Origin of the sequence: Serratia sp. CY55921 (assembly GCF_052167655.1) — a bacterium.
Lineage (GTDB): Bacteria > Pseudomonadota > Gammaproteobacteria > Enterobacterales > Enterobacteriaceae > Serratia > Serratia ureilytica.
The window spans coordinates 169822-227492 of record NZ_JBJNMU010000002.1 but is presented as its reverse complement, the minus strand read 5'-3'; the positions used below and the strand labels follow the sequence as shown (position 1 = coordinate 227492).

Here is a 57671-nt window from a genome sequence, read left to right as displayed (position 1 = left end):
CGCGCGCGGATGGTCAGCTCACGCGGGTTGAACGGTTTGGTGATGTAATCGTCGGCGCCGATTTCCAGGCCGAGGATTTTATCCACCTCGTTATCGCGGCCGGTCAGGAACATCAAGGCGACGCTGGCCTGTTCACGCAGTTCGCGCGCCAACAGCAGGCCGTTTTTGCCTGGCAGATTGATGTCCATGATGACCAGATTGATATCATTTTCAGACAGGATATTGTGCATCTCTGCACCATCATTGGCTTCATGAACAATGTAGCCTTCCGCCTCGAAAATGCTCTTCAGGGTGTTACGAGTGACTAACTCGTCTTCGACAATCAGAATGTGCGGGGTCTGCATATTTGCTACCTAAAATTGCCAACAAAATAGAAAATAGGAAGTACAGAAGTCTCTGTTTTCTTAGAGGAGGGCAGAGATAGCGCCACGTTCCCTCTCAGCAAATGACTAAAGTACGTAAACTCGTTCTTGATGCACTTTCCATCTCATGTCAACAAGATCGCTAGCCTGGTGGGGATGCCGTTCCCTACAACCCCTTGGGTGCCAAAACGGCGCATATCCTAACCCCATTAACAGCAATATAACAGCGCGTGCCGAATTCATCACCCAACAAAACTACGCTTTGTTGACATATATCAAATTCAATTGTAGCACGTTAACAGATTTGTGAAAAACACTTACAGAAATGCCAGTTTAAGTCACAGAACCTCAAATTCTGTGAACGATTCAGCATTATCCGGCCCGATAGGATACAATTATTCGCTTATTGATCATTGCGTTGTTTTAACTCATTGATAAATAAATGCAGTAAAACATAAGCATGAATAATGACTATTACGACAGGTTTATTAGCTCAACGAGCCGTTTAATCTTGTTTGTTGCTATTAACGCGTTTATTGTTACGCAATTGTAAATACATGCGGGCGCTGCGCTATCGTCAAAAACGCAGGCCCGCCTTCGGTGGAAGAGTGATGCAGCTTCATATTGTTCTAGTGGCTCCGGCGCGGCCGGAAAACGTCGGCGCGGCGGCGCGCGCGATGAAAACCATGGGTTTCGCTTCGTTGCGCATCGTCGACAGCGAGGCGCATCTGCAGCCGGCGGCGCGCTGGGTGGCACATGGGGCCGGCGAGATCCTCGACGGCGTGCAAACGTTCGCCACGCTGGAACAGGCGCTGGCGGATGTGGATTTTACCGTCGCCACCACCGCCCGCAGTCGCGCGCGTTTTCACTACTACTGCACGCCGCCTGAGCTGCTGGAACAGCTGAGTGAGCGTAAGCAGTGGGTCGGCCAGGCCGCGCTGGTATTCGGCCGCGAGGATTCCGGCCTGACCAACGAAGAGCTGGCGCTGGCGGATTTGCTGACCGGCGTGCCGATGCAGGCGGATTATCCGTCGCTCAATCTGGGCCAGGCGGTGATGGTGTACTGCTACCAGTTGGCGAGCCTGATGGGCGTCAACGCCGCGCCGCAGGAGGCTGCGGCGCCTGAAGGGCAACTCAGGGCGTTGCGCCACCGCGCCGATGCTTTGTTGGATGCCCTGGAGGTCGGCGATGACCAAAAATTGCGCGACTGGCTGCACCAGCGCCTCGGTGCGTTGCCGCAGCGAGATACGGCGATGCTGCATACGCTGCTGCACGACATCGAAAAAAAACTCGCCAAGTGATAGCGGCTCCAGCAGGCGGTTACTCAGTGTGATCCACTATTAAACCGGCTTTAGGTTGTTTTTTTGTTCTGTCATTTTGCTTTTCACCTGTTGCATCGCGCATTACCGCCGCTGAACGGAAAATAAGCAAAAATAAGAAATCGTTTGACTTGGGATAGCGATTGCTTTAACCAATAGAGGGGACAGAGTATTTCATGAGACAGACAGACAACATGCGCAATATCAGCCTGACTACCACAATTATTACCACCACCGATACCACAGGTAACGGGGCGGGCTGACGCGCACAGGAAACACAGAAAAAAGCCCGCACCTAATCAGTGCGGGCTTTTTTTTCGGCTTAAATTCGGAGAGATCACAAATGCGAGTGCTGAAATTTGGCGGAACCTCGGTAGCGAATGCGGAACGTTTTCTGCGCGTCGCCGACATCATGGAGAGTAACGCGCGTCAGGGACAGGTAGCCACGGTCTTGTCCGCCCCCGCAAAGATCACCAACCATCTGGTGGCGATGATCGACAAAACGGTGGCGGGCCAGGACATTCTGCCGAATATGAGCGACGCCGAGCGGATCTTTGCCGACCTGCTGAGCGGACTGGCGCAGGCGCTGCCGGGCTTTGAATACGATCGTTTGAAAGGCGTGGTCGATCAGGAATTCGCGCAGCTCAAACAGGTGCTGCATGGCGTCTCGCTGCTGGGGCAGTGCCCGGACAGCGTGAACGCGGCGATCATCTGCCGTGGCGAAAAGCTCTCCATCGCCATCATGGAAGGGGTGTTCCGCGCCAAGGGTTATCCGGTCACGGTGATCAACCCGGTGGAGAAACTGCTGGCGCAGGGCCACTACCTGGAGTCCACCGTGGACATCGCCGAGTCTACGCTGCGCATCGCCGCCGCGGCGATCCCGGCCGATCACATCGTGCTGATGGCCGGTTTCACCGCCGGTAATGACAAGGGCGAGCTGGTGGTGCTGGGCCGCAACGGTTCCGACTATTCCGCCGCGGTGCTGGCCGCCTGCCTGCGCGCCGACTGTTGCGAGATCTGGACCGACGTCGACGGCGTTTATACCTGCGATCCGCGCACCGTGCCGGACGCCAGGTTACTGAAATCGATGTCGTATCAGGAAGCGATGGAGCTTTCCTATTTCGGCGCCAAAGTGCTACATCCCCGCACCATCACTCCGATTGCTCAGTTCCAAATCCCTTGCCTGATTAAAAACACCTCCAACCCGCAGGCCCCCGGCACGCTGATCGGCAAAGACAGCACCGATGCCGATATGCCGGTGAAGGGCATCACCAACCTGAACAACATGGCGATGATCAACGTCTCCGGCCCGGGCATGAAAGGCATGGTCGGCATGGCCGCACGGGTCTTCGCCGTGATGTCGCGCGCCGGCATTTCGGTGGTGCTGATCACCCAATCCTCTTCCGAATACAGCATCAGCTTCTGCGTGCCGCAGGGTGAACTGCAGCGCGCTCGTCGCGCGCTGGAAGAGGAGTTCTATCTGGAGCTGAAAGACGGCGTGCTGGATCCGCTGGACGTGATGGAACGCCTGGCGATCATCTCGGTGGTCGGCGACGGCATGCGCACCCTGCGCGGCATTTCCGCACGCTTCTTCTCCGCGCTGGCGCGCGCCAACATCAATATCGTCGCCATCGCCCAAGGATCTTCGGAGCGTTCCATTTCGGTGGTGGTCAGCAATGATTCCGCCACCACCGGCGTGCGCGTCAGCCACCAGATGCTGTTCAACACCGATCAGGTGATCGAAGTGTTCGTCATCGGCGTCGGCGGCGTTGGCGGGGCGTTGATCGAGCAGATCTATCGTCAGCAGCCGTGGCTGAAGCAAAAACATATCGATCTGCGGGTGTGCGGCATCGCCAACTCGCGCGTGATGCTGACCAACGTGCACGGCATCGCGCTCGACAGCTGGCGCGACGCGCTGGCCGGCGCGCAGGAGCCGTTCAATCTCGGCCGTCTGATCCGGCTGGTGAAGGAATATCACCTGCTGAACCCGGTGATCGTCGACTGTACCTCCAGTCAGGCGGTGGCCGATCAGTACGTGGACTTCCTGGCGGACGGTTTCCACGTGGTGACGCCGAACAAAAAGGCCAACACCTCGTCGATGAACTATTATCAGCAGCTGCGCGCGGCCGCCGCCGGTTCGCACCGCAAGTTCCTGTACGACACCAACGTCGGCGCCGGTTTGCCGGTGATTGAGAACCTGCAAAACCTGCTGAACGCCGGCGATGAACTGGTGCGTTTCTCCGGCATCCTGTCCGGCTCGCTGTCCTTTATCTTCGGCAAGCTGGACGAAGGGCTGTCGCTGTCGGCGGCGACCCTGCAGGCTCGGGCCAACGGCTACACCGAGCCGGATCCCCGCGACGATCTGTCCGGGATGGACGTGGCGCGCAAGCTGCTGATCCTGGCGCGCGAGGCCGGTTATAAACTGGAACTGAGCGATATCGAGGTCGAGCCGGTGCTGCCGCCATCCTTCGACGCGTCGGGCGACGTGGACACCTTCCTGGCGCGGTTGCCGGAGCTGGATAAAGAGTTCGCGCGCAACGTGGCCAACGCCGCCGAGCAAGGCAAGGTGCTGCGCTATGTCGGCCTGATCGACGAAGGGCGCTGCAAGGTGCGCATTGAGGCGGTGGACGGCAACGATCCGTTGTATAAAGTGAAGAACGGCGAGAACGCGCTGGCCTTCTACAGCCGCTACTATCAGCCGCTGCCGCTGGTGCTGCGCGGCTACGGCGCCGGTAACGATGTGACCGCAGCGGGCGTATTCGCCGATCTGCTGCGCACACTGTCATGGAAGTTGGGAGTTTAATATGGTTAAGGTGTATGCACCGGCCTCGATCGGCAACGTCAGCGTCGGTTTCGACGTGCTGGGCGCGGCGGTTTCGCCGATCGACGGCACGCTGCTGGGCGACTGTGTCAGCGTCGAAGCCGCCGAGACGTTCAGTTTGCAGAATGCCGGGCGCTTCGTCAGCAAGCTGCCGGCCGAGCCGAAAGAGAACATCGTTTATCAGTGCTGGGAGCGCTTCTGCCAGGAGATCGGCCGCGAAGTGCCGGTGGCGATGCGTTTGGAAAAGAACATGCCGATCGGATCGGGGCTGGGTTCCAGCGCCTGTTCGGTGGTCGCCGGGCTGATGGCGATGAACGAATTCTGCGATCGTCCGTTGGATAAGACGACGCTGCTCGGCCTGATGGGCGAGCTGGAAGGGCGCATTTCCGGCAGCGTGCATTATGACAACGTGGCGCCTTGCTATTTGGGCGGCCTGCAGCTGATGCTGGAAGAAGAAGGCATTATCAGCCAGGAGGTGCCGTGCTTTGACGATTGGCTGTGGGTTATGGCCTATCCGGGCATCAAAGTGTCCACCGCCGAAGCGCGCGCCATTTTACCCGCGCAATACCGTCGTCAGGATTGCATCAGCCATGGCCGCTATCTGGCCGGCTTTATTCACGCCTGCCATACCCGGCAGCCGCAGCTGGCCGCCAAATTGATGCAGGACGTGATCGCCGAACCGTACCGCACCCGGCTGCTGCCGGGCTTCGCCGAAGCGCGCAAGGCGGCGCAGGAGATCGGCGCGTTGGCCTGCGGCATCTCCGGCTCTGGCCCGACGCTGTTCGCCGTCTGCAACGACGGCGCCACCGCGCAACGCATGGCCGCCTGGCTGCAACAACACTATCTGCAAAACGACGAAGGTTTTGTTCATATTTGCCGTCTGGATACCGCAGGCGCTCGACTACTGGGATAACGCATGAAACTGTACAACCTTAAGGATCACAACGAGCAGGTCAGCTTCGCGCAGGCGATCAAACAAGGCCTGGGCAAGCAACAGGGGCTGTTCTTCCCGCTGGAGCTGCCGGAGTTCGAACTGACCGAAATCGACCACCTGCTGGAGCAGGATTTTGTCACCCGCAGCAGCCGCATTTTGTCGGCCTTTATCGGCGAAGAGGTGCCGGAAACGGCGCTGAAGAAACGCGTGCAGGCCGCCTTTGAGTTCCCGGCGCCGGTGGCGAAAGTGACCGATGACGTCTCCTGCCTGGAGCTGTTCCACGGCCCGACGCTGGCGTTCAAAGACTTCGGCGGCCGCTTTATGGCGCAGATGCTGGCGGAAGTGGCCGGCGAGCAGCCGGTGACCATTCTGACCGCCACCTCCGGCGACACCGGCGCCGCCGTGGCGCACGCCTTCTACGGCCTGAAAAACGTGCGGGTGGTGATCCTGTATCCGCAGGGCAAAATCAGCCCGCTGCAGGAAAAGCTGTTCTGCACCCTGGGCGGCAACATTCACACCGTGGCGATCGACGGTGACTTCGATGCTTGTCAGGCGCTGGTGAAGCAGGCGTTCGACGATCAGGAATTGAAAGACGCGCTGCACCTGAACTCGGCCAACTCGATTAACATCAGCCGTTTGCTGGCGCAGATTTGCTACTACTTCGAAGCGGTGGCGCAGCTGCCGCAGGAAGCGCGCAATCAGCTGGTGATTTCGGTGCCGAGCGGCAACTTCGGCGATCTGACCGCCGGGCTGCTGGCCAAATCGCTGGGCCTGCCGGTGAAGCGCTTCATCGCCGCCACCAACGCCAACGACACCGTGCCGCGCTTCCTGACCAGCGGCCAGTGGCAGCCGCACGCTACGGTCGCGACGCTGTCCAACGCCATGGACGTCAGCCAGCCGAACAACTGGCCGCGCGTGGAAGAGCTGTTCCGTCGCAAGGTCTGGCAGTTGAAGGAGCTGGGTCACGCGGCGGTCAGCGACGAGACCACCAAAGACACGATGCGTGAGCTGGCCGAGCTGGGCTATATCTCCGAACCGCATGCGGCCATCGCCTACCGCGCGCTGCGTGATCAGTTGCAGGAAGGGGAGTTCGGCCTGTTCCTCGGCACCGCGCATCCGGCCAAGTTTAAAGAGAGTGTGGAAGCGATACTCGGCCAGGAGTTGCCGTTGCCGAAAGCGCTGGCGCTGCGGGCTGAGCTGCCGCTGCTGTCGCACACGCTGCCGGCCAACTTCGGCGAGCTGCGCAAGTTCCTGATGGGGCTGCCTGCCTGAAGTTCGGCAGGCTAAAATGCGAAAAGCCGTCTTGCGACGGCTTTTTTTTATGCCTGCTCCGGGCGTTTGAACACCAGTTCATTGCCTTGCGAGGCGGCTTCGTCGAAGGCGTAGCCTTCCAGGTTGAAGTCCGCCAGCTGCTCGCTGCGCGTCAGGCGGTTTTTGATGATAAAGCGGCTCATCAACCCGCGCGCTTTCTTGGCGTAGAAGCTGATGACCTTGAACTTGCCGTTCTTCTCGTCGAGGAACACCGGTTTGATCAGCGAGCCGTGCAGCTTGGCCGGCTTCACCGCTTTGAAATACTCGTCTGACGCCAGGTTGACCACCACGTCGTCGCCCTGTTGCTCCAGCGCTTCGTTGAGCTTTTTGGTGATCTGATCGCCCCAGAAGCTGTACAGATCTTTGCCCTTCGGGTTTTCCAGCTTGATGCCCATCTCCAGCCGGTACGGCATCATCAGATCGAGCGGGCGCAGTACGCCATACAGGCCGGACAGCATGCGCAGATGCTGCTGGGCGAAGTCGAAATCGGCTTCGTTGAAGTCCTGCGCCTGCAGGCCGGTATATACGTCGCCCTTGAACGCCAGCAACGCCTGACGGGCGTTGTCCGGGGTAAATGTCGGTTGCCATTCGCTAAAGCGCGCGGCGTTCAGCCCGGCCAGCTTGTCGCTGATGCTCATCAGGCTGGCGATTTGCGCCGGCGTCAGCTCGCGGCAAATGTTGATAAGCTGCTTAGACTTGTTCAGCAGTTCGGGCTGCGTGAAGCGTTTTGTCGCCAGCGGGCTGTCGTAATCGAGCGTTTTTGCAGGTGAAATAATAACGAGCATGGCCAGATCCTGTTTATCCAAGTGCGCATACTGTAGCAAAAAGCGCGGGAAAAAGGGGCTATCGGTCCAATAGGCGGGGCGCGCATCGCACGCGCCCCGGAATACTCAGCGCGGCGGCTGCTTGTCGTCCCACACGCCCGGCTCCAGCTGCGATTTCAGCTCCGGGTAACGGTTGGCGTCGAAGGTCGGCAGCTTGCCCAGGCGGCGCTGGCGATGGTAGTCGTCGGCCAGCTTCAGCGCGACCCGCGACAGCAGCAAGATAGCCGTCAGGTTGGTGATCGCCATCAGCGCCATGGAGGTATCCGCCATTTTCCACACCAGCGGCAGCTCCGCCAGCGCGCCGAACATCACCATGCCCAGCGCCACGCAGCGGAAAATCAACAGGCCGCCTGGGTGGTTGTGCTCGAGGAACACCAGGTTGCTCTCGGCATAGGCGTAGTTGGCGATGATCGACGTAAAGGCGAAGAAGAAGATGGCGATGGCGACGAACGGAGTCCCCCAACTGCCGACGGCGGTCGACAGCGCGCGCTGGGTCAGATCGATGCCGCTGATGCTGTCGGTCGGCTGATCGAGAATGCCGGAAGAGAGGATGATCGCCGCGGTGGCGCTGCAGATGACGATGGTGTCGATAAATACCCCGAGCATCTGCACGTAGCCCTGTGAAGCGGGATGCGGCGGATAAGGCGAGGCGGACGCCGCCGCGTTGGGCGCCGATCCCATGCCGGCTTCATTGGAGAACAGGCCGCGCTGCACGCCCTGGGTCATCGCCTGGGAGATACCGTAACCGACGGCGCCGGCCGCGGCTTCCTGCAGACCAAAGGCGCTTTTGAAGATCAGCGTCAGGATCGCCGGCATGTGCTCGATGTTATGGCCAATCACCCAGAGAGCCAGCAGCAGGTAGGCGCCGGCCATCAGCGGCACCACCAGCTCGGCCACTTTGGCGATGGAGCGGATGCCGCCGAAGATCACCACGCCGCTCAGCAGCACCAGGCCAATACCGACGTGCAGCGGCTGTAAATGGAAGGCGACGGCGGAGGCCTGCGCGATGGAGTTGGCCTGTACGGCGTTGAACACCAGGCCGAAAGCGATGATCAGGAAAATGGAGAACAGCACGCCCATCCAGCGCATGCCGAGTCCCTTTTCCATGTAATAGGCTGGGCCGCCGCGGTAGTTGCCGTTGTCGTCTTTGGTTTTGTAGAGCTGAGCCAGCGAGCTCTCCACAAATGACGTGGCCATGCCGATAAACGCCACCACCCACATCCAGAAGATGGCGCCGGGGCCGCCGGCGGTCAGGGCAATGGCGACGCCGGTCAGGTTGCCGGTGCCGACGCGCGCCGCCAGCGTGGTGCACAGCGCCTGGAAAGAGGAGATGCCGGCGCTGTCGCTTTTATTACTGTTTTTCAACACCGAGAACATGTGGCTGAAGTGGCGGAGCTGGATAAAACGGGTGCGCAGCGTGAAGTAAATGCCGGTGCCGAGCAGCAGATAAATCAGCACCGACCCCCACAAAATGTTGTTTATAAAATTCATCAGGTCCGTCAAGGGATCCCTCCTCCTTATCGAAATGTCATGCGCACCTGGCAGCATCCACCGCAGGTGAGAAATATTGGCCTATTTTTTACAAGAGCTTAGCTGGAATCGGTCCGGCGTCAGGCGATTAAGATTTTTCGCAGATTGGCGGACGAATTGCATCAATTTTTTCGAATTTAACATAATTTATTCGGGCGATAGCACGTTATTGCCTTTCCATCCGCTCGGTAATGGCGAAAGATATCGGCGTAAACGGTTGCTCGCCCAAGGATAAAACAGATGCTTGCGCGCCGCGGTTTTCCAGCCTTGCGCCGGGCTTGGCGCATGTTATTATCAGGGCAGGGCATGGTTGAACAATGCCAAAAGTTCATGCACAAACGATGAGATAATGCCAACATGACCGACAAATTAACTTCCCTGCGCCAGCTGACTACAGTGGTTGCAGATACGGGTGATATCGCGGCAATGAAGCTGTATCAACCGCAGGACGCCACAACCAACCCTTCGCTGATCCTCAATGCAGCCCAAATTCCTGAATACCGCAAACTGATTGACGAAGCCATCGCCTGGGCGCGCGGCCAGAGCAGCGATCGCGAGCAGCAGATCGCCGACGCCGCCGACAAGCTGGCGGTCAACATCGGTCTGGAGATCCTCAAACTGGTTCCGGGCCGCATCTCCACCGAGGTTGACGCGCGTCTGTCTTACGACACCGTCGCCAGCGTGGCCAAGGCCAAGCGCCTGATCAAGCTGTACAACGAAGCCGGCATCAGCAACGATCGCATTCTGATCAAACTGGCCTCGACCTGGCAGGGCATCCGCGCGGCGGAGCAGCTGGAGAAAGAAGGCATCAACTGTAACCTGACGCTGCTGTTCTCCTTCGCTCAGGCTCGCGCCTGCGCCGAAGCCGGCGTTTACCTGATCTCGCCGTTCGTCGGCCGTATCCTCGATTGGTACAAAGCCAACGGCGACAAGAAAGAGTTCGCGCCGCACGAAGATCCGGGCGTGATCTCCGTGACCGAGATTTACCAGTACTACAAACAACACGGTTACAACACCGTGGTGATGGGCGCCAGCTTCCGCAACGTTGGCGAAATCATCGAGCTGGCCGGCTGCGACCGCCTGACCATCGCCCCTGCGCTGCTGAAAGAGCTGGCGGAGAGCGAAGGCGCGCTGGAGCGCAAACTGTCTTACACCGGTGAAGTGAAGGCGCGTCCTGCCGCACTGACCGAACCTGAGTTCTACTGGCAGCACAACCAGGATCCGATGGCGGTCGAGAAACTGACCGACGGCATCCGCAAGTTCGCCGTAGACCAGGGCAAACTGGAAAAAATGATCGCCGACCTGCTGTAATTCCTGCAGATCGCGCAGTAAAAAGGTGGCTCAGGCCACCTTTTTTTATGCCCGACGCTCCCGCCGGCGGGGGAAGCCCTTATACTCTCGGCAATGACAACAGAACGGGAGACGAACCCGTTCGGACCCCATCAGGCTGTAGAGGTTACGCATGGATATTTTACGTATTGGTTTGGTTTCCGTTTCTGACCGCGCTTCCGGCGGCGTTTACCAGGATAAAGGCATTCCGGCGCTGGAGGAATGGCTGGCCGGCGCGCTGGCGACGCCGTTCAAGCTGGAAACCCGGCTGATCCCCGATGAGCAGACGCAAATTGAACAAACGCTGTGTGAGCTGGTGGACGAAATGGGCTGCCATCTGGTGCTGACCACCGGCGGCACCGGGCCGGCGCGTCGCGACGTCACTCCCGACGCCACGCTGGCGATCGCCGATCGCGTGATGCCCGGTTTCGGCGAGCAAATGCGTCAGATCAGCCTACACTATGTGCCAACGGCAATTCTTTCTCGCCAGGTGGGGGCGATCCGCAAGCAGGCGCTGATCATCAATCTGCCCGGCCAGCCAAAGTCGATCAAGGAAACGCTGGAAGGGGTGAAGGACGAGCAGGGCAATGCGGTGGTGCACGGCATCTTCGCCAGCGTGCCTTATTGCATTCAGCTGCTCGACGGGCCTTATGTCGAAACGCATGCCGCAGTGGTAGCAGCATTTCGGCCAAAGAGCGCGCGTCGCGAGATAAACCTCTAAATTTCAGCAATCTGCGAGATCGGCTTCAGCCCGTTTGGTGTGAAAATAATTTGCCGCTATAGTAAGGATTCTTTTACAGAAAGCCTGCGGCTTTTATTTTTACAGCCTTTACCGACGGTGCCCTATGCCTCACGACACTAATCGCCGGCTGAACCGGCAAGACTACAAAACGCTGACGTTGGCCGCGTTGGGCGGCGCGTTGGAGTTTTACGACTTCATTATCTTCGTATTCTTCGCCGCCGTGGTCGGCGACCTGTTCTTCCCGGCGGACATGCCGGAATGGCTGCGGCTGGTGCAAACCTTCGGCATTTTCGCCGCCGGCTATCTGGCCCGCCCGCTGGGCGGCATCGTGATGGCGCACTTCGGCGATCTGGTCGGCCGCAAAAAGATGTTTACCCTGAGCATTCTGCTGATGGCGTTGCCGACGCTGGCGATGGGCCTGCTGCCGACCTACGCCAGCATCGGCATCGCCGCGCCGCTGTTGCTGCTGCTGATGCGCGTGCTGCAGGGGGCGGCGATCGGCGGTGAGGTGCCGGGCGCCTGGGTCTTCGTCGCCGAACACGTGCCGCGCCGGCGCATCGGTTTCGCCTGCGGCACGCTGACCGCCGGGCTGACGGTGGGCATCCTGCTGGGATCGGTGGTGGCGACGGTGATCAACACCACGCTTAGCCCGCAGAGCATTGCCGGCGGCGGCTGGCGCATTCCATTCCTGCTGGGCGGCATGTTCGGCCTGGTGGCGATGTACCTGCGCCGCTGGCTGCAGGAAACGCCGATCTTCATCGAGATGCAGGCGCGCAAAGCGCTGGCCGAGGAGCTGCCGCTGAAATCGGTGGTGCTCAACCACAAACGGGAAGTGGCGGTGTCGATGCTGCTGACCTGGCTGCTCTCCGCCGGTATCGTGGTGGTGATCCTGATGACCCCGACCTATCTGCAAAAACAGTTCGGCATTGCGCCGGCCCTGACGCTGCAGGCCAACAGCATCGCCACCATCATGCTGATCGCCGGCTGCATCGTCGCCGGTTTGTCGGCCGATCGCTTCGGCGCCAGCAAAACGCTGGTGGTCGGCAGTTTGCTGCTGGCCGGCTGCAGCTGGCTGTTCTATCAGACGGTGGGCGTGCGCCCGGAAATGCTGTTCGCCTGCTATGCGCTGGTGGGTTTCAGCGTAGGCGTGGTGGGGGCCGTGCCGTACGTGATGGTGCGGGCTTTCCCGGCGGAAGTGCGGTTTACCGGCATCTCGTTCTCATATAACGTCTCGTACGCTATTTTTGGCGGTTTAACCCCTATTTTTGTGACGCTGATCATGAAATTAACCCCGTTAGCGCCCGCTTACTATGTGCTGGCGCTGTCGCTTATCGGGCTGCTGCTCGGTGTCTACCTGCATCGCGACCTGAACAGCGAAGCCGGCGAGCGGCGAGCCGGTTCTTACAGCTAAAAAAAAGCCCTGCATTGCAGGGCTTTTTCGTCAGGGGCGGGCGATTACGCCGTGACCGGCGATGCCGCGACGCGGGCCGAGGCCGGTTCGCCAATCGGCAGCACGGTGCGGCCGTATTGCTCGTTGAGCACTTCGGCCATCGCCAGGTAGATGGCGCTGGCGCCGCAGATGATGCCCTCATAACCGGCGAAGGTCAGCAGCGCGTGGTTGCCGGTGATGTTGCCGACGGCCAGCAGGGCGAACAGCAGCGTCAGGCTGGCGAACACGAACTGCAGCACGCGGTTGGCGCCCAGGGTGCCGAAGAACATGAACAGGGTGAAGACGCCCCACAGCGCCAGGTAGATGCCCAACACGTGCGCCTCGGTGGCTTCCGCCAGGCCCAAACGCGGCAGCAGCAGCAGGCCGACCAGGCTCAGCCAGAAGCTGCCGTAGGCGGTGAATGCGGTCATGCCGAAGGTGTTGCCCTTCTTGTACTCCAGCAGACCGGCCAGGATCTGGGCCAGGCCACCGAAGAAAATCCCCATGCTGATGATGGCGGAGTTCAGTGGGAAAAAGCCCGCGTTGTGCAGGTTCAGCAAGACGGTGGTCATCCCGAAGCCCATCAGGCCGAGAGGGCCGGGATTCGCCAACTTGTTGGTGTGCATAAGTCCTCTGCGATAACAGAAAATTAACGGAAACAGCGAAGTAAAATCATAAATGGTCTGAATGGCCAAAAAATCGAAGTTTTCCATCAGAGCGCGCGCATCATAATGATCCCCGCAGCCGGAAACAATGATCTGAATGACGATAAAAAAAGAAATTTTTTTTGCCTTGCCCCTTGATGCCGAGCTGGATGGCCCCATCTTATTTGCAACCGCAGCTGCTAACCGCGGGTCGCACTGAGATATCGGGCAGTTGAAAAGCAAAAAATCGCCCGCATATAGGTTAGCAACCTGACTGACTTATGAATTTTTTAGTGGAGACGTTTAGATGGGCAAAATTATTGGTATCGACCTGGGTACTACCAACTCTTGCGTAGCAATTATGGATGGTGCCAAGGCACGCGTGCTGGAAAACGCCGAGGGCGACCGCACCACTCCTTCTATTATCGCATATACCCAGGACGGTGAAACTCTGGTTGGCCAGCCGGCTAAGCGTCAGGCAGTGACCAACCCTGAAAACACCCTGTTCGCCATCAAGCGCCTGATCGGCCGCCGCTTCCAGGATGAAGAAGCGCAGCGCGACAAAGCGATCATGCCTTACAAAATCATCGAAGCCGACAACGGCGACGCCTGGCTGGAAGTGAAAGGCCAGAAAATGGCTCCGCCGCAGATCTCTGCGGAAGTGCTGAAGAAAATGAAGAAAACGGCGGAAGATTACCTGGGCGAACCGGTAACTGAAGCGGTTATCACCGTACCGGCTTACTTCAACGACGCCCAGCGTCAGGCGACTAAAGACGCCGGCCGCATCGCGGGTCTGGAAGTCAAGCGCATCATCAACGAACCGACCGCGGCGGCCCTGGCCTACGGCCTAGACAAAGAAGTCGGCAACCGCACCATCGCGGTTTATGACCTGGGCGGCGGTACTTTCGATATCTCCATCATCGAAATCGACGACGTTGACGGCGAAAAAACCTTCGAAGTGCTGGCGACCAACGGTGACACCCACCTGGGCGGCGAAGACTTCGACAGCCGTCTGATCAACTACCTGGTGGAAGAGTTCAAGAAAGATCAGGGCATCGATCTGCGCAACGATCCGCTGGCGATGCAGCGTCTGAAAGAAGCCGCCGAGAAAGCGAAGATCGAACTGTCTTCCGCTCAGCAGACCGACGTTAACCTGCCGTACATCACGGCAGATGCGACCGGTCCAAAACACATGAACATCAAAGTGACTCGCGCCAAACTCGAGTCGCTGGTTGAAGATTTGGTGGCGCGCTCCATCGAGCCGTTGAAAGTGGCGCTGAAAGACGCAGGCCTGTCGGTTTCCGACATCCAGGACGTGATCCTGGTGGGCGGCCAGACCCGTATGCCAATGGTGCAGAAGAAAGTCGCAGACTTCTTCGGTAAAGAGCCGCGTAAAGACGTGAACCCGGACGAAGCGGTTGCCGTGGGCGCTGCGGTACAGGGCGGCGTGTTGGCCGGTGATGTGAAAGACGTTCTGCTGCTGGACGTTACCCCGCTGTCGCTGGGTATCGAAACCATGGGCAGCGTGATGACGCCGCTGATCACCAAAAACACCACGATCCCGACCAAGCACAGCCAGGTGTTCTCTACTGCGGAAGACAACCAGTCTGCGGTCACCATCCACGTGCTGCAGGGTGAGCGTAAGCGCGCCAGCGATAACAAATCTCTGGGCCAGTTCAACCTGGACGGCATCCAGGCGGCACCGCGCGGCATGGCGCAGATCGAAGTCACCTTCGACATCGATGCCGACGGCATTCTGCACGTGTCTGCCAAAGACAAGAACACCGGTCGTGAGCAGAAGATCACCATCAAGGCGTCTTCTGGCCTGAACGAGGACGAAATCCAGAAAATGGTGCGCGACGCCGAGCTGAACGCTGAAGCTGACCGCAAGTTCGAAGAGCTGGTACAGACTCGCAACCAGGCGGATCACCTGATCCACGGCACGCGCAAACAGCTGGAAGAAGCGGGCGACAAACTGCCGGCGGAAGACAAAACGGCGATCGAAGCGGCGCTGAAAGATCTGGAAGCGGCGGTGAAAGGCGAAGATAAAGCCGAGATCGAAGCGAAGACCCAGGCGTTGGTGCAGGTTTCCGGCAAGCTGCTGGAAATGGCTCAGGCGCAGCAGGCTCAGCAGGGTGCTGACGCCGGCGCGGACAACGCGGCGCAGAAAGAAGACGACGTGGTTGACGCCGAGTTCGAAGAAGTTAAAGACAAAAAATAATCGCCCTTAAGCGGGCACGGGGCGGCCGAGATGCCGCTCCCGGAAACCAGCACGGGCGTCGAGGCAACTCTGCGCCCGTGCACGCATGTTAAGGGTAAGCGAAAGAATGGCGAAGAAAGACTATTACGAGATTCTCGGCGTCAGCAAGACGGCGGATGAACGTGAGATCAAAAAGGCGTACAAACGCCTGGCGATGAAATACCATCCTGACCGCAACCAGGAACAAGACGCCGAAACCAAGTTTAAAGAAGTTAAAGAAGCTTACGAAGTCCTGACCGACGACCAGAAACGCGCGGCTTACGATCAGTACGGGCACGCGGCCTTTGAACAGGGCGGCATGGGCGGCGGCGGCTTTGGCGGCGGCGCCGACTTCAGCGATATCTTTGGCGACGTGTTTGGCGACATCTTTGGCGGAGGCCGCCGTCAGCGCGCCAGCCGCGGTTCCGATCTGCGCTATAACATGGAGCTGACCCTCGAGGAAGCGGTACGTGGCGTCACCAAAGAGATCCGCATCCCGACGCTGGAAGAGTGCGACGTCTGCCACGGCAGCGGCGCCAAGCCGGGCAGTTCGCCGGTCACCTGCCCAACCTGTCATGGTCAGGGCCAGGTGCAGATGCGTCAGGGCTTCTTCACCGTGCAGCAGGCGTGTCCGCATTGCCATGGCCGCGGTCAGATCATCAAAGATCCGTGCAACAAATGCCATGGCCACGGCCGGGTAGAAAAATCCAAAACGCTGTCGGTGAAAATTCCGGCCGGCGTGGATACCGGCGATCGCATCCGCCTGGCGGGTGAAGGCGAAGCCGGCGAGCACGGCGCACCGGCGGGCGATCTGTACGTTCAGGTGCAGGTGAAGGCGCACCCGATCTTCGAGCGTGAAGGCAACAACCTGTACTGCGAAGTGCCGATCAACTTTGCCATGGCGGCGCTGGGCGGCGAGATTGAAGTGCCGACGCTGGATGGCCGGGTGAAACTGAAGGTGCCTTCGGAGACCCAAACCGGCAAGCTGTTCCGCATGCGCGGCAAGGGTGTGAAATCGGTGCGCGGCGGCAGCCAGGGCGACCTGCTGTGTCGCGTGGTGGTGGAAACCCCGGTCAATCTGAACGACAAGCAGAAGCAGCTGTTGCGTGAGCTGGAAGAGAGCCTTGGCGGCCCGTCCGGCGACAAGAACAGCCCGCGTTCGAAGAGCTTCTTCGACGGGGTGAAAAAGTTCTTTGACGATCTGACTCGCTAACCTTCTGTTTCTGTTAGCTTATGCGCGAACCCCGGGCTTCTGTCCCGGGGTTTTTATTTGCGCGCCAAACCGCTAATCCCTTATATAAATGTGACTTATTCGTGCTTTTTATCGGTTTTTTCGAGCTGTTTAGCATTTATAAACTTATTTTTTCGAACTAAAACGCCCTCTATACTCACTTCATGACTGTGCTTCGCAGGGCGCTACGCCTTGCTCAGATTTGGAGAGACGTATTGTGACCAACATCATTCGTCAATTTTTACGTCAGGAAGCCGCGGGCGGCATCATCCTGATCGCGGCGGCGATCGTCGCTTTGATCATGGCCAACAGCCCGGCGCAGGGGATCTACCAGGCATTCCTTAACCTGCCGGTGATGGTGAAGGTAGCTTCGCTGGAGATCGCCAAGCCGCTGCTGCTGTGGATCAACGACGGGCTGATGGCCATCTTCTTCCTGGTGGTGGGGCTCGAGGTCAAGCGCGAGCTGATGCAAGGCTCACTGTCCGGGCGTGACAAGGCGGTGTTTCCGGCGATCGCCGCACTGGGCGGCATGCTGGCGCCGGCGCTGATTTACCTGTTGTTCAACGGCGCGGATGAAGTTACCCGCCAGGGTTGGGCGATCCCGGCCGCGACCGATATCGCCTTCGCGCTGGGCGTGATGGCGTTGCTGGGCAACCGCGTGCCGACCAGCCTGAAAGTGTTCCTGTTGGCGCTGGCGATCATCGACGACCTGGGCGTGATCATCATCATCGCGCTGTTCTACACCCACGAAGTGTCGATGATCGCGCTGGGGGTGGCGGCCGCGGCGACGGTGCTGCTGGCGGTGATGAACTGGCGCGGCGTGGGCAAAACTTCGCTGTATATGATGGTCGGCCTGGTGTTGTGGGTGGCGATCCTCAAGTCCGGGGTGCACGCGACGCTGGCCGGGGTGATCGTCGGCTTTATGATCCCGCTGAACGTGAAGAAGGGGCCATCGCCGTCGGAGACGTTGGAGCATGAGCTGCACCCGTGGGTGGCGTTCATGATCCTGCCGCTGTTCGCTTTCGCCAACGCCGGGGTCTCTCTGCAGGGCGTATCGCTGGAGGGAATGACCTCGCTGCTGCCGGTTGGGATTGCGGCCGGTCTGTTTATCGGCAAGCCGCTGGGGATTTTCCTCTTCAGCCTGCTGGCGGTGAAAATGGGCATCGCCCGCTTGCCTGAGGGGATCGGCTTCAAACAGGTGTTTGCCGTTTCGGTGCTCTGTGGTATTGGTTTCACCATGTCGATTTTCATCGCCTCGCTGGCGTTCGGCGAGGCCGATGCGGCGCTCAGCACCTATTCCCGTCTGGGGATCCTGTTGGGCTCCACCGCCGCGGCGGTGGCGGGGTACGGATTACTGCGTCTGGCGTTGCCGCGCGTGCGTTAATCCTGTCGGTGCCCGGCAGGGGCGCACAATAAAATGGCTGGTCGGAGCTGTGCGGTATAAAATATGTGCAGCTTCGGCCGTTCTTCGTTGGGACTAATGGGGCTATACGTTGTCTGAAGCAGGGAAAGGAAGTTTGTCGCTCGTCACGGCACACCGTTTGCCGCTGCGAAACGTTGTTAAGGAGAGCCGCTCGTGAGGATGTCGCATATCAACTTTAATCACCTTTACTATTTCTGGCAGGTCTGCAAGGCCGGTTCCGTGGTCGGCGCCGCTGAAGCGTTGTTTCTGACGCCGCAGACCATCACCGGCCAGATCAAGGCGCTGGAAGAGCGGTTGGACGGCAAGCTGTTCAAACGCCAGGGGCGCGGGTTGGTGCCTTCGGAGCTGGGGCAGCTGGTGTTCCGCTATGCCGACAAGATGTTCATGCTCAGCCAGGAAATGCTGGATATCGTCAACTACCGCAAAGAGTCCAACCTGCTGTTCGACGTCGGCGTGGCGGATGCGCTGTCGAAGCGGCTGGTCAGCCAGGTATTGGAAACGGCGGTGGTGGTGGACAACGAGCAGATCCACCTGCGTTGTTTTGAATCGACGCACGAGATGCTGCTGGAGCAGCTCAGCCAGCACAAGCTGGATATGATCCTGTCGGATTGCCCGGTGGACTCCAGCCAGCAGGAAGGGCTGTTCTCGCTGAAGCTGGGCGAGTGCGGCATCAGCTTCTTCTGCCGCCAGCCGGCGCCGGAGTTGCCGTTCCCGGCCTGCCTGGAGCAGCGTAAGTTGCTGATCCCCGGCCGCCGCTCGATGCTGGGGCGCAAGCTGCTTAACTGGTTCAATACGCAGGGCATTCAGGTGGAGATCCTGGGCGAGTTCGACGATGCGGCGCTGATGAAGGCCTTCGGCATGTACCACAACGCGATTTTCGTGGCGCCGACGCTGTATGCGCAGGATACCTACAACGATGACAACGTGGTGGAGATTGGGCGCATCGACAGCGTGCAGGAGGAGTATTACATCATCTTTGCCGAGCGCATGATCCAGCATCCGGCGGTGCAACGCGTGTGCAACAAAGACTTCTCGGCGCTGTTTTCCTGTTAGCGGTTCACTGAACGCAGGGCGTAAAAAAACCGGCCTGAGCCGGTTTTTTTATCAAGCAGATAACGAAATGCTTATTGCATTGCGTTGATGCGTGCAGTCAGGTTTGACTTATGACGCGCTGCTTTGTTTTTGTGGATCAGGCCTTTAGCTGCCTGACGGTCCACCAGTGGCTGCATTACCAGGAATGCATTTTGTGCTGCTTCTTTGTCGCCAGCTGCGATAGCTGCGTCTACCTTCTTGATGAAGGTACGCACCATTGAGCGACGGCTTGCGTTATGCTTGCGGCGTTTCTCAGACTGTACGGCGCGTTTCTTAGCTGATTTGATATTAGCCAAGGTCCAACTCCCAAATATATTCTATTGAGGACAATTCAAAGGCCGAGGAATATGCCCTTTTAGCCTTCGTTTGTCAATGGATTTGTGCAAATAAGCGCCGTTTGTACAGGCGGCACTCGCTACGTTGTGATGGCGCAGGATTTTACCAGCTTCGCTCTTGGGAATACAGTGTTTCGCGAGAAAATTCGCCAATGATTTGCCGCGGCGGGCGCAAGCCGTTGGCCGCGGTCGAGAATCGGCCCGGCGGCGCGGGATAAACTGCGGTGAAGCCGTTTCACGCGCAGATTATCTCCGGTATGGTATGTCTATTACATAAAGGCACCAATCGCGGGTTAACCTTACCGGCTGTACAAGGTATAATCCGCCGATTTCCACTGTTTTGAGCCAGCTATGGAGCTAATTCGCGGCATTCACAATATCCGGGCGCGCCACCATGGTTGCGTGCTCACCATCGGCAACTTTGACGGCGTACACCGCGGTCATCAGGCGCTGCTGGAGCAGTTGAAGCAACAAGGGCAACGCCTCGGGCTGCCGGTGATGGTCATGATCTTTGAGCCGCAGCCGCTGGAGATGTTCGCCGCAGACAAGGCGCCGGCCCGTTTGACGCGCCTGCGCGATAAGGCCAACTATCTGGCGCAGGCGGGCGTTGATTACCTGCTGTGCGTCAAGTTCGATCCGCGTTTTGCCGCCAACACCGCGCAGGCGTTCGTCGCCGAGCTGCTGGTGGAGAAGCTCGGCGTCAAATTCCTGATGGTGGGGGATGATTTTCGCTTTGGCGCCGGGCGTCAGGGCGATTTTCCGCTATTACAGCAGGCCGGAAAAGAGTACGGCTTCGACGTGGTCAGCACCCCGACCTTCCGCGAAGGCGACCGGCGCATCAGCAGTACGGCGATCCGCACTGCGCTGAGCGAGGACGATCTGCCGCTGGCGGAGACCCTGTTGGGCCACCCGTACAGCATCTCCGGGCGCGTGGTGCACGGCGATGAGCTGGGCCGCACCATCGGCTTCCCGACCGCCAACCTGCCGCTCAAGCGCCTGGTGGCGCCGGTGAAAGGGGTGTATGCGGTGGAGGTGTACGGCCTGGGGCCGCAGCCGCTGCCGGGCGTGGCCAACATCGGCACGCGCCCGACCGTCGCCGGCGTGCGCCAGCAGCTGGAAGTGCATCTGCTGGATGTCACAATGGATCTTTACGGGCGCCATATTGAGGTGGTGCTCCGCGCAAAATTGCGCAACGAACAACGGTTTGCTTCGCTCGATGCCCTGAAGCAGCAAATCGCCAATGATGTGGTGACGGCCCGGAAGTTCTTCGGGTTAAAAACACTGGTTTAATCGTTTACCCTAAACAATTCGAGTTGCACCGCGGCGGCAACCGCGCGAACCCCGATGAGCTTGCACAGGCAAGTGATTCGGGTGAGAAAGGGCGGCCGACAAAGATGCAGCTTGAAGTGTGACGGGTAAATAGCCGAAAACGGAAACGAGAATCTCATGAGTGACTACAAGAATACCCTGAACTTGCCGGAAACAGGGTTCCCGATGCGCGGCGATCTCGCCAAGCGCGAGCCTGGCATGCTGCAACGTTGGTATGAACAGGATCTGTACGGGATTATTCGTACTGCCAAAAAGGGCAAAAAAACCTTCATTTTGCATGACGGCCCTCCGTATGCGAACGGCAGCATTCACATTGGTCACTCGGTTAACAAGATTCTCAAAGACATTATCATCAAGTCGAAAGGGATGGCCGGCTTCGACTCGCCTTATGTGCCGGGTTGGGATTGCCACGGCCTGCCTATCGAACTGAAGGTTGAGCAGCTGTACGGCAAACCGGGCGAGAAGCTGACGGCGGCCGAGTTCCGCCAGAAGTGCCGCGAGTACGCGGCCGAGCAGGTTGAAGGCCAGAAGAAGGACTTCATCCGCCTGGGCGTGCTGGGCGACTGGGATCGTCCATACCTGACCATGGACTTCAAAACCGAAGCCAACATCATCCGCGCGCTGGGCAAGATCATCAGCAACGGCCACCTGCTGAAAGGCGCCAAGCCGGTTCACTGGTGCACCGACTGCGGCTCGTCGCTGGCGGAAGCGGAAGTGGAGTATTACGACAAGACTTCGCCGTCGATCGACGTGTCCTTCCATGCGGCCGACGCGGCTGCCGTGGCGGCCAAGTTCGGCGTGAGCCACTTCAACGGCGCCATCTCGCTGGTTATCTGGACCACCACGCCGTGGACCTTGCCGGCCAACCGCGCGATCTCGCTGCACCCGGACTTCACCTATCAACTGGTGCAGGTTGACGGCCGGTGCCTGATCCTGGCGGCCGAACTGGTGGAAAGCGTGATGAAACGCGCCGGCATCACCGAGTGGACGGTGCTGGGCAGCTGCAAAGGCGCCGATCTGGAGCTGCTGCGCTTCAAACACCCGTTCATGGACTTCGACGTGCCGGCAATCCTCGGCGAGCATGTGACCCTGGACGCCGGTACCGGTGCGGTGCACACAGCGCCGGGTCACGGCCCGGACGACTTCGTGATCGGCCAGAAATACGGCCTGGAAGTGGCCAACCCGGTAGGGCCGAACGGCTGCTACCTGACCGGCACCTACCCGCTGCTGGACGGCAAGTTCGTCTTCAAGGCCAACGATCTGATCGTCGATCTGCTGCGCGAGAAAGGCGCGCTGCTGCACGTCGAGAAGTTCCTGCACAGCTATCCGTGCTGCTGGCGCCACAAGACGCCAATCATCTTCCGCGCCACGCCGCAATGGTTCATCAGCATGGATCAGAAAGGCCTGCGTCAGCAGTCTCTGGAAGAGATCAAGGGCGTGCAGTGGATCCCGGATTGGGGCCAGGCGCGCATCGAGATGATGGTGGCCAACCGCCCGGACTGGTGCATCTCGCGTCAGCGTACCTGGGGCGTGCCGATGTCGCTGTTCGTGCACAAAGAGACCGAGCAGCTGCACCCGCGCACCGTTGAGCTGATGGAAGAAGTGGCCAAGCGCGTCGAGCAAGACGGCATTCAGGCCTGGTGGGATCTGGACGCGGCCGACATCCTCGGCGCGGAAGCCGCCGACTACGTGAAAGTGCCGGATACGCTGGACGTGTGGTTCGATTCCGGTTCTACCCACGCCTCCGTTGTCGACGTGCGTCCTGAATTCAACGGCCACGGCGCCGACATGTATCTGGAAGGCTCCGACCAACACCGCGGCTGGTTCATGTCATCGCTGATGATTTCCACCGCGATGAAGGGCAAGGCGCCATACAAGGAAGTGCTGACCCACGGCTTCACCGTCGACGGCCAGGGCCGCAAGATGTCCAAGTCGATCGGCAACACCGTCAGCCCGCAGGACGTAATGAACAAGCTGGGCGGCGACATTCTGCGTCTGTGGGTGGCGTCGACCGATTACACCGGCGAGATCGCGGTGTCCGACGAGATCCTCAAGCGTTCCGCCGACTCTTACCGCCGCATCCGCAACACCGCGCGCTTCCTGCTGGCCAACCTGAACGGGTTCGAGCCAAGCACCGATTGCGTGGCGCCGGAAGACATGGTGGTGCTGGATCGCTGGGCGGTCGGCCGCGCGCTGGCGGCGCAGCAGGATATCGAGCAGGCTTATGCCAACTACGATTTCCACGAAGTGGTGCAGCGCCTGATGCAGTTCTGTTCGGTCGAGATGGGCTCCTTCTACCTGGATATCATCAAGGATCGTCAGTATACCGCCAAGAGCGACAGCGTCGCCCGCCGCAGCTGCCAGACCGCGCTGTATCACATCGTCGAAGCGCTGGTGCGCTGGATGGCGCCGATCATGTCGTTCACCGCAGACGAGATCTGGGGCTTCATGCCGGGCAAACGCGCGCAGTACGTGTTCACCGAAGAGTGGTACGACGGCCTGTTCGGGCTGGCGGAAGGCGAGCCGATGAACGACGCTTTCTGGGCTGAGCTGCTGAAAGTGCGCGGCGAAGTGAACAAGGTGCTGGAGCAGGCGCGTGCGGACAAACGCCTCGGCGGTTCGCTGGAAGCGGCGGTGACGCTCTATGCCGACAGCGAGTTGGCGGCGCGTCTGAACAGCCTGCAGGATGAGCTGCGCTTTGTGCTGCTGACCTCTGCGGCAAGCGTTGCGCCATTGGCGGAGGCGCCGGCCGACGCGCAGGCCTCCGAGCTGCTGAAAGGGCTGAAGATCGCCTTCAGCACGGCGCCAGGTGAGAAGTGCCCGCGCTGCTGGCATTACACCACCGATATCGGCCTGGTAGCGGAGCATGCAGACATCTGCGGCCGCTGTGTGAGCAACGTCGCCGGTGACGGCGAGAAGCGTAACTTTGCCTGAGAACTTGCGCCTGATGAGTAAACCAATTTGTTCGACCGGCCTGCGTTGGCTGTGGGTTGTAGTGGCGGTGCTGGCGCTGGATTTCGGCAGCAAACAGTGGATCCTCGCTAACTTTACGCTGGGCCAGTCCCAGCCGTTGATCCCGTCGTTCAACCTGTTTTACGCGCGCAACTACGGCGCCGCGTTCAGCTTCCTGGCCGATCATGGCGGTTGGCAACGCTGGTTCTTCGCCGGCATCGCCATCGCCATCGTCGCGGTGCTGCTGGTGATGATGTACCGCAGCGCGGCGCAGCAGAAGCTGAACAACATCGCCTACGCCTTTATCATCGGCGGGGCGTTGGGCAACCTGTTCGATCGCCTGTGGCACGGTTTCGTGGTCGATTTCATCGACTTTTACGTCGGTGACTGGCACTACCCGACCTTCAATCTGGCGGACAGCTTTATCTGCGTGGGCGCGGCGATGATCGTGCTGGAAGGTTTCCTGTCGCCGGCGAACAAAGGCGCAAAGAGCAAAGGTGAGTAATATGACGGCTCAGGTTATCAGTGACAGCGCGGTGCTGGTTCACTTTACGCTGAAACTGGAAGACGGTTCGACCGCCGAATCCACCCGCAGCAGCGGCAAACCGGCGCTGTTCCGCCTGGGTGACGGCAGCCTGTCGGCGCCGCTGGAAGAGCAGTTGCTCGGCCTGCGCGCGGGCGACAAGCGCGCCTTTACCCTGCAGCCGGAAGCGGCGTTCGGCGCGGAGAACCCGGATCTGGTCCAGTTCTTCTCGCGCCGCGACTTCGCGGAAACCGGCGTGCCGGACGTGGGCACCATCATGCTGTTTACCGCGATTGACGGCAGCGAAATGCCGGGCGTGGTGCGCGCGGTGGCGGAAGATTCGATCACCGTCGATTTCAACCATCCGCTGGCGGGCCATCCGGTGACCTTCGACATCGAAGTGCTGGAGATCGATCCGCAGCAGGAGGAGACGCATGCAAATATTGCTGGCTAACCCGCGCGGCTTCTGCGCCGGGGTTGATCGTGCGATCAGCATCGTGGAACGCGCGCTGGAGCTGTATGGCGCGCCGATCTACGTACGGCATGAAGTGGTGCACAACCGCTACGTGGTCGACAGCCTGCGTGAGCGTGGCGCCGTGTTTATCGAAGAGATCGCCGAAGTGCCGGACGGCTCTATCCTGATCTTCTCGGCGCACGGCGTGTCTCAAGCCGTGCGCGCCGAAGCCAAGGCGCGCGATCTGACCATGCTGTTCGACGCCACCTGTCCGCTGGTGACCAAGGTGCATATGGAAGTGGCGCGCGCCAGCCGCCGCGGCACCGAAGCGATTCTGATCGGCCATGCCGGGCACCCGGAGGTGGAAGGCACCATGGGCCAGTACAGCAACCCGCAGGGCGGCATGTACCTGGTCGAATCGCCGGAAGACGTGTGGAAGCTGCAGGTGAAAGACGAAAACAACCTGTGCTTCATGACGCAGACCACGCTGTCGGTTGATGATACCTCGGACGTGATCGATGCGCTGCGTCAGCGCTTCCCGAGCATTATCGGTCCGCGAAAGGATGACATTTGCTACGCCACCACCAACCGTCAGGAAGCGGTGCGTAACCTGGCCGGCGATGCGGACGTGGTGCTGGTGGTGGGGTCGAAGAACTCTTCCAACTCTAACCGTCTGGCCGAACTGGCGCAGCGCGTGGGCAAACCGGCTTATTTGATCGATTCGGCGGCGGATATTCAGGAAAGTTGGCTGAGCGAAGCGCGCAACATCGGCGTCACCGCCGGCGCTTCGGCGCCGGACGTGCTGGTGCAGGAGGTGATCTCTCGCCTGAAAGCGCTGGGCGGCGTCGACGTGCATGAAATCAGCGGGCGTGAAGAGAACATCGTGTTCGAAGTGCCGAAAGAGCTGCGCGTGGACGTCCGGCAGATTGACTGAGGTGCGTGAGTGAATGACAACGGGGAGCTTAGGCTTCCCGTTTTTTTTTGGAATGCCAACGGCATTAAAAATAAAATGCTGAGCATATTCAAATTTTCTGCTAACTAAAGCCAAATTTATTCTGAGTATTTGAAATAGCGGTGGCGTCATTAATTATATAGGCTGAATGAAGTCATTAAATAGAATATCATTAGGCTGCAATCTAAATAGGGCCTGGTGTCGTCAACGTGATTACAATAATTACAATAGTGGTCTTGCAGATGTTTCTTATTTTATTCTTGTCGAATCTGTTCTAGGTCGTTTAATCCTTTCTCCTTTAAATAGAGCTTCATATGCTCCAGCAATCGCCGGACTTTTAATGGCTGGATCTCCCGTCGCGGCATAATGGCATAGCAATTAATTTCCGGTAATCGCCAGTCGGGCAATATTTCAATCAGCTCGCCGCTGCGCAACTCTCGCTCGACGTTGGCGAAGAAATTGCGAATGATGCCTTTGCCGGTCAGCGCCAGCTCCTTCATCGCCATGCCGCTGTTGGTGAACAGTCGCCCGGTCATGCGCATGCGGTGCTCGCCGCCGTCGCGATGGATCAGGCGAACAAACTGCGGATTGCCGAGCGGCGTAAAGGTGACCCAGTGATGTTGCGTCAGCGCCTGCGGCGAATCCGGCACCCCGTAGTTCGCCAGGTAGGCCGGGGAGGCGCACAGCACTTCGCGGCAGCGCGCCAGCCGCGTGGAGACGTAGCTGGAGTCAGCCAGCGCGCCGCCGCGTATCGCCAGATCGATGCGTTGCGCGATGAGGTCTATTCTCTCATCGTGGATTTCCAACCGCAGCGTGATGCGCGGGTGTTCGTCGAGGAAGCTCTGCAGCGCCGGCACCAGATAATGGGTGGCGAATTCGGTCGAGGTGGCGACGCGCAGTTCACCGACCAGCTCGCCGCGCAGCGCGGCGATCCGCTGTTGCCCGCGCTCGGCGGCGTGGATCATCAACAGACAATCTTCATAAAAGCACAATCCGGCTTCGGTCAGGCTCAATGAACGCGTCGATCGCAACAGTAATTGAATACCCAGATGTTCCTCCAGCTGGCGAATATGCTGGCTGACGGCCGATGTCGTCATGCCCAATTCTTTTGCCGCCATGCTGAATGCGCCACAATCGACCACTTTTGAGAAAATGGCCATGCGTTTTAAAATATTGCTCATAGTTTGTTAAGCACAACTTAACCTAGATTGTGAATTATACGGGCTAATAATATAGCACCATCTTTCCTATATTGCCTGAAGCATATAAACGCCGGGCTGATTATTATTTTGCATGCGCTTTATCTCTTTTTGATAAATCTTATTGCGCTTGCCAATAATACACCCGCGCCACATCGCAACAGGAGCTCATTGTGGATAGCGCACAGAAAAAAGAAGAGATAGCATTAAAAATCCTACGTGAATTATTGCAATATCGACGTCGTCTCATCGCCGACGATGCTTCTCTGGCTGAAGAGGAGCGGCAGGTCACTCAGGTGCAATTGCCGCGCATTCGGGCATTCATTGAAAACGACCAGCGCATCGAATTCGTGCTGCCGGCTTTTCCGACCAAGTCACCCAACGCCAATAAAGTGATAGGCGCGGTGCCGGACATGGCGGAGCGGCTGTCGCTGATCTTCCTCAACTCGCTGTGCCAGCGCATTCAACTCTATTACCCGCCGGGCGCGCATATCGTTATCTGTTCCGACGGCCACGTGTTCGGCGATCTGATCCGCGTCAGCGACGAAGCGATCAACCATTATCAACGTGAGATTGAAAGCCTGCTGCATGAAGTGGGCGCAACCCACCTGAGCGTGTTCAACCTCGGTGATGTCAAAGGCCTGGCGGAGCATACCGATGACTACGATCTGCTGCGCCGGCTGTTGGTGGACGGTTATGCCGAATCGGAAGAGGCGATCAAGCGCCAGCTGATGCAGGACGAGCAGGGATTAATGCTGTATCGCGCCATCACGCGCTTCTTATATGAAGACAGCCTCCTGCCGGGCTACAGCGGTTCCAACGCCGCGCTGCAAAAAGACGCCAAACGGCGCGCCTGCGGCGTTATCCAGCGCAGCTGGGCCTGGGGCAACCTGCTGGCCCAGCATTTCCCGGCGGCGATCCGCCTGTCGATTCACCCGCAGCCGGCCGACAGCCTGAAGATAGGCATCCACATGATGCCGACCAAAGACGACTGGCTGACACCGTGGCATGGCGTGGCGGCCAACGTGAACGGCCAGTTCGTGCTGATGAAGCGTAAAGACGCGCAGAGCCTGGACGGCGAGTTGGTTGAGATCCGCGGCACGCCGAGCCATTACCTGATCGAACAACCGCAGATGGCCTGAGGCCGCTGCATGCTTTTGCGCCCGAAATCCTGACGGGCGCCTTTTTGACGGCACGTTGCCGTGTGAGCAGCACATTCGATGCAAGGAGAATCACCATGAACAACCAACCACTTAATTGCCACATTCAACCGAACACCCCGTTCGGCGCGATCCTGACGCCGCAGCATCCGGGGCAAAAGGTCAGCGAGCTGCCGGTGGCGGCGCTGCGAGCGCTGGCGCAGGAGCACCACTTGCTGGTGCTGCGCGGATTCGACTCCGGTTTCAGCGAGCCGGAAGTCCTGACTCGCTATGCCGAACAGTGGGGCGAGATCATGATGTGGCCGTTCGGTGCGGTGCTGGACGTGAAGGAACATCCGGACGCCAAGGATCATATCTTCGACAGCAGCTACGTCCCGCTGCATTGGGATGGCATGTATAAGCCGACCATCCCCGAGTTCCAGTTATTCCACTGCGTGGCGGCGCCGTCGCCGGACGAAGGCGGATGTACCACCTTCGTCGACACCACGCGCTTGCTGGCCAATGCGGACGAAGCGTTGCTGGAGCAGTGGCTGTCGGTGTCTATCACCTACCGCATCAAGCAGGTGGTGCATTACGGCGGCGAAGTCTGTTCGCCGCTGGTGGTGCAGCACCCGAACGGCAGAGGATTGATCATGCGCTACAATGAACCGCCGACGGAGGGAAAAAAATTCCTCAACCAGCATGCGCTGGAATATCACGGCGTGCCGGCGCAGCAGCAGGAACAGTTCCACCGTACTCTGCAGCAGCACCTGTACGATCCGCGTCACTATTATGCCCACCAGTGGCAACAGGGTGACGTGGTGGTCGCGGACAACTTCTCGCTGCTGCACGGCCGCGAGGGCTTTACCGCCCGTTCCGCGCGTCATTTGCAGCGCGTGCATATTCAAAGCAATCCGGTGTGCGCCAATCTGGCGCTGAAGCCGGCCAACGCAGAAGCTTAAAAGGAGCATTATGGCAAGGATACTGATGGCGGCGGTCGCCACTCCGGGGCACGTCTACCCGATGTTAGCCATCGCTCGCCACCTGATCGCCCAAGGGCATCAGGTGCGGGTGATGACCGGCGCGCTGTTCCGCGAACGCGCCGAAGCGGCTGGGGCGAGCTTCGTGCCGTTCGACGCGCAGGTGGACTTCGACTATCGCCACCTGGAGGCGCATTTCCCCGAGCGCGCCGCGCTGCCGCCGGGCAATGCGCAGATGGCGCTGGCGCTGAAAGATTTCTTCGCCGCGCCGATCCCACTGTTGGATCGTCAGCTGCGTGCGGCCATCGCCGCCGAAAAGACCGATCTGCTGATGGTGGAGAACTGCTTCTACGGCGTGCTGCCGCTGCTGCAGTCCGCCGAACGGCCGCCGGTCTTCGGGATCGGCGTCACGCCGCTGTCGTATTCTTCGCGCGACGCCATTTTCTATGGCCCGCGCATCCCGCCGGCGCTGCTGCCGCGGGCGCTGACCCGCGAGCAATTGGTGGATGAAGCGACGCGGGTGTTGCTTGATGAGGTGCAGCAAAGCTTTGATACCGCGCTGGTGCAAGCGGGCGGGCGGCCGCTGAATCGCCCGTTTACCGATACGCTGATCGGCGGCTGCGAGCGTTTCCTGCAGTTGGCCACCACGGCGCTGGAATATGAGCGCGACGACCTGCCGAGCGGCGTGCGCTTCGTCGGGCCGCTGCGCAGCGGTGGTCAACCGGCCGCGGAAGAGGCGCTGTGGGAGGAGGACGATCGTCGGCCGCTGGTGATCGTGTCTCAGGGCACGCTGGCCAATGTCGATCTGCATCAGCTGATCGTGCCGACGCTGCAGGCGCTGGCGCATCTGCCGGTGCGGGTGTTGGCCACCACCGGCGGGCGGGCGACCGAAGGGCTGATGGACGCGTTGCCGGACAACGCCCGAGTGCGGGCGTTCATCTCCTTCGAACACTGGTTGCCGCAGGCGGCGCTCTTGATCACCAACGGCGGTTACGGCTCGATCAACTATGCGCTGGACAGCGGCGTGCCGCTGATTGTCGCCGGCACCGGTGAGGACAAGCTGGAGGCGGCCGCGCGCGTGGTGGCCGCCGGTTGCGGCATCAGCCTGCATACCAGCACGCCAAGCGCGGAACAAATACTGGCGGCAGCGACGCGCATTCTGCAACAGCCGATCTATCGCCGGCGCGCGGCGCTGGTGCAGGAGGACTATGCTCGCCACGATGCGCTGACGGCGATAGCCAACGAAGTGGCCGCCATTACCGCTTGACCCCGCCGCACTCCGTTCCTCAGGCGCCGTTTTCGGCGCCTTTTTTCTGCATTTTTTTGCAATGAAAACTGCATGATTATGTACAATCGTCGCAGGCCGCCAAATCGGTTGAATGTTAATCTCACGACAGCGCCGCTGATGAAAGAAGCGCAATATCATAATTTTCTAATTATGAAATGAATCCTCTGGCGGCGCCGCAGCGGGGCAGTTACCCTGAATCGATAGGTTAATGGGATACGCGTTACATCAAGAAGAGAGCAAGCATGAAAGATTCACAAATCCGCATTGCGATTGCGGGCGCCGGCGGCCGGATGGGCCGTCAATTGATCCAGGCGGTGCAGCAGGCGGAAGGCGTGGTGTTGGGGGCGGCGCTGTCGCGCCCGGGATCGAGCCTGGTCGGCGTTGATGCCGGCGAGCTGGCGGGCATCGGCGCGCTGGGCGTCAAGGTGAGTGACAGTCTGGATAAAGTGGCGAGCGAGTTCGATATTTTGATCGACTTCACCCGTCCTGAAAGCACCCTGGGCTACCTGGAATTTTGCGTGGCGCACCATAAGGCGATGGTGATTGGCACCACCGGCTTCGATGACGCCGGCAAACAGGCGATCCGCGACGCGGCGCAGCATATCGGCATCGTGTTCGCCGCCAACTTCAGCGTCGGCGTCAATCTGGTGCTGAAACTGCTGGAGAAGGCCGCGCAGGTCATGGGCGACTATACCGATATCGAAATCGTTGAGGCGCACCACCGGCACAAAGTGGATGCGCCGTCGGGCACGGCGTTGGCCATGGGCGAAGCGATCGCCGGCGCGCTGGGGCGCGATCTGAAAAGCTGCGCGGTCTATGCGCGCGAAGGCCATACCGGCGAGCGCGATCCGAAGAGCATTGGCTTCGCCACCATTCGCGCCGGCGACATCGTCGGCGAGCACACCGCGATGTTCGCCGACATCGGCGAGCGGGTGGAAATTACCCACAAGGCCTCCAGCCGCATGACTTTCGCCAGCGGCGCGGTGCGCGCGGCTTCATGGCTGCGGAGTCGGGATAAAGGTCTGTTTGATATGCGTGACGTGCTGAGTTTGGACCGGATATAACTAAACTGAATACCATCGTGATGTGGTTGTGTTGATCATAATGCTATGATAATAGGGCAATAATTTTATTGTCCTTTTTTTTAACATGATAAATATCGTTTTGATGTTGTTTCCTTGTCAAAGCTGGTATTTGTTTATGTTTATCTTGCTAATCATCTGCTTTTTTTCCACCGTCGGCTTTTTTAGCGTCTTTTTTTGTCCATTCCGACGCCTTTTTCCGTCATTCCTCCCCGCAACCGTTTTCCAGCCCCGGTTTTCTGTGTTTTTATCGGCGCTCAAGCCGCATGCGCGCCGAGAACTGCAAAAATAAAACAAAAAATGGCGGTTTGGGTAGACAAGCGGAACACTCATCATTAAAATGCGCCCAATTTGCCAAAAATTGGCCTCGCGGACGGTTTTTGCATTGATTTAGATCGCGATATCTGAATTAATATGCAAATATTGTGATTGATTATTCCTCGGAGGATGTTTTGATAAAGTCAGCGCTATTGGTTCTGGAAGACGGAACCCAATTCCACGGTCGGGCCATCGGGGCAGAGGGAACGGCAGTGGGGGAAGTGGTCTTCAATACGTCGATGACCGGTTATCAAGAAATCCTCACTGATCCTTCCTATTCCCGCCAGATCGTTACTCTTACTTATCCTCATATCGGCAATGTCGGCACCAATGCTTCCGACGAAGAATCCTCCGCAGTACACGCCCAAGGCCTCGTCATTCGTGACCTCCCGCTGATCGCCAGCAACTACCGCAGTGAAGAAAGCCTGTCCGACTACCTCAAGCGTCACAACATCGTGGCGATCGCCGATATCGATACCCGTAAGTTGACTCGCCTGCTGCGCGAAAAAGGCGCCCAGAACGGCTGCATCGTCGCCGCCGATTCGCCGGATGCCGCGCTGGCTCTGGCCAAGGCGCAAGGTTTCCCGGGGTTGAAGGGCATGGATTTGGCGAAAGAGGTCACCACTCAAGAGGCCTACAGCTGGCAGCAAGGCAGCTGGACGCTTGAAGGCGACCTGCCGGAAGCCAAAACCGCCGCGGAACTGCCGTTCCACGTGGTGGCTTACGACTACGGCGCCAAGCGCAACATCCTGCGCATGCTGGTGGATCGCGGTTGCCGCCTGACCGTGGTGCCGGCGCAGACCCCGGCCGACGAGGTGCTGAAAATGAATCCGGACGGCATCTTCCTGTCCAACGGCCCGGGCGACCCGGAGCCGTGCGACTACGCCATCGCCGCCATCAAGCAGTTCCTGGAAACCGACATTCCGGTGTTCGGCATCTGTCTGGGTCACCAGCTGCTGGCGCTGGCCAGCGGGGCGAAAACCATGAAGATGAAGCTCGGCCACCACGGCGGCAACCACCCGGTGAAGGATCTGGACAACAACACGGTGATGATCACCGCGCAGAACCACGGCTTCGCCGTCGATGAAAACGACCTGCCGGCGAATCTGCGCGTGACGCACAAATCGCTGTTCGACCACACGGTGCAGGGCATTCACCGCACCGACAAGGCGGCGTTCAGCTTCCAGGGGCACCCGGAAGCCAGCCCAGGCCCGCACGACGCCGCGCCGCTGTTCGATCACTTTATCGAACTGATTGAGACTTACCGTTCTAACGCCAAATAATCAGGAGCAGTAAAAAATGCCAAAACGTACAGACATAAAAAGCATCCTGATCCTCGGCGCTGGCCCGATTGTTATCGGCCAGGCGTGTGAGTTCGACTACTCGGGCGCCCAGGCGTGTAAAGCGCTGCGCGAAGAGGGCTACCGCGTCATTCTGGTCAACTCCAACCCGGCGACCATCATGACCGACCCGGAAATGGCCGATGCGACCTACATTGAGCCGATCCACTGGGAAGTGGTGCGCAAGATCATCGAAAAAGAGCGTCCGGATGCGGTTCTGCCGACCATGGGCGGCCAGACGGCGCTGAACTGCGCGCTGGAGCTGGAGCGTCAGGGCGTGCTGGCCGAGTTCGGCGTCACCATGATCGGCGCGACCGCCGATGCCATCGACAAGGCTGAAGACCGCCGCCGTTTCGACGTGGCGATGAAGAAAATCGGTTTGGATACCGCGCGTTCCGGCATCGCGCACACCATGGAAGAAGCGCTGGCGGTAGCCGCTGACGTCGGCTTCCCGTGCATCATCCGTCCTTCCTTTACCATGGGCGGCACCGGCGGCGGCATCGCCTACAACCGCGAAGAGTTCGAAGAGATCTGCGAACGCGGTCTGGACCTGTCGCCGACCAACGAGCTGCTGATCGACGAATCGCTGATCGGTTGGAAAGAGTACGAGATGGAAGTGGTGCGTGATAAGAACGACAACTGCATCATCGTTTGCTCCATCGAAAACTTCGACGCCATGGGCATCCACACCGGCGACTCGATCACCGTTGCGCCGGCCCAGACCCTGACCGACAAGGAATACCAAATCATGCGCAACGCCTCGATGGCGGTGCTGCGTGAGATCGGCGTTGAAACCGGCGGCTCCAACGTGCAGTTCTCGGTTAACCCGAAAACCGGCCGCCTGATTGTCATCGAGATGAACCCGCGCGTGTCGCGCTCTTCGGCGCTGGCGTCGAAAGCCACCGGCTTCCCGATCGCCAAGATCGCCGCCAAACTGGCGGTGGGCTATACCCTCGATGAGCTGATGAACGACATCACCGGCGGCCGCACCCCGGCGTCGTTCGAGCCGTCCATCGACTACGTCGTGACCAAGATCCCGCGCTTCAACTTCGAGAAGTTCGCCGGCGCCAACGATCGCCTGACTACCCAGATGAAGTCGGTCGGCGAAGTGATGGCCATCGGCCGCACTCAGCAGGAGTCGCTGCAGAAAGCGCTGCGCGGTCTGGAAGTGGGCGCCACCGGCTTCGATCCGAAAGTGAGCCTGGACGATCCGGAAGCGCTGACCAAAATCCGCCGCGAGCTGAAAGACGCCGGTTCCGACCGCATCTGGTACATCGCCGACGCCTTCCGCGCCGGTCTGTCGGTCGACGGCGTCTTCAACCTGACCAACGTCGATCGCTGGTTCCTGGTGCAGATTGAAGAGCTGGTGCGCCTGGAAGAGCAGGTGGCAGAAGCGGGCATCAACGGCCTGGACAAAGACTTCCTGCGCACGTTGAAGCGCAAGGGCTTCGCCGATGCGCGTCTGGCCAAGCTGGCCGGCGTCGCCGAGAGCGAAATTCGCAAGCTGCGCCACAGCCACGGCCTGCATCCGGTGTACAAGCGCGTGGATACCTGCGCGGCGGAATTCGCTACCGACACCGCCTACATGTACTCCACCTATGAAGAAGAGTGCGAGTCCAACCCGACCAACGACCGGCCGAAAGTGATGGTGCTGGGCGGCGGGCCGAACCGTATCGGCCAGGGCATCGAGTTCGACTACTGCTGCGTGCACGCTTCGCTGGCGCTGCGTGAAGACGGCTACGAGACCATCATGGTCAACTGCAACCCGGAAACCGTCTCCACCGACTACGACACCTCGGACCGCCTGTACTTTGAGCCGGTGACCCTGGAAGACGTGCTGGAAATCGTGCGCATCGAGAAACCGAAAGGCGTTATCGTGCAGTACGGCGGCCAGACCCCGCTGAAGCTGGCGCGCGAGCTGGAAGCCGCAGGCGTGCCGATCATCGGCACCAGCCCGGACGCCATCGACCGTGCCGAAGACCGCGAACGCTTCCAGCAGGCGGTCAACCGCCTGGGCTTGAAGCAGCCAGCCAACGCCACCGTCACCGCCATCGAGCAGGCGGTCGAGAAGGCGGCGGGCATCGGTTATCCGCTGGTGGTGCGTCCTTCCTACGTGCTGGGCGGCCGGGCGATGGAAATCGTCTATGACGAAACCGACCTGCGCCGCTACTTCCAGACCGCGGTCAGCGTGTCTAACGATGCGCCGGTGTTGCTGGACCGCTTCCTGGACGATGCGGTGGAAGTGGACGTCGATGCTATCTGCGACGGCGAGCGTGTGCTGATTGGCGGCATCATGGAGCACATCGAGCAGGCGGGCGTGCACTCCGGCGACTCCGCGTGTTCGCTGCCGGCGTACACCCTGAGCCAGGAAATTCAGGACGTGATGCGTCGCCAGGTGGAAAAACTGGCGTTCGAGCTGCAGGTGCGCGGCCTGATGAACGTGCAGTTCGCGGTGAAGGACAACGAAGTTTACCTGATTGAAGTCAACCCGCGCGCCGCGCGTACCGTGCCGTTCGTGTCCAAAGCGACCGGCGTGCCGCTGGCCAAAGTGGCCGCGCGCGTGATGGCGGGCAACACGCTGGTTGAACAGGGCGTGACCGAAGAGATCATCCCGCCGTACTACTCGGTGAAAGAAGTGGTGCTGCCGTTCAACAAATTCCCGGGCGTCGACCCGATTTTGGGGCCGGAAATGCGCTCTACCGGGGAAGTGATGGGCGTGGGCCGCACCTTCGCGGAAGCTTTCTCCAAAGCGATGCTGGGCAGCAACTCGGGCATGAAGAAACAGGGCCGCGCGCTGCTGTCGGTGCGCGAAGGCGACAAGGCTCGCGTGGTCGATTTGGCCGCCAGCCTGCTGAAGCAGGGCTTTGAGCTGGACGCGACCCACGGCACCGCGGTGGTGCTGGGCGAAGCGGGCATCAACCCGCGCCTGGTCAACAAGGTGCACGAAGGGCGTCCGCACATTCAGGACCGTATCAAGAACGGCGAGTACACCTACATCGTCAACACCACGGCAGGCCGTCAGGCGATTGAGGACTCCAAGCTGATTCGCCGCAGCGCCCTGCAGTACAAGGTGCACTACGACACCACGCTGAACGGCGGCTTCGCCACCGCGATGGCGCTGAAAGCGGATCCGACCGAGCAGGTGACATCGGTGCAGGAAATGCACGCGCGTATTGGTAAGTAACCGCGCGAGAACGCTACGCCAGGGCGCTGCAGATGCAGCGCCCTTTTTTATTCAGTGAATTTGTAGGCTGGCGTTAAAAATTTCCGCTATCAATCAGTGGGCAAACTGTCACTCTGTGTGATTGGTATATGCTTGGTGTATTGGCAAGGAACGAAGGAACGACGATAACAATGATTCTGATAATTTATGCTCACCCGTATCCCCGGCATTCGCATGCCAATCACCGCCTGCTGCAGGCGGTGAGGGATCTTCCCGAGGTGGAGGTGCGCTCGCTGTATGAGCTGTACCCCGATTTCAATATCGATATCAACGCCGAGCAACAGGCGCTGGAGCGCGCCGACATGGTGGTGCTGCAGCATCCGATGCAGTGGTACAGCTTCCCGCCGCTGTTGAAGCTGTGGATCGACAAAGTGCTGGAGCACGGCTGGGCCTATGGCCACGACGGCAACGCGCTGGTGGGCAAAGACTGCCTGTGGGCGGTGACCAGCGGCGGTGACGAGCACCATTTCGAACTGGGCGATTTTCCCAACTTCGCCGCGCTGGCGCAGCCGTTGCAGGCCACGGCGATTTATTGCGGCATGAACTGGCAGCCGTACTTCGCCCTGCACAACACCTTTACCTGCAACGAACCGGCGCTGATCGCCGCCGGCGAAGCCTACCGGCAGCGGTTGGTCGACTACCTGATGGAACATGCCGAAGCGGAAACCCGGGAGGCCAGCCATGGATAACCACCACATGATGATCGAGGGGCTGATCTATCTCGGTTCCGCCGCGCTGTTCGTGCCGATTGCGGTGCGCCTGGGGCTGGGTTCGGTGCTCGGTTACCTGATCGCCGGCTGCATTATCGGCCCCTGGGGGCTGAAGCTGGTGTCGGATGCCGAGTCTATCCTGACCTTCGCCGAGATCGGCGTGGTGCTGATGCTGTTTATCATCGGCCTGGAGCTGGATCCCAAACGGCTGTGGACGCTGCGCGCCTCGGTGTTCGGCGGCGGCAGCATTCAGATGGTGGGCTGCGGCCTGGCGCTGAGCGCCTTCTGCTACTTCCTCGGCCTCAACTGGAAGGTGGCGCTGCTGATCGGTTTGACGCTGGCGCTCTCATCGACCGCCATCGCCATGCAGGCGATGAGCGAACGCAATTTGACGCCGTCGCCGATCGGCCGCAGCGCGTTTGCGGTGTTGCTGTTCCAGGATATCGCGGCGATCCCGCTGGTGGCGATGATCCCGCTGCTGGCCAGCAGCGGCGCCACCACGACGCTGGGCGCTTTCGTACTGTCGGCGGCCAAAGTGGTGGGCGCGTTGACGATGGTGGTGCTGCTTGGCCGCTACGTCACCCGCCCGCTGCTGCACTTCGTCGCCCGTTCGGGCATGCGCGAGGTGTTCAGCGCCGTGGCGCTATTCCTGGTGTTCGGCTTTGGCATCCTGCTGGAGATGGCCGGGTTGTCGATGGCGATGGGGGCGTTCCTCGCCGGGGTGCTGTTGGCGAGCTCGGAATACCGCCACGCGCTGGAGAGCGATATTCAGCCGTTCAAAGGGTTGCTGCTGGGGCTGTTTTTCATCGGCGTCGGCATGTCGATCGACTTCGGCACGCTGTTCCATCATCCGTTGCTGATCGCCTCGTTGCTGCTGGGCTTTATGCTTATCAAGGCGGCGTTGCTGTGGCTGATCGGCCCGCTGCTCGGGGTGCCGAAGCGCCAGCGCGGCCTGTTCGCCATTCTGCTGGGGCAGGGCAGTGAGTTCGCCTTCGTGATCTTCAGCGCCGCGCAGCTGGCCGGCGTCTTGCCGGTTGAATGGGCCAAGTCGCTGACGCTGGCGGTGGCGCTGTCGATGGCGGCCACCCCGCTGCTGTTGGTGATCGCCGCGCAGCTGGAAAAAAATGCGCCGAAAGAGGATCGCCCGGCTGACGTCATTGATGACGAGAACGCCAGCGTGATCATCGCCGGCTTCGGCCGTTTCGGCCAGATCGCCGGTCGTTTACTGTTGGCCAACGGCGTGCACACCGTGGTACTGGATCACGATCCGGACCATATCGAAACGCTGCGTAAATTCGACACCAAGGTGTTCTACGGCGACGCCACGCGCGCCGATCTGCTGGAGGCGGCCGGCGCCGCTCACGCCAAGGTGCTGATCAACGCCATCGACGATGTGGAGGACAGCCTGGCGTTAACCGAGCTGGCCAGGCAGCACTTCCCGCATCTGAAAGTGGTGGCGCGGGCGCGCGACGTCGATCATTGGTATCAGTTGCGGCAGTTGGGGGTGGAAAAACCGGAGCGCGAAACCTTCGAAAGCTCGCTGCGCGTCGGCCGTGAAACGCTGGAGCTGCTGGGGCTGGACGCCTATGAGGCGCGCGAGAAAGCGGACACTTTCCGTCGCTATAACCTGAAGATGCTGGAAGATACGCTGGATAATTACCAGGATACTGAATTCCGTATCGCCAGCCTGCAGCGGGCCAAGGAGATGCTCAGCGCGGCCATCGAGCAGGATCAGAATCGGCTGGCGCGGGTGCAGCAGACCGGCTGGCGCGGCAGTATCGACGGCAAGGCGCCGGAAGACGAAGTGGTGGAAGCCAAAGGATAAGGGGAGGGGCGCCGTGATGGCGCCCCTTTTTTGCTTAGCTCAGCGCGACCTTGATGCCTAAGGCGATCAACATGCCGCCCAGCAATTTGTCGACGATCTTCTGCGTCTTTTCCAGCCCGCGGCGCACCGGCCCGCTCTGGATCAAAAACACCAGCAGCGGCCACCAGATGACCGACAGGCCGAGAATAATCCCCGCGTACCACAGCTTGTCACCCAGACCGGAATCGATCTGCAACACCTGGGTGAAGACCGCCAGGAAGAACAGGGTGGCTTTCGGGTTCAGCAGGTTGCACAGGTAGCCTTGCGCAAAGGCGCTCTTCAGGCTGACCTGTAGCTGCGGCAGATTGCTGACGTTCATTTTGCCGCCGCCGCGCGACAGCAGTGCCTGGATGCCGATCCACACCAGATAGACCGCCCCGGCGTATTTCAGCAGGTTGAACAGCCACGGCGTGGTGGTGATCACCACCGCCAGCCCGGCGACGCAGTAGGACATGTGGGTGGCGACGCCGCAGATCACGCCGAAGGCGGTCATCATGGCGGCCAGACGCGGGTAGCGGGCGGCGTTTTTGATCACCAGGAAAAAATCCGGGCCGGGGGAAAGCATGCCGAGGGCGGCAATGCCGGCGACAAACAGTGAAGTTTCAAGCATGGGAGGCGTCTCGCGCAAAAGGCAGCATGTTGGCGATAATAACGCCGCTTCCTCTGATGCGCATCAACCCAATGAGGTATTGTTAGGCTCTATGATAATAATTCATCTATCGCCAGCGACGGAGCACCATGCAGCAGACTACCGCCACAGACAGGCCGGAACCGCACCGGCAACAGCGTGAAATCACCCGCTTGTGCATTCAATGCGCGCTGCTGCTGTTGCAGCACGGCGCCGAGAGCACGGTGGTGGAGCAGTTGTCCACCCGCCTGGGGTTTGCGCTGGGGATGGACAGCGTGGAAAGTTCAATCTCCGCCAATGCGGTGGTGTTGACCACCCTCAGCCACGGCGCCTGCCTGACCACGACCCGCAAGAATGTCGATCGCGGCATCAATATGCAGGTGGTGACTGAAGTGCAGCATATCGTGATCCTCGCCGAGCATCATCTGGCGGATACGCACGACGTGGCGCGGCGCTTCGAAAAGATCCGGCCGCTGCGCTATCCGCGCTGGCTGGTGGTGCTGATGGTGGGGTTGTCCTGCGGGTGTTTCAGCATGCTCAACGGCGGCGGCGGCGACGCCTTCCTGGTGACTTTTATCGCCAGCGGCGCGGCGATGCTGGTGCGCCAGATCCTCACCGCCCGCCATATGAATCCGCTGATCAATTTTTGCCTGACGGCGTTTGTCGCGACGTCGATATCCGGGCTGCTGCTGCGCCTGCCGGTGTTTAAAGAGACCTCGAGCGTGGCGATGGCCGCCAGCGTGCTGCTGCTGGTGCCGGGCTTCCCGCTGATCAACGCGGTGGCCGACATGTTCAAGGGGCACGTCAACACCGGGCTGGCGCGCTGGGCGATGGCCAGCCTGTTGACGCTGGCGACCTGTATCGGCGTGGTGATGGCGATGTCGCTGTGGGATCTGCGGGGGTGGTCATGAGTCTGCTGTGGGCATTGTTGCAGGAGATGCTGTTGGCGGCGGTGCCGGCGCTGGGCTTCGCCATGGTGTTCAACGTGCCGCTGCGCGCGCTGCGCTATTGCGCGTTGCTCGGGGCAATCGGGCGCGGCTCGCGCATGCTGATGATGCACGTGGGCATGAACATCGAGTGGGCGTCGCTGCTGGCGGCGATCCTGATCGGCATCATCGGTATCTATTGGTCGCGCTGGCTGTTGGCGCATCCGAAGGTGTTCACCGTGGCGGCGGTGATCCCGATGTTCCCCGGCATTTCCGCCTATACCGCGATGATAACTGTGGTGGAGATCTCGCATCTGGGCTACAGCGAGGCTTTGATGGAGACCATGATCACCAACTTCCTCAAGGCCAGTTTCATCGTCGGCGCGTTGTCGATCGGCCTGTCGTTACCGGGCCTGTGGTTGTACCGCAAACGCCCCGGCGTGTGAAATTCCCCGGCAAAAGAACGTTGGTTATTAGATATGCTGATAAGAGCTATCTTATATATTCATCTTGCTTGATTAGCCTATCGACGGCACTCAGGCCTTTACGTATAGTGTCACCAATTTTGCTGCCTACACAGGGTTAAACAATGATTATCAGCCTGATCGCTGCCTTGGCGGCGGATCGCGTTATTGGCATGGAAAACGCCATGCCGTGGCACCTGCCGGCGGACCTTGCGTGGTTTAAACGCAACACGTTGAATAAGCCGGTTATTATGGGCCGCAAGACCTTCGAGTCCATCGGCCGCCCGCTGCCGGGCCGTCACAATATCGTTTTGAGCAGCCGCCCGGGCAATGCCGCCGGGGTGACCTGGGTGACCTCGCTGGATGAGGCGCTGACCGCCGCGGGTGAGGTGGAAGAAGTGATGGTGATCGGCGGTGGGCGCATCTATACCCAGTTGCTGCCGCGCGCCGATCGCCTGTACCTGACACACATCGACGCCGAAGTCGGCGGCGATACTCACTTCCCGGATTACGAGCCGGACGAGTGGGAAACCACGTTCAGCGAATTCCACGACGCCGACGATCTGAACTCGCACAGCTACTGCTTCGAAATCCTGCAGCGCCGCTGATCTCAGCGCGTTAGCCAGTCATCCCCGGGGGCGCAAGCAATTGCGCCCCCGGTCTTTTTGCGCCGGTCATTCGTAACCTTTCCGTCACATTACCTGATTAGTATGAAGCCCAACTCCGAGCGCCACGGCAACTCTGGTGAATCTTGACCGCGGCGCCATAACTAAAAAGGTAACCACGTTATGACCAAGCAACTTGAGCAATTAGACGCCGACCGCCTGATCGATCCCACTCGCCGCAAGCTGCTGCTTGGCAGCGCCGGCGCCGTCGGCCTGGCCGGTTTTCTCGGCGGCGGCATCTGGTCGGTCTCCACCGAGGTGTTAGCCGAGGATCTGCCGCCGAACACGCTGCTGGGCTTCCGGGGCATCGCCGCGTCTACCGCCGATGAAGTGACGATAGCGCCGGGCTACCGCGCCGAGGTACTGATCTCATGGGGCGAGCCGCTGGTGGACGGCGCGCCGGCCTTCGATCCGCAGGGCAACAACAGCGCCGCCGATCAGGAAAAACAGTTTGGCGACAACAACGATGGCATGAGCTTTTTCCCTATCGATGACAATCACGGCGTGATGGCCATCAATAACGAATACGTTAACGAGCAGTACCTGTTCGCCCACGGCGGCGCCAAGGCCACCAGCCTGGAAGAGGTGCGCAAATCGCAGGCGGCGCACGGCGTCTCCATTGTCGCGGTCAAGCGGCTCGGCGACGGCCAGCGCTGGGAGGTGGAGCGCCCGTCGCGCTATAACCGCCGCATCACCGCCAACAGCGAGATGCAATTCAGCGGCCCGGCCGCCGGACATCCGTTGTTGCAGACCGCCGCCGATCCGAGCGGCCGCAAGGTGCTGGGCACCTTCGGCAACTGCGCCAACGGCAAGACGCCGTGGGGCACCTACCTGACCTGCGAGGAAAACTTCGACACCTATTTCGGCACCCGTCAGGCCGATTATCGCACCACGCCGGAACAGAAGCGCTACACGCTGAAGGTCAGCGAACCGGAACGCAACTGGCCGGACTATGACGAGCGTTTTGATGTGGCGAAGAATCCCAACGAATTCAACCGCCACGGCTGGATTGTCGAGATCGATCCGTTGAATCCGACCTCGACGCCCATCAAGCACACCGCGCTCGGCCGTTTCAAACATGAAAACGCGGCGGTGACCGTGGCCAAAGACGGCCGTCTGGTGGTGTATATGGGCGACGACGAGCGCGGCGAACATATCTATAAGTACGTCTCCAAAGGCGTGGTCGACGCCGCCAATCCGGCCAACAATCGCACGCTGCTGGACGAGGGGACGCTGTACGTGGCGCAGTTCGACGGCGATGAAGCCGGCACGCCGCTGAAGGGCAAAGGGCGCTGGATTGCGCTTGAGTTCGGCAAGAACGGCCTGACGCCGGAGAACGGTTTCCGCGATGAGGCCGAAGTGCTGATCTTCGCCCGCAAGGCGGCGCAGCAGGTCGGCGCCACCAAAATGGATCGCCCGGAGTGGATCGCGGTGAACCCGCATGACGGGCGCGCGTACTGCACGCTGACTAACAACAGCAAGCGCGGCGAGGAAGGGATGCCGTTGAACGCCGCCAACCCGCGACCGAACAATATCTACGGCCAAATCATTCGCTGGGACGAGGGCGGCGACGCCACCGCCGACGTCTTCGCCTGGGACATCTATGCGCTGTGCGGCAACCCGATTGCCCACCCCGAAGGCGTCAACCGCGGCACGCCGAACATCACGGCGGAAAACACCTTCAACAGCCCGGACGGGCTGGGTTTCGATCGCGCCGGCCGTCTGTGGATCCTCACCGACGGCAAGTACAGCAACAAGGGCGATTACGTCGGGCAGGGAAACAACCAGATGCTGGTGGGCGATCCGGTCAGCGGCGAGATCCGCCGTTTCATGGTGGGGCCGAAGTCCTGCGAACTGACCGGCATCACCTTCACCCCGGACTACAAGACGATGTTCGTCAACGTACAGCATCCCGGAGAAGAAGGCGATTCGCACTTCCCGAACAACAGCCCGCGCCCGCGTTCATCGGTGTTGATGATCACGCGTGAAGATGGCGGAGTGATTGGGGCGTAAGGCGGCAATACAGAACAAAGGCGGCCACCGGGCCGCCTTTATCGTTTCAGGATGCGGCTAATCTGCCGGCGTGGTCAGGCGCTTCGCCGCGATTGGCGGGCTGCGTGAAGTAACGGCGGTCTTCCCAGCGCAGCATCGTCAGATCGCCGCCCCAGCAGCAGCCGGTATCCAGCCCGATCACGCCCTCCGGCGTGCCCTTGCCTTCCAGCGAGGCCCAGTGGCCGAAGATGATGGTGTATTCCGGGTCCACCAGGCGCGGCAGCTCGAACCACGGTTTCAGCGGCGCCGGCGCGCTGCCCGGCGCATCTTTGCAGATCATGTCGAGCTGGCCGTTGGGGAAGCAGTAGCGCATGCGCGTCAGCGCATTGGTGCTGAAACGCAGACGCGCCAGGCCGCTCAGCTCCGGCGCCCAGTTGTTCGGCATGTCGCCGTACATGGCGTCGAGGAACAGCGGATAGCTGTCGCTGCTCAATACCGCCTCCACTTCGCGCGCGCACATTTTCGCGGTGTCGATGTCCCACTGCGGGGTGATGCCGGCGTGGGCCATCACCAGTTTTTGCTCATCATCCACCTGCAGCACCGGTTGGCGGCGCAGCCAGTTGATCAGCTCGTCGGCGTCCGGCGCTTCCAGCAGCGGCGTGATGCGATCTTTGGGTTTGTTGCGGCTGATGCCGGCGTAAACCGCCAGCAGGTGCAGATCGTGGTTGCCCAGCACCATGCGCACCGCCGGGCCGAGCGAGCGCACATAGCGCAGCACGTCCAGCGAGGCGGGGCCGCGCGCCACCAGATCGCCGGTCAGCCACAGTTGATCGCGCTCGGGATCGAACGCAACCTGAGCCAGCAGCGACTTCAGTTCATCGAAACAGCCGTGAACGTCGCCGATAAGGTATGTCGACATAATTAATGGATCAGCGTTGGAATGGCTAAGCGGAACACGGGAATAGCGGTGCGGAACGGCTGACCCTGATGGTCAACCATTTCGTAATGGCCTTCCATGGTGCCCAGCGGTGTTTCCAGAATGGCGCCGCTGGTGTACTGAAACTCTCCACCGGGCGGAATGACGGGCTGTTCGCCGATCACGCCTTCGCCCTGGACTTCGGTTTGGCGGCCGTTGCTGTTGGTGATCAGCCAGTAACGGCCCAGCAGTTGCACGTTGGTCCGCCCCAGATTGCGGATGGTAATGGTATAGGCGAAGACGTAACGCTCTTCTTCAGGGATCGACTGTGATTCCACATAGATGCTCTGAACCTGAATACACACGCGGGGCGAATCAATCATGACAACAACTCCTTATTGCTGCGGCGCCGGATTGGCTGACAGCCAGTTCGCCAGCTTGCAGTACTGCGCCACAGAAATATTCTCTGCTCTGAGCGAAGGATCGACGCCCAGCTCCGTCAGCTGCTCCGGCGTGAACAGATCGCCCAGGCTATTGCGGATGGTTTTCCGCCGCTGATTGAACGCCTGCGTGGTGATGCGGCTCAGCATGCGCACGTCGCCCACCGGGTTCGGCAGCTCGGTGTGCGGGACCAGGCGCACCACGGCGGAATCGACCTTCGGCGGCGGCGCGAACGCGGTCGGCGGCACTTCCAGCACCGGGATGACGTTGCAGTAGTACTGCGCCATCACGGTCAAACGCCCGTAGGCCTTGCTGTTCGGGCCGGCCACCAGACGGTTGACCACCTCTTTCTGCAACATAAAGTGCATGTCGCGGATTGCCTGAGTATAGCTGAAAAGGTGGAACATCAGCGGCGTCGAAATATTGTACGGCAGGTTACCAAATACGCGCAGCGGTTGGCCAGCCTCCTCGGCCAGTTCGGCGAAATTCACCGTCATGGCGTCCTGCTGGCGGATGGTCAGCTTGTCTTTCAGCTGCGGGTGATTCTCCAGCCGAGTGGCCAGATCGCGGTCCAGTTCGATCACCGTCATGCGGTCCATGCGTGCGCCGACCGGTTCGGTCAAGGCGCCGAGGCCGGGGCCGATCTCGACCACCGCTTCGCCCGGCTGCGGGTGAATGGCGGAGACAATGCTATCGATGACAAACTGATCGGTTAAAAAGTTTTGTCCAAAGCGTTTGCGGGCAAAGTGCCCTTGGTGGACTCTGTTATTCATTACAATTAATTATCATTTTAATGGCGAGATTCAGGGCCGTTTGGAAACTGCCGACATCGGCGGTGCCGGTGCCGGCCAGTTCCAGAGCGGTACCGTGGTCGACCGAGGTGCGTATGAAAGGCAAACCGAGGGTGATATTCACCGCGCGGCCGAACCCTTGGTATTTTAGCACCGGCAGCCCCTGATCGTGATACATCGCCAGCACCGCATCGGCATCTTGCAGATATTTGGGCTGGAACAGGGTGTCCGCCGGCAGCGGGCCGACAAGATGGATACCGTCAGCGCGCAGCGCGTCGAGCGCCGGGATGATGGTGTCTATCTCTTCGCGCCCCATATGGCCGCCTTCCCCGGCGTGGGGATTCAGACCGCAGACGTAAATGTGCGGCTGGGCGATGCCAAATTTGGTTTTCAGATCGTGGTCGAGGATGCGAATGACTTCGAACAGGCTCTGCTGCGTGATGGCGCCCGGTACCGCCAGCAGCGGCAGGTGGGTGGTCGCCAGCGCCACGCGCAGCTCTTCGGTCGCGAGCATCATCACCACGCGATCGCAGCGGCTGCGATCGGCAAAGAATTCGGTATGGCCGATAAACGGCACGCCGGCGTCGTTGATCACGCCCTTGTTCACCGGGCCGGTGATCAAGGCGGCAAACTCGCCGTTCAGGCAACCGTCGCAGGCGCGTGCCAGGGTTTCCACCACGTAGGCGCTGTTGCCGACGTTCAGTTCACCGGCGGTAACCGGCTGAGCGAGCGGCACCGGCAGCACGGTCAGCGTGCCGGCGCGTTGCGCCTCGGCCGGCTGCTGCGGCTGGTAGTCGCGCAGCGTCAGCGGCAGGTCCAAACGCTTGGCGCGTTCAAGCAACAGGGCCGGATCGGCGCACACCACCAGCTCAACAGGCCAATCCTGTTGCGCCAGGGCGGCTACCAAATCCGGCCCCACCCCGGCGGGTTCGCCGGGGGTAATGACGACGCGTTTATTGCTGCGCATCGCTGCCATCGAGGATCTTCACGTAAGCCTGGGCGCGCTGTTCCTGCATCCAGGTCTGCGCCTCTTCGGCGAACTTACGGTTGAACAGCATGCGGTAAGCGCGATCTTTCTGCGCGGCGTCGGTCTTATCCACCTGACGGGTATCCAGCAGCTGAATCAGGTGCCAACCGAAGGAAGAGTGCACCGGCGCGCTGATCTCACCTTTGCTCAGCTTCAGCAACGCATCGCGGAAGGCGGGATCGTAGATGTCCGGAGAAGCCCAGCCCAGATCGCCGCCCTGCATGGCGGAACCCGGATCCTGCGACAGCTGTTTGGCTTCGTCGGCGAATTTGGCGCGGCCGCTCTTGATCGCTTCCGCGACGGATTGCAGTTTGGCGCGCGCCTGGTCGTCGGTCAGCACCACCGAAGGTTTCAGCAGGATGTGACGGGCGTGCACTTCGGTGACCGACACCGACTGGCTGGCGCCGCGGATGTCGTTGACTTTCAGGATGTGGAAGCCGACGCCGGAACGGATTGGGCCGACGACGTCACCTTTCTTGGCGCTGACCAGGCGTTCAGCGAACAGGGTCGGGATCTCTTGCAGCTTGCCCCAGCCCATGTTGCCGCCTTTCAGCGCCTGAGAGTCGGCGGAGTAAGTGATCGCCAGCTTGCCGAAGTCGGCGCCGCTGTTGATCTCGCCCACCAGGCGTTTGGCCAGCTCTTCGGCTTTGTCGACCTGCTGCTGCGACGGGTTCTCCGGCAGCGGGATCAGGATGTGGCTGATGTTCATTTCGGTGTCGCTGCCGTTCTGCGCGCCCACCTGTTTGGCCAGCGCGTCCACTTCCTGCGGCAGGATGGTGACGCGGCGGCGCACTTCGTTGTTGCGCACTTCGGAGATCAGCATCTCTTTGCGGATCTGCGCGCGGTAGGTGTTGTAGTTCAGCCCTTCGTACGACAGGCGGCTGCGCAGCTGATCGACGCTCATGCGGTTCTGCGCGGCGATGTTGGCGATCGCTTTGTCCAGATCGGCGTCGGAGACGGTGATGCCCATTTTCTTGGCCATCTGCAGCTGGATGTTATCCATGATCAGGCGTTCGATGATCTGATGGCGCAGCGTCTTGTCGTCCGGCAGTTGCTGACCAGCCTGCTGGGCGTTGAGCTTCACCGATTGCAACAGTCCGTTGACGTCGCTTTCGAGTACCACGCCGTTATCCACGACGGCGGCGACTTTATCCACTTCTTGGGGTGCTGCGAACGCGGCATTGGCGCAAACCACCAATCCGAGAATAAGCGTTCTCCAGTTCTTCATACATTTCCCATTATGTAATCCGCAAATGCGGGTGAAAGTTCTCGTTTTCAAAGTGTTGCAAAGCGTCAGAATGCGCGCTGATACGGCAGAATGCCGGAGCGCAGCATTTCTGCGGAGCCGAGACTATGATCGCTGCTCAGGCCGCGCAGTTCGACGTTGAACGAAACTCTGTTGTCGTAAACGCTGGTATTGTTGCTGTTGTTCCAGTCGGTGATCTTGCGCTCATAGCCCAGCGTCACCGCCCAGCAGCAGGTGTTGTACTTCAGCCCCACCAGCTGATCGGCGGATTGTTTGGCGCGGGTGTCGTAGTAGTACGCCCCGACCACCGCCCAACGATCGGCGATCGGCCAGCTGCCGGTGATGCCCACCTGCGAGATGCCGTCCTGGAAGGCCGGAACCGTTTTGGTGTTCAACGCCGTCTGGATATATTCCGGCGTGGCGTAACGGTAGTTCAGCTGCACTACGCGCTCGGCATCCTGGCGGTATTCCACCACGCCGTTGCCCAGCGAGACGCTGTTCAGGCGGGTGTCGTACTGCAGGCCGCCGCGCAGGCCCCAACGATCGTCGATTTTCCAATAGGTATCGCCGGCCCAGGCCACGCTGCCGGTATCGTCGTTGTTGTCGTACCCGGTTACCCGATCGCCGGTGCGCGAACGGCTGAAGTAGTAGATTTGACCCACGGAAGCGTTAAAACGTTCAACCAGCGCGTCATCATAAATGCGCGTGGTCAAACCGGTAGACACGCGGTTCTGCGAAGCGATGCGATCCAGGCCGCTGTAGGTGCGATCGCGGAACAGGCCGGAGTAGTCGGTCTGCAGCAGCGTGGTGTCGTAGGTGTAGATGTTGCTCTGGTCGCGGTACGGCACGTACAGGTACTGCACGCGCGGCTCCAGCGTCTGGGTGGCGCCTTCGGCCCAGATCATCGGCCGCTCGAACACCAGCTTGCCGTCGACTTTGAACTGCGGCAGTACGCGGTTGACCGAATCATCGAGCTCCGGCGCGGCAGCGTTTTTGCGGCTCTGGTAGTTGGCGGCGAAACCGTCAGGAATATCCTGCTGGTAATGGGTCGCCATCACCTTGGCTTCGGTGTTCAGGCTGGCCCAGCCGTTGGTGAGCGGCAGACTCAGCGTCGGTTCCATATGCAGACGGGTGGCGTCCGGGCTGTATGGGTTGACGCTGGTGAACTTGGCCGCCTGGCCGTAAATATGGAAATCGAACGGGCCGAGGTCGTTCTTGTAGTAGTTCAGATCCAGCTGCGGCTGGACTTTATACGAGTCCGACTGTGAGCGATCGGTATCGTCGTAAATCTGGAACTGCTTGGAGCTCAGCGTGGCGTTCCAGTTCTCGTTGGCGTAGCCGAGGCTGAATTTCTGCGTGGCGTAGCCGTCGGTGGTGGAGCCGTATTTGGAGTCCAGATCGGTGAAGTACTTGGAATCGCTGACCTTGGTGTAATCGACGTTGAAGCGCCACACCTGATCCATAACGCCGTTGTGGTTCCAGTAGAACAGCCAGCGTTTGTTGTCGTCATGATCTTTACCGTATTCCTTGTCGTCCGGCAGCCAGTCGAACTCCATCAGGCCGAGGCCCGGCTGCACCAGATAACGGAACTCGGTCTGCCACTGCAGGCCGCGCTTGGACATATAGTGCGGGGTAATGGTGGCGTCGTAGTTCGGCGCGATGTTCCAGTAATACGGCAACATGAACTCGAAGCCGTTGTTGCTGCCGTACTTGGCGTTCGGGATCAGGAAGCCGGAACGGCGCTTGTCGCCGACCGGCAGCTGCAGGTACGGGCTGTAGAACACCGGCACGCCGCCGATGCGGAAGCGGGCGTTCCATATTTCCGCCACCTGCTCTTCGCGATCGTGGATCACTTCGGAACCGACCACGCTCCAGCTGTCGTCGCCCGGCAGACAGGAGGTAAAGGTGCCGTTTTCCAGGATGGTGTAACGGTTGGCGCCGCGCATTTTCATCTTGTCGGCGTCGCCACGCCCCTGACGGCCTACCATCTGGTAGTCGCCTTCATAGACGTCGGTATCTTTGGTATTCAGGTTAGACCAGGCCTTCGGGCCTTTCAGTTTGATCTGATTGTCGCTGTAGTGCACGTCGCCGGTGGCGGTGACGGTACGCACCGGTTCCGTCTGGCCGGGGTTTTGCGTCTGATTCAGCTCAACTTCTTTGGCGGTCAGGGTGCTGTTGCCCTGCTCGATATGCACGTTGCCGCTGAACAGGGCGCTTTTCGGGTAGTCGGCGCGCGAGTCATCGGCATTGATGGTCACCGGCTGGCTGTTCGGATCGCCGCTGACCAAAGGCTTGTCGTAAACAGGAACGCCAAGCATGCATTGCTCGGCCAGATCAGCCAGCGCATGCTGACTGTAGAGTGCCGTCCAAATCATCGTGGCCAGCAGTGTTGGGAAACTTTTTTTCATACGCGGTTTTGGTGTTCCGTCATCAGAGGCGTCGTGTCCGGCAAACGGTCAGAGACTATATTACTCATCTGCGTTGCGCTAGTGCTAAATCCAGCCGTTTACTTGCGTCGTCGTTAGGCGCAAAGATAAATGACAGGTATGATAATCCAAATTCTAGGAAAAATCGCCTGCGCCCTTTCCTGAAACGGAGGAGAGCGGGCGGCTTTCGGCATGATAATTGAGGAGTATATGCAGTATTGGGGAAAACTGCTCGGCGTCATCGTCGCCATCTGGTCTGGCGCGGGATTCTGGGGTGTAGTTCTGGGGCTGATTATCGGTCATATGATCGATACGGCGCGCAGCAACAAGCGCAGCCGGGGGTTTTTCACCGACCAGCAAACGCGGCAAACGCTGTTTTTCCGCACCACTTTTCAGGTTATGGGCCACCTGACCAAATCCAAAGGACGCGTCACCGAGGCGGATATCCAGATCGCCAGCCTGTTCATGGATCGCCTGCAGCTGCACGGCGAAGCCCGCACTGCGGCGCAGCAGGCGTTCCGCGAGGGCAAACAGAGCCAGTTCCCGCTGCGTGAGACGCTGCAGCAGTTCCGCAGCATCTGTTTCGGCCGCTTCGATCTGATTCGGATGTTTCTGGAAATTCAGATTCAGGCGGCGTTCGCCGACGGCTCGCTGCACCCGAACGAACGTCAGGTGCTGTATGTCATCGCCGAAGAGCTGGGCATTTCGCGCGCGCAGTTCGATCAGTTCCTCAGCATGATGGAGGGCGGGCGTCAGTTCGGCGGCGGTCAGCAGGGCGGGTATTCGCAAGGCGGTTATCAGCAGGCTCAGCGCGGCCCGACGCTCGACGATGCGTGCAAGGTGCTCGGCGTGCGCAGCAGCGACGATGCCGCCACCATCAAACGCGCCTACCGCAAGCTGATGAGCGAACACCATCCGGATAAGCTGGTGGCGAAAGGCTTGCCGCCGGAGATGATGGAAATGGCCAAGCAGAAAGCGCAGGAGATCCAGGCGGCGTACGACCTGATCAAACGCGAGAAAGGTTTTAAATAACGATACCCGTCATACTTCGAGCTGCAGGTGTGTTGGCTGCCCGCGCTTACCCCGGTCACGTACTTTTTGTACGCTCCCGGGGCTGCGCTTAGTTGCCGCCTTCCTGCAACTCGAATTATTTAGGGTATCTCAGGGTGATGAGCTCAGAAATCCGGCTCGGCGCGAAAGTGCATCGGCGTCTGGAAGGCGGGGTGGGTGATGCGCAGCTCTTGCGCATGCAGCTGCAGCCGCGGCGCCATCGCTTTGGCTTCCGGCGGGGCGTAGAAACCGTCGCCGAGGATCGGGTGTCCCAGCGCCAGCATGTGCACCCGCAGCTGATGCGAGCGGCCGGTGATCGGCGTCAGCTTCACGCGGGTGCTGCCGTCGGCGTCGCGCGACAGCACCAGATATTCCGTCTGCGCCGCTTTGCCGGTGTCAAAACACACCTTTTGCAGCGGCCGGTTCGGCCAGTCGCAGATCAGCGGCAAATCCACCAACCCTTCGTCATGCGCCATATGCCCCCAAACGCGGGCGATATAGGATTTCTTCGGCTCGCGTTCGCGGAACTGACGCTTCAGCTCACGCTCGGCGGCCTTGTTGAGCGCCACCACGATCACCCCGCTGGTGGCCATATCCAGCCGGTGCACCGATTCGGCGGCCGGATGATCGGCCTGAATGCGGGTCATCAGGCTGTCTTTGTTTTCCGGCGCGCGGCCGGGCACCGACAGCAAGCCGCTGGGCTTGTTGACCACCATGATGTGTTCATCCTGATACAGGATGTGCAGCGGGTCCTGCGGGGGATTGTAGGGTTCCATCTTGGCTCCGCGAAAAGGGCCGAACGGGGAGGCAACCACCTCCCCGCGTCGCGCCGGTTACTGGTGGGTGACCACCACCAGACGAATGGCGTCGAGACGCCAGCCGGCTTCATTGAGGTTGGCCAGCACCTGACGGCGGTTGAACTCCAGCGTCTCGACTTCGTCGTCGCGGATGTTCGGGTTGACCGCCTTCAGCGCTTCCAGACGCGCCAGCTCGGCGCTCAGCTTGTCGTCCGCCTCTTGCTTCGCCTGTTCGATAAGCGTGCGTGCCTGCGCTTCCACCAGGCTTTCCGCCTGCTGCAGCATGGCGTGCACGTCTTGCTGCACGGCGTTGACCAGCTTGCTGGAGGTGTGGCGGTTGACCGCGTTCAACTGGCGGTTGAAGCTTTCGAACTCGACCTGCGCCGCCAGGTTGGTGCCCTTGCGGTCCATCAGCATGCGGATCGGCGTCGGCGGCAGGAAGCGGGTCAGCTGCAGGTGCTTCGGCGCCTGGGCTTCCACCACGTACACCAGCTCAACCAGCAAGGTGCCGACCGGCAACGCTTTGTTTTTCAACAGGGACACCGCACAACTGCCGGTATCGCCGGACAGGATAAGATCCAGACCGTTGCGGATGATCGGGTGTTCCCAGCTGACGAACTGCGCGTCTTCGCGCGACAGCGCCTGATCGCGATCGAAGGTGACGGTGCAGCCGTCCTGCGGCAGGCCCGGGAAGTCCGGCACCAGCATATGGTCGGACGGCGTGAGCACGATCAGGTTGTCGCTGCGATCTTCCTGATTGATGCCGACGATGTCGAACAGGTTGAGCGCGAAGCCCACCAGGTTAACGTCGTTATCTTGCTCGGCGATGGCGGCGGCCAGCGCCTGGGCTTTGTCGCCGCCGTTGGAGTGCATCTCCAGCAGGCGGTCGCGGCCTTGTTCCAGCTGCGCTTTCAACTGGTCATGCTGTTGGCGGCAGGCGTGGATGAATTCGTCCAGGCCCTCCTGCTCGGTCGGTGCGGCCAGATAGCCGATCAACTGCTCGTAGCAGCTGTCGTAGATGGTGCGGCCGGTCGGGCAGGTGTGTTCGAAGGCGTCGAGCCCTTCGTGGAACCAGCGGCCCAGCACCGCCTGTGCGGTGTGCTCCAGGTAAGGCACCATGATTTGGATATCGTGCATCTGGCCGATACGGTCCAGACGGCCGATGCGCTGTTCCAGCAGATCCGGGTTGAACGGCAGATCGAACATCACCAGTTGGCTGGCGAACTGGAAGTTGCGGCCTTCGGAGCCGATCTCGGAACACAGCAGCACCTGCGCGCCTTCCTCTTCGGAGGCGAAGTAGGCGGCGGCGCGGTCGCGCTCGATGATCGACAGCCCTTCGTGGAACACCGCGGCGCGGATCGCTTCACGCTCGCGCAGCACCTGCTCCAGCTGCAGCGCGGTATCGGCTTTGGCGCAGATCACCAGCACTTTTTCGTTGCGGTTGGCCAGCAGGTAATCCAGCAACCATTCGACGCGCGGGTCGAAGTTCCACCAGGTGGCGTTTTCGCCTTCGAATTCCTGGTAGATCTGCTCCGGATACAGCATGTCGCGCGCGCGCGCTTCGACGGATTTCTTGGCGCCCATGATGCCGGACACTTTGATCGCGGTCTGATACTGGGTTGGCAACGGCAGCTTGATCTGGTGCAGGTTGCGGTGCGGGAAGCCCTTCACGCCGTTGCGGGTGTTGCGGAACAGCACGCGGCTGGTGCCGTGGCGATCCATCAGCATGGCCACCAGCTCCTGGCGCGCCTGCTCGGCGTTGTCGCCTTCGCTGTTGGCCGCTTTGAGCAGCGGTTCGATGTCCTGCTCGTCGATCAGCTCGCCCAGCAGGTTCAGCTTGTCGTCGGCCAGGCGTTCACCGCTCAGCAGCAGGGTGACGGCGTCGGCCACTGGACGGTATTTCTGCTGTTCGGCGACGAACTCGCCGTAGTCGTGGAAACGGTTCGGATCGAGCAGGCGCAGGCGCGCAAAGTGGCTCTGTTGGCCCAGCTGTTCCGGGGTGGCGGTCAGCAGCAGCACGCCGGGGATATGCTCGGCCAGCTGTTCGATCACCTGATATTCGCGGCTCGGCGCTTCTTCACTCCAGGCCAGGTGGTGCGCTTCATCGACCACCAGCAGATCCCACTGGGCGTCCGCCAGCTCTTCCAGGCGCTGCTTGTTGCGGCGCACGAAGTCTAGCGAGCAGATCACCAGCTGTTCGGTCTCGAACGGGTTGCTGCTGTCGAGCTTGGCTTCGGCGTAGCGGCTGTCGTCGAACAGCGAGAAGTAGAGGTTGAAGCGGCGCATCATCTCCACCAGCCACTGGTGCTGCAGCGTTTCCGGCACCACGATCAGCACGCGCTCGGCGCGGCCCGCCAGCAGTTGCTGGTGGATGATCATGCCGGCTTCGATGGTTTTGCCGAGGCCGACTTCGTCCGCCAACAGAACGCGCGGCGCATGGCGCTGGCCGACTTCATGAGCGATGTGCAGCTGGTGCGGGATCAGGCTGGCGCGCATGCCGCGCAGGCCGGCGAACGGCAGGCGATACTGCTCGCTCTGGTATTTGCGGGCGCGAAAACGCAGCGCGAAACGGTCCATGCGGTCGATTTGGCCGGCGAACAGGCGATCCTGCGGCTTGCTGAAGGTCAGTTTGCTGTCCAGCAGCACTTCGCGCATCGCCACGCCGCTTTCCTGGGTGTCCAGGCGGGTGCCGATATAGGTCAACAGACCGTTTTCCTCTTTCACCTCTTCCACCTGCAGCTGCCATCCCTCGTGGCTGCTGACGGTATCGCCCGGGTTGAACATCACGCGGGTGATCGGCGAATCGTTTCTGGCATAGAGGCGGTTTTCACCGGTGGCGGGGAAAAGCAGGGTAATCATGCGCGCATCCAGCGCCACGACGGTGCCCAGTCCTAATTCGCTTTCCGTGTCGCTGATCCAGCGTTGACCAAGAGTAAAAGGCATATATTGTCGGCTCGATTCTTTGTAAGTAAGTCTTGTTACCGGGCGGGAAGGGCCGCGGCACCTGTACTGAACATCGGTTAATCCCGGTTTGTTTTAAATTTGACGGGCAATAGCCGTTCACGCCATGCAGACGTCGCGAGACGGCAGGGCTAAGCGTGGTTCAGTTTTGGGAAGGGCGCTATGGTAATGGAAGGCGGCGCGTTCGTCACCTGCAAAACCGGATGATTTTTCTTAACCTGGCGCAATCTCAAAACAGCCCCATCTGCCCGGTGACCAGCGTGGTGAAGTCGTCGTGCAAGAAAGGGAGTATAGCGTCTGCCACCGGTTGCAGCTGACGTTCGAGGTAGTGCTGATAATCGATGGGCGAATGGCGGGTTTCCAGCGGTTCCGGCCCGGCGACGGTCATCACGTAGCTGATCCAGCCGCCGTTCTGATACTGCAGCGGCCGCCCCTGACTGCGGTTGTAGTCGTCGGCGATGCGCGCGGCGCGGGCGTGCGGCGGCACGTTGCGCTGATAGTCGTCGAGCTTTCTGCGCAGCCGTTTGCGGTACACCAATTGATCGTCGAAGTCGCCGTTCAGGGTTTTGCCGACGTAGTCGCGCACATAGTCCTGGTAGGGCTGTTGTTTGAAGATGCGCTGATAGAGCTGCTGCTGGAACTGCTGCGCCAGCGGCGTCCAGTCGGTGCGCACCGTTTCCAGGCCTTTGTACACCATCTCTTCCTGGCCGTCGGCGCGCGCGATCAGGCCAGCGTAGCGTTTCTTGCTGCCCTGCTCGGCGCCGCGAATGGTCGGCATCAGGAAGCGGGAATAGTGGGTTTCGAACTCCAGCTCCAACGCGTTCTCCAGCCCGAACTGCTGCTGCAGATGCTGTTGCCACCAGGCGTTGACCCGTTGCACCAGCGCCCGGCCGATCTGCGCCGCCTGTTGCTCGTCATGCGGCTGTTTCAGCCAGACGAAGGTGGAGTCGGTGTCGCCGTAAATCACCTGATAGCCTTCGGCTTCGATCAGCTCGCGGGTTTGGCGCATGATCTCGTGGCCGCGCAGGGTGATCGACGACGCCAGCCGCGGATCGAAGAAGCGGCAGCCGCTCGATCCCAGCACGCCGTAAAGCGCGTTCATGATGATCTTCAGCGCCTGCGACAGGGGCTTGTTGTGCTGGCGTTTGGCGGCCTCGCGCCCCTGCCAGATCTGTTCGACGATCGCCGGCAGGCAGTGTTTGCTGCGGGAGAAGCGGGCGTTGCGAAAGCCGGGCACCGAGTCGGCGTCGTTTGGGTGGCGCATGCCTTCCACCAACCCGACCGGATCGATCAAGAAGGTGCGGATGATCGACGGGTACAGACTTTTATAGTCCAGCACCAGCACCGAGTCGTACAGGCCGGGCCGGGAATCCATCACAAAGCCACCGGGGCTGTGTTCCTCCGGCTGTTCGCCGAGGTTGGGGGCGACAAAGCCCAGGCGATGCATGCGCGGCATATAGAGGTGGCTGAAGGCCGCCACCGATCCGCCGCTGCGATCGGCCGCCAGCCCGGTGACGGTGGCGCGCTCCAGCAGGAAGTTGAGCAGGTCGGCCTTGGCGAAAATCCGCGTCACCAGCTCGCAGTCTTTCAGGTTGTAGCGGGCCAGCGCCGGCTTGTCTTCGGCGAAGCGCCGGTCGATCTCCGCCATGCGCTGATAAGGGTTGTCGATCGCCTTGCCTTCGCCCAGCAGTTCCTGCGAAACGTATTCCAGGCTGAAGGAGGGAAAGTTCCAGGTGGCGGATTTCAGCGCCTCGATGCCGTCGATGATCAGGCGGCCGGCGGCGGCGGCGAAAAAGTGGTTCTGTTTGAAGCCGTGCTCGCGCCACTCCAGCAGGTTGCCGCCGCGCCCCAGCCGCAGCGGGATCTGGTAGCGTTCGGCGTGCTTTTGCAGCACCCGCAGATCGAACTGCACCAGGTTCCAGCCGATGATGGCGTCAGGATCGTGGCGCTCCAGCCACGCGTTCAACCGTTCCAGCAGCTGGGGGCGGCTGGCGCAGTATTCCAGATCGAAATCCAGCGGCGCATCGCCGCCGTTGGCCGGCCCCAGCATGTAGACCTGCCGCTGGCCGCAGCCTTCCAGCGCGATGGAGTAAAGCTCGCCGTGGGCGGTGGTTTCGATATCCAGCGACACCAGTTTTAGCGTTGGGCGGTACTCCGGCGCCGGCTTCATTTGGCCGCTGAGCAACGGCCCATTGCCGTCGCCCAGGCCGTTGAACCATACCGGCGCGGTGATGAAGCGTTCCATCAGGTAGCGCTCGGGCGGGCGAATGTCGGCTTCATAGACCGCAACGCCGCCTTCCCGCAGCAGTTTTTCCAGCTTGATGAGCTGACGGTGCTGGCGGCAGTACAGCCCCAGCATCGGGCGGTGATGAAAATCCGTTAGCGCCAGCGGTTTCAGTTCGACTTGCCGCTCTTCTCGCAGC

At 60.3% G+C, this 57671-nt stretch carries 46 protein-coding genes and 1 other annotated feature (2 of these 47 only partly in view); of the genes, 30 read left to right on the top strand and 16 right to left on the bottom strand.

What is annotated here, in order from left to right:
* Positions 1 to 344: the 5' end (the start) of a two-component system response regulator ArcA gene (arcA, locus tag ACJ8M3_RS14865; protein WP_004933003.1), read on the bottom strand. 373 nt of this gene lie to the left of the window's left edge; 344 of the gene's 717 nt are visible here — the first part of the coding sequence; it begins with the start codon at positions 342 to 344; its stop codon lies beyond the left edge, outside the window.
* A 629-nt stretch (positions 345 to 973) separates the two neighbouring features.
* Between arcA and ACJ8M3_RS14860 the strand changes: the two genes are divergently transcribed.
* The 5 genes from ACJ8M3_RS14860 to thrC all read left to right on the top strand — a co-directional run bounded on the left by ACJ8M3_RS14860 (position 974) and on the right by thrC (position 6708).
* Complete coding sequence (locus ACJ8M3_RS14860) at positions 974 to 1663, top strand: tRNA/rRNA methyltransferase (protein ID WP_046688215.1); 690 nt, start codon at positions 974 to 976, stop codon at positions 1661 to 1663.
* Positions 1664 to 1857: 194 nt separating this feature from the next.
* Positions 1858 to 1944 (top strand): thr operon leader peptide, encoded by an 87-nt coding sequence (gene thrL / locus ACJ8M3_RS14855; protein ID WP_071845095.1) that lies wholly within the window; start codon positions 1858 to 1860, stop codon positions 1942 to 1944.
* Positions 1883 to 2000 (top strand) — a sequence feature (Thr leader region). (Overlaps the previous gene by 62 nt.)
* Positions 2001 to 2024: 24 nt before the next feature.
* Complete coding sequence (gene thrA, locus ACJ8M3_RS14850) at positions 2025 to 4484, top strand: bifunctional aspartate kinase/homoserine dehydrogenase I (RefSeq protein WP_033641811.1); 2460 nt, start codon at positions 2025 to 2027, stop codon at positions 4482 to 4484.
* 1 nt (position 4485) lies between these two features.
* Positions 4486 to 5415, top strand: a complete 930-nt coding sequence (gene thrB, locus ACJ8M3_RS14845) for a homoserine kinase (protein WP_004932993.1) — start codon at positions 4486 to 4488, stop codon at positions 5413 to 5415.
* 3 nt (positions 5416 to 5418) lie between these two features.
* Complete coding sequence (gene thrC, locus ACJ8M3_RS14840) at positions 5419 to 6708, top strand: threonine synthase (RefSeq protein WP_033651696.1); 1290 nt, start codon at positions 5419 to 5421, stop codon at positions 6706 to 6708.
* Between the two features lie 47 nt (positions 6709 to 6755).
* Here thrC and yaaA read toward each other — a convergent pair whose 3' ends face one another.
* Positions 6756 to 7532, bottom strand: a complete 777-nt coding sequence (gene yaaA / locus ACJ8M3_RS14835) for a peroxide stress protein YaaA (protein WP_033641813.1) — start codon at positions 7530 to 7532, stop codon at positions 6756 to 6758.
* A 105-nt stretch (positions 7533 to 7637) separates the two neighbouring features.
* Positions 7638 to 9074, bottom strand: coding sequence for an alanine/glycine:cation symporter family protein (locus tag ACJ8M3_RS14830; protein ID WP_004932985.1), 1437 nt, complete (start codon positions 9072 to 9074; stop codon positions 7638 to 7640).
* A 384-nt stretch (positions 9075 to 9458) separates the two neighbouring features.
* Between ACJ8M3_RS14830 and tal the strand changes: the two genes are divergently transcribed.
* From tal to ACJ8M3_RS14815, 3 genes are all read left to right on the top strand, one after another.
* Positions 9459 to 10412, top strand: coding sequence for a transaldolase (gene tal / locus ACJ8M3_RS14825; RefSeq protein WP_004932982.1), 954 nt, complete (start codon positions 9459 to 9461; stop codon positions 10410 to 10412).
* 151 nt (positions 10413 to 10563) lie between these two features.
* Positions 10564 to 11151, top strand: coding sequence for a molybdopterin adenylyltransferase (gene mog, locus ACJ8M3_RS14820; protein WP_015376607.1), 588 nt, complete (start codon positions 10564 to 10566; stop codon positions 11149 to 11151).
* A 124-nt stretch (positions 11152 to 11275) separates the two neighbouring features.
* Positions 11276 to 12583, top strand: a complete 1308-nt coding sequence (locus tag ACJ8M3_RS14815) for an MFS transporter (RefSeq protein WP_033641814.1) — start codon at positions 11276 to 11278, stop codon at positions 12581 to 12583.
* Between the two features lie 44 nt (positions 12584 to 12627).
* Here ACJ8M3_RS14815 and satP read toward each other — a convergent pair whose 3' ends face one another.
* Complete coding sequence (gene satP, locus ACJ8M3_RS14810) at positions 12628 to 13227, bottom strand: acetate uptake transporter (RefSeq protein WP_033644189.1); 600 nt, start codon at positions 13225 to 13227, stop codon at positions 12628 to 12630.
* Positions 13228 to 13552: 325 nt separating this feature from the next.
* On the opposite strand from satP, the gene dnaK reads away from it, so the two are divergent.
* The 4 genes from dnaK (at position 13553) to nhaR (ending at position 19191) form a co-directional block, all read left to right on the top strand.
* Positions 13553 to 15466 carry a molecular chaperone DnaK gene (dnaK, locus tag ACJ8M3_RS14805; protein WP_033641815.1) on the top strand — a complete coding sequence of 638 codons (1914 nt, stop codon included), beginning with the start codon at positions 13553 to 13555 and terminating at the stop codon, positions 15464 to 15466.
* 106 nt (positions 15467 to 15572) lie between these two features.
* Entirely contained in the window at positions 15573 to 16697 is a 1125-nt protein-coding gene (gene dnaJ / locus ACJ8M3_RS14800) for a molecular chaperone DnaJ (RefSeq protein ID WP_004932969.1), read from the top strand.
* Between the two features lie 235 nt (positions 16698 to 16932).
* A complete protein-coding gene (gene nhaA, locus ACJ8M3_RS14795; RefSeq protein WP_089196576.1) occupies positions 16933 to 18099 on the top strand; it encodes a Na+/H+ antiporter NhaA in 1167 nt (388 codons plus the stop codon).
* A gap of 192 nt (positions 18100 to 18291) precedes the next feature.
* Positions 18292 to 19191, top strand: coding sequence for a transcriptional activator NhaR (nhaR, locus tag ACJ8M3_RS14790; RefSeq protein WP_004932962.1), 900 nt, complete (start codon positions 18292 to 18294; stop codon positions 19189 to 19191).
* Positions 19192 to 19262: 71 nt separating this feature from the next.
* Here nhaR and rpsT read toward each other — a convergent pair whose 3' ends face one another.
* The gene (rpsT, locus tag ACJ8M3_RS14785) at positions 19263 to 19526 is read right to left on the bottom strand and encodes a 30S ribosomal protein S20 (protein ID WP_004932960.1); all 264 of its coding nucleotides are present in this window, start codon (positions 19524 to 19526) and stop codon (positions 19263 to 19265) included.
* 390 nt (positions 19527 to 19916) lie between these two features.
* Between rpsT and ribF the strand changes: the two genes are divergently transcribed.
* From ribF to ispH, 5 genes are all read left to right on the top strand, one after another.
* On the top strand, positions 19917 to 20855 hold the full coding sequence (gene ribF, locus ACJ8M3_RS14780) for a bifunctional riboflavin kinase/FAD synthetase (protein ID WP_033641817.1): 939 nt from the start codon (positions 19917 to 19919) through the stop codon (positions 20853 to 20855).
* Positions 20856 to 21011: 156 nt separating this feature from the next.
* Positions 21012 to 23828 (top strand): isoleucine--tRNA ligase, encoded by a 2817-nt coding sequence (ileS, locus tag ACJ8M3_RS14775; protein WP_089196577.1) that lies wholly within the window; start codon positions 21012 to 21014, stop codon positions 23826 to 23828.
* Positions 23829 to 23841: 13 nt separating this feature from the next.
* Positions 23842 to 24351 carry a signal peptidase II gene (lspA, locus tag ACJ8M3_RS14770; protein WP_025301524.1) on the top strand — a complete coding sequence of 170 codons (510 nt, stop codon included), beginning with the start codon at positions 23842 to 23844 and terminating at the stop codon, positions 24349 to 24351.
* A gap of 1 nt (position 24352) precedes the next feature.
* On the top strand, positions 24353 to 24823 hold the full coding sequence (gene fkpB, locus ACJ8M3_RS14765; RefSeq protein ID WP_016929135.1) for an FKBP-type peptidyl-prolyl cis-trans isomerase: 471 nt from the start codon (positions 24353 to 24355) through the stop codon (positions 24821 to 24823).
* Positions 24804 to 25757 (top strand): 4-hydroxy-3-methylbut-2-enyl diphosphate reductase, encoded by a 954-nt coding sequence (gene ispH, locus ACJ8M3_RS14760; protein WP_033641819.1) that lies wholly within the window; start codon positions 24804 to 24806, stop codon positions 25755 to 25757. Before fkpB ends, ispH begins: the two co-directional genes overlap by 20 nt.
* Before the next feature lie 272 nt (positions 25758 to 26029).
* Here the strand turns inward: ispH and ACJ8M3_RS14755 are convergent, their stop codons facing one another.
* Positions 26030 to 26935: a LysR family transcriptional regulator gene (locus ACJ8M3_RS14755; protein ID WP_223525040.1), complete on the bottom strand. Its 906-nt coding sequence runs from the start codon at positions 26933 to 26935 to the stop codon at positions 26030 to 26032.
* Between the two features lie 212 nt (positions 26936 to 27147).
* Here ACJ8M3_RS14755 and pvcA point away from each other — a divergent pair, with 212 nt between their 5' ends.
* From pvcA to kefC, 8 genes are all read left to right on the top strand, one after another.
* Entirely contained in the window at positions 27148 to 28116 is a 969-nt protein-coding gene (gene pvcA / locus ACJ8M3_RS14750) for an L-tyrosine isonitrile synthase (protein ID WP_004932937.1), read from the top strand.
* A 95-nt stretch (positions 28117 to 28211) separates the two neighbouring features.
* Positions 28212 to 29075: a TauD/TfdA dioxygenase family protein gene (locus tag ACJ8M3_RS14745; RefSeq protein ID WP_033651693.1), complete on the top strand. Its 864-nt coding sequence runs from the start codon at positions 28212 to 28214 to the stop codon at positions 29073 to 29075.
* A gap of 25 nt (positions 29076 to 29100) precedes the next feature.
* On the top strand, positions 29101 to 30360 hold the full coding sequence (locus ACJ8M3_RS14740) for a glycosyltransferase (RefSeq protein ID WP_047025186.1): 1260 nt from the start codon (positions 29101 to 29103) through the stop codon (positions 30358 to 30360).
* 263 nt (positions 30361 to 30623) lie between these two features.
* Positions 30624 to 31445, top strand: coding sequence for a 4-hydroxy-tetrahydrodipicolinate reductase (gene dapB / locus ACJ8M3_RS14735; protein WP_042783670.1), 822 nt, complete (start codon positions 30624 to 30626; stop codon positions 31443 to 31445).
* Positions 31446 to 31915: 470 nt separating this feature from the next.
* Positions 31916 to 33064 (top strand): glutamine-hydrolyzing carbamoyl-phosphate synthase small subunit, encoded by a 1149-nt coding sequence (carA, locus tag ACJ8M3_RS14730; RefSeq protein WP_071883584.1) that lies wholly within the window; start codon positions 31916 to 31918, stop codon positions 33062 to 33064.
* Positions 33065 to 33080: 16 nt separating this feature from the next.
* Positions 33081 to 36305: a carbamoyl-phosphate synthase large subunit gene (carB, locus tag ACJ8M3_RS14725; RefSeq protein WP_089196578.1), complete on the top strand. Its 3225-nt coding sequence runs from the start codon at positions 33081 to 33083 to the stop codon at positions 36303 to 36305.
* 170 nt (positions 36306 to 36475) lie between these two features.
* Positions 36476 to 37033, top strand: a complete 558-nt coding sequence (gene kefF / locus ACJ8M3_RS14720) for a glutathione-regulated potassium-efflux system oxidoreductase KefF (protein ID WP_033641826.1) — start codon at positions 36476 to 36478, stop codon at positions 37031 to 37033.
* On the top strand, positions 37026 to 38879 hold the full coding sequence (kefC, locus tag ACJ8M3_RS14715; RefSeq protein ID WP_033651689.1) for a glutathione-regulated potassium-efflux system protein KefC: 1854 nt from the start codon (positions 37026 to 37028) through the stop codon (positions 38877 to 38879). Before kefF ends, kefC begins: the two co-directional genes overlap by 8 nt.
* Positions 38880 to 38913: 34 nt before the next feature.
* On the opposite strand, the gene ACJ8M3_RS14710 is transcribed toward kefC, so the two are convergent.
* Positions 38914 to 39528 carry a LysE family translocator gene (locus ACJ8M3_RS14710; RefSeq protein ID WP_033641828.1) on the bottom strand — a complete coding sequence of 205 codons (615 nt, stop codon included), beginning with the start codon at positions 39526 to 39528 and terminating at the stop codon, positions 38914 to 38916.
* A gap of 128 nt (positions 39529 to 39656) precedes the next feature.
* Between ACJ8M3_RS14710 and ACJ8M3_RS14705 the strand changes: the two genes are divergently transcribed.
* From ACJ8M3_RS14705 to ACJ8M3_RS14690, 4 genes are all read left to right on the top strand, one after another.
* Positions 39657 to 40457: a threonine/serine ThrE exporter family protein gene (locus ACJ8M3_RS14705; protein ID WP_089196579.1), complete on the top strand. Its 801-nt coding sequence runs from the start codon at positions 39657 to 39659 to the stop codon at positions 40455 to 40457.
* The gene (locus tag ACJ8M3_RS14700; RefSeq protein WP_033651687.1) at positions 40454 to 40918 is read left to right on the top strand and encodes a threonine/serine exporter; all 465 of its coding nucleotides are present in this window, start codon (positions 40454 to 40456) and stop codon (positions 40916 to 40918) included. Before ACJ8M3_RS14705 ends, ACJ8M3_RS14700 begins: the two co-directional genes overlap by 4 nt.
* 143 nt (positions 40919 to 41061) lie before the next feature.
* On the top strand, positions 41062 to 41544 hold the full coding sequence (folA, locus tag ACJ8M3_RS14695; RefSeq protein ID WP_089196580.1) for a type 3 dihydrofolate reductase: 483 nt from the start codon (positions 41062 to 41064) through the stop codon (positions 41542 to 41544).
* 180 nt (positions 41545 to 41724) lie between these two features.
* On the top strand, positions 41725 to 43614 hold the full coding sequence (locus ACJ8M3_RS14690; RefSeq protein ID WP_089196581.1) for a PhoX family protein: 1890 nt from the start codon (positions 41725 to 41727) through the stop codon (positions 43612 to 43614).
* A gap of 46 nt (positions 43615 to 43660) precedes the next feature.
* Here ACJ8M3_RS14690 and apaH read toward each other — a convergent pair whose 3' ends face one another.
* From apaH to lptD, 6 genes are all read right to left on the bottom strand, one after another.
* Positions 43661 to 44512: a bis(5'-nucleosyl)-tetraphosphatase (symmetrical) ApaH gene (apaH, locus tag ACJ8M3_RS14685; RefSeq protein WP_033641832.1), complete on the bottom strand. Its 852-nt coding sequence runs from the start codon at positions 44510 to 44512 to the stop codon at positions 43661 to 43663.
* Positions 44513 to 44514: 2 nt separating this feature from the next.
* Positions 44515 to 44892, bottom strand: a complete 378-nt coding sequence (gene apaG, locus ACJ8M3_RS14680) for a Co2+/Mg2+ efflux protein ApaG (protein ID WP_015376624.1) — start codon at positions 44890 to 44892, stop codon at positions 44515 to 44517.
* Positions 44893 to 44904: 12 nt separating this feature from the next.
* Complete coding sequence (gene rsmA / locus ACJ8M3_RS14675; protein ID WP_033641833.1) at positions 44905 to 45723, bottom strand: 16S rRNA (adenine(1518)-N(6)/adenine(1519)-N(6))-dimethyltransferase RsmA; 819 nt, start codon at positions 45721 to 45723, stop codon at positions 44905 to 44907.
* A complete protein-coding gene (gene pdxA, locus ACJ8M3_RS14670) occupies positions 45716 to 46708 on the bottom strand; it encodes a 4-hydroxythreonine-4-phosphate dehydrogenase PdxA (RefSeq protein WP_046688577.1) in 993 nt (330 codons plus the stop codon). The genes rsmA and pdxA overlap by 8 nt, the downstream gene beginning before the upstream one ends.
* Positions 46695 to 47996, bottom strand: a complete 1302-nt coding sequence (gene surA / locus ACJ8M3_RS14665) for a peptidylprolyl isomerase SurA (RefSeq protein WP_033641834.1) — start codon at positions 47994 to 47996, stop codon at positions 46695 to 46697. Before surA ends, pdxA begins: the two co-directional genes overlap by 14 nt.
* Positions 47997 to 48061: 65 nt before the next feature.
* The gene (lptD, locus tag ACJ8M3_RS14660) at positions 48062 to 50422 is read right to left on the bottom strand and encodes an LPS assembly protein LptD (protein ID WP_021505352.1); all 2361 of its coding nucleotides are present in this window, start codon (positions 50420 to 50422) and stop codon (positions 48062 to 48064) included.
* Between the two features lie 228 nt (positions 50423 to 50650).
* On the opposite strand from lptD, the gene djlA reads away from it, so the two are divergent.
* Positions 50651 to 51472: a co-chaperone DjlA gene (gene djlA, locus ACJ8M3_RS14655; protein WP_025301546.1), complete on the top strand. Its 822-nt coding sequence runs from the start codon at positions 50651 to 50653 to the stop codon at positions 51470 to 51472.
* Positions 51473 to 51615: 143 nt separating this feature from the next.
* Here djlA and rluA read toward each other — a convergent pair whose 3' ends face one another.
* The 3 genes from rluA to ACJ8M3_RS14640 form a co-directional block, all read right to left on the bottom strand.
* Positions 51616 to 52266 (bottom strand): bifunctional tRNA pseudouridine(32) synthase/23S rRNA pseudouridine(746) synthase RluA, encoded by a 651-nt coding sequence (gene rluA / locus ACJ8M3_RS14650; protein ID WP_033641835.1) that lies wholly within the window; start codon positions 52264 to 52266, stop codon positions 51616 to 51618.
* A 57-nt stretch (positions 52267 to 52323) separates the two neighbouring features.
* Complete coding sequence (rapA, locus tag ACJ8M3_RS14645; protein ID WP_047025192.1) at positions 52324 to 55230, bottom strand: RNA polymerase-associated protein RapA; 2907 nt, start codon at positions 55228 to 55230, stop codon at positions 52324 to 52326.
* Between the two features lie 247 nt (positions 55231 to 55477).
* Positions 55478 to 57671 carry the 3' portion of a DNA polymerase II gene (locus ACJ8M3_RS14640; protein WP_089196582.1) on the bottom strand. It continues 173 nt past the right edge of the window, so only the last 2194 of its 2367 coding nucleotides appear in the window; its start codon lies off the right edge, out of view; the stop codon is at positions 55478 to 55480.

What these genes read in the sequence shown, in the direction of transcription:
- ACJ8M3_RS14860 (WP_046688215.1), top strand. Translation starts at nt 974, where the DNA reads ATGCAGCTTCATATTGTTCTAGTGGCTCCGGCGCGGCCGGAAAACGTC.
- fkpB (WP_016929135.1), top strand. Translation starts at nt 24,353, where the DNA reads ATGACGGCTCAGGTTATCAGTGACAGCGCGGTGCTGGTTCACTTTACG.
- apaH (WP_033641832.1), bottom strand. Translation starts at nt 44,512, where the DNA reads ATGTCGACATACCTTATCGGCGACGTTCACGGCTGTTTCGATGAACTG.
- ACJ8M3_RS14690 (WP_089196581.1), top strand. Translation starts at nt 41,725, where the DNA reads ATGACCAAGCAACTTGAGCAATTAGACGCCGACCGCCTGATCGATCCC.
- lptD (WP_021505352.1), bottom strand. Translation starts at nt 50,422, where the DNA reads ATGAAAAAAAGTTTCCCAACACTGCTGGCCACGATGATTTGGACGGCA.
- surA (WP_033641834.1), bottom strand. Translation starts at nt 47,996, where the DNA reads ATGAAGAACTGGAGAACGCTTATTCTCGGATTGGTGGTTTGCGCCAAT.
- dapB (WP_042783670.1), top strand. Translation starts at nt 30,624, where the DNA reads ATGAAAGATTCACAAATCCGCATTGCGATTGCGGGCGCCGGCGGCCGG.
- rsmA (WP_033641833.1), bottom strand. Translation starts at nt 45,723, where the DNA reads ATGAATAACAGAGTCCACCAAGGGCACTTTGCCCGCAAACGCTTTGGA.
- ACJ8M3_RS14710 (WP_033641828.1), bottom strand. Translation starts at nt 39,528, where the DNA reads ATGCTTGAAACTTCACTGTTTGTCGCCGGCATTGCCGCCCTCGGCATG.
- ACJ8M3_RS14705 (WP_089196579.1), top strand. Translation starts at nt 39,657, where the DNA reads ATGCAGCAGACTACCGCCACAGACAGGCCGGAACCGCACCGGCAACAG.
- ileS (WP_089196577.1), top strand. Translation starts at nt 21,012, where the DNA reads ATGAGTGACTACAAGAATACCCTGAACTTGCCGGAAACAGGGTTCCCG.
- ACJ8M3_RS14700 (WP_033651687.1), top strand. Translation starts at nt 40,454, where the DNA reads ATGAGTCTGCTGTGGGCATTGTTGCAGGAGATGCTGTTGGCGGCGGTG.
- folA (WP_089196580.1), top strand. Translation starts at nt 41,062, where the DNA reads ATGATTATCAGCCTGATCGCTGCCTTGGCGGCGGATCGCGTTATTGGC.
- ACJ8M3_RS14755 (WP_223525040.1), bottom strand. Translation starts at nt 26,935, where the DNA reads ATGGCCATTTTCTCAAAAGTGGTCGATTGTGGCGCATTCAGCATGGCG.
- ACJ8M3_RS14745 (WP_033651693.1), top strand. Translation starts at nt 28,212, where the DNA reads ATGAACAACCAACCACTTAATTGCCACATTCAACCGAACACCCCGTTC.
- thrA (WP_033641811.1), top strand. Translation starts at nt 2,025, where the DNA reads ATGCGAGTGCTGAAATTTGGCGGAACCTCGGTAGCGAATGCGGAACGT.
- djlA (WP_025301546.1), top strand. Translation starts at nt 50,651, where the DNA reads ATGCAGTATTGGGGAAAACTGCTCGGCGTCATCGTCGCCATCTGGTCT.
- rluA (WP_033641835.1), bottom strand. Translation starts at nt 52,266, where the DNA reads ATGGAACCCTACAATCCCCCGCAGGACCCGCTGCACATCCTGTATCAG.
- lspA (WP_025301524.1), top strand. Translation starts at nt 23,842, where the DNA reads ATGAGTAAACCAATTTGTTCGACCGGCCTGCGTTGGCTGTGGGTTGTA.
- ispH (WP_033641819.1), top strand. Translation starts at nt 24,804, where the DNA reads ATGCAAATATTGCTGGCTAACCCGCGCGGCTTCTGCGCCGGGGTTGAT.
- thrL (WP_071845095.1), top strand. Translation starts at nt 1,858, where the DNA reads ATGAGACAGACAGACAACATGCGCAATATCAGCCTGACTACCACAATT.
- ACJ8M3_RS14815 (WP_033641814.1), top strand. Translation starts at nt 11,276, where the DNA reads ATGCCTCACGACACTAATCGCCGGCTGAACCGGCAAGACTACAAAACG.
- pdxA (WP_046688577.1), bottom strand. Translation starts at nt 46,708, where the DNA reads ATGCGCAGCAATAAACGCGTCGTCATTACCCCCGGCGAACCCGCCGGG.
- kefF (WP_033641826.1), top strand. Translation starts at nt 36,476, where the DNA reads ATGATTCTGATAATTTATGCTCACCCGTATCCCCGGCATTCGCATGCC.
- yaaA (WP_033641813.1), bottom strand. Translation starts at nt 7,532, where the DNA reads ATGCTCGTTATTATTTCACCTGCAAAAACGCTCGATTACGACAGCCCG.
- kefC (WP_033651689.1), top strand. Translation starts at nt 37,026, where the DNA reads ATGGATAACCACCACATGATGATCGAGGGGCTGATCTATCTCGGTTCC.
- satP (WP_033644189.1), bottom strand. Translation starts at nt 13,227, where the DNA reads ATGCACACCAACAAGTTGGCGAATCCCGGCCCTCTCGGCCTGATGGGC.
- mog (WP_015376607.1), top strand. Translation starts at nt 10,564, where the DNA reads ATGGATATTTTACGTATTGGTTTGGTTTCCGTTTCTGACCGCGCTTCC.
- carB (WP_089196578.1), top strand. Translation starts at nt 33,081, where the DNA reads ATGCCAAAACGTACAGACATAAAAAGCATCCTGATCCTCGGCGCTGGC.
- dnaJ (WP_004932969.1), top strand. Translation starts at nt 15,573, where the DNA reads ATGGCGAAGAAAGACTATTACGAGATTCTCGGCGTCAGCAAGACGGCG.
- apaG (WP_015376624.1), bottom strand. Translation starts at nt 44,892, where the DNA reads ATGATTGATTCGCCCCGCGTGTGTATTCAGGTTCAGAGCATCTATGTG.
- dnaK (WP_033641815.1), top strand. Translation starts at nt 13,553, where the DNA reads ATGGGCAAAATTATTGGTATCGACCTGGGTACTACCAACTCTTGCGTA.
- tal (WP_004932982.1), top strand. Translation starts at nt 9,459, where the DNA reads ATGACCGACAAATTAACTTCCCTGCGCCAGCTGACTACAGTGGTTGCA.
- rapA (WP_047025192.1), bottom strand. Translation starts at nt 55,230, where the DNA reads ATGCCTTTTACTCTTGGTCAACGCTGGATCAGCGACACGGAAAGCGAA.
- thrC (WP_033651696.1), top strand. Translation starts at nt 5,419, where the DNA reads ATGAAACTGTACAACCTTAAGGATCACAACGAGCAGGTCAGCTTCGCG.
- thrB (WP_004932993.1), top strand. Translation starts at nt 4,486, where the DNA reads ATGGTTAAGGTGTATGCACCGGCCTCGATCGGCAACGTCAGCGTCGGT.
- ACJ8M3_RS14740 (WP_047025186.1), top strand. Translation starts at nt 29,101, where the DNA reads ATGGCGGCGGTCGCCACTCCGGGGCACGTCTACCCGATGTTAGCCATC.
- ribF (WP_033641817.1), top strand. Translation starts at nt 19,917, where the DNA reads ATGGAGCTAATTCGCGGCATTCACAATATCCGGGCGCGCCACCATGGT.